Genomic DNA, 54913 nt, shown 5'->3' on the forward strand with positions numbered 1-54913 from the left:
GCTATTTTCTTAACCCGGCCAATCACACAAAACGTGATCAGGTAAGGCCAAAAGCATCGGATGCTTCGCATCCGGCGCTCTACCTCCCCGGCATGAATGCCGAGGTTTCACGCGCACTCTGATGAAGATTTGCATGCAATGGTGCGCCGCCCTGGCGCTGGCCGCAGGGCTTGCCGGCTGCGCGGGCGGCAGTCCGGTGAATGAAGGCGCCAGCAGCCGCAGCGGCGTCACGGTGTTTGGCGATATCGATGTGGGTGTAAGCCGGGTGCGCTGAATGAAGACGCCATGTTGAATGCCTGGGCTTCGACGGGCGCGCCGAGCGAGGCTCAGCCCGAACGGATTTTTCGCCACGCCCTAAATCCCCGTTCGCCCTGAGCGGGGTAAGCGAGACAAAGTCTCGCCAGGCGTTATCAAGAAACAGCGGGGCTTGTCCATGAGGACAGGCCGTTCATGGTTCGACGGGCTCACCACGAACGGTTTTTACCCGCTCGCCCTGAGCCCTGAGCCCTGAGCCCGTCGAAGGGTCGAGGGGCCGGTATTTTGCGCCAAGGCCGTTGTTTATCGCTGTTCTCGAAGGGGCGAATATTGAACGTCCTCACCCCCCATGTGTGGCAATTTCACGCTCCACTTCCGCGTGAAGGGCCTTTTGCCGCGACGAAGGCGGCTTGTCCAGCAGGCTCGCCACCACGATGGCCAGCGTCGCCAAACCGAAGCCCGGCACCATCTCGTAGAGCTTGAACCACTGGTAGTGCTGCCAGACCAGCACCGTCACCGCGCCGACCACCATGCCCGCGAGCGCGCCGTTGCGCGTCATGCGCGGCCAGACCAGGCTCAGCAGCACCACCGGGCCGAACGCTGCGCCAAAACCGGCCCAGGCGTAGCTGACCATGCTCAGCACCCGGCTGTCCGGGTCCCGGGCGATCAGGATGGCGACCACGGTCACCGCAAACACCATGGCGCGGCCAAACCAGACCAGTTCGCGCTGGCCCGCGTTCTTGCGCAGGAAGGCCTTGTAGAGGTCTTGCGTGAGCGCGCTCGCGCAGACCAGCAACTGGCATGACAGCGTGCTCATGATTGCGGCCAGCACCGCGGCCAGCAGCATGCCGCTGATCCAGGGGTTGAACAGCAGCTTGGCGACTTCGAGGAACACGGTTTCGGCATTGGCGTTCACGTCCGCGGCGAGTTCCGGGCGCTGGCCGAAGAAGGCAATGCCGAAAAATCCCACCGCCACGGCGCCGCCCAGGCATAGCACCATCCAGGTCATGCCTATGCGCCTGGCGTTGGGAATGGTCTTGACCGACTCGGCGGCCATGAAGCGCACGAGGATGTGCGGCTGGCCGAAATAGCCCAGACCCCAGGCGAGCAGCGAGACGATGGCGATGGTGTCGAGCGAGGCCACCATGTCGAGCGCAGCCGGGCGCGCGGCTGCGATGGCCGCGTGGCTTGCGGCCACGCCGCCGTCGGCATGGATCACCATCAGCGGCGCGAGGATCAATGCGGTGATCATCAGCGAAGCCTGGATGGCGTCGGTCCAGCTCACGGCCAGGAAGCCGCCGACGAACACATAGGCCATCGTGGCAAAGGCGCCGACCCACAGCGCGATCCGGTAATCCATGCCGAACATGCTTTCGAACAGGCGCGCGCCCGCGACCACGCCCGACGCGCAGTAGATCGTGAAGAACACCAGGATGACCAGCGCCGTGACGATGCGCAGCAGATGGCTGCGGTCTTCGAAGCGGTTGGTGAAGTAGTCGGGCAGCGTCAGCGCATTGCCCACTTTCTCGGTATAGACGCGCAGCCGCGCCGCAACAAAGCGCCAGTTGAACCAGGCGCCCAGGCTCAGGCCGATCGCGATCCAGGACGCCGACAGGCCTGAAACGAACACCGCGCCGGGCAGGCCCATGAGCAGCCAGCCGCTCATGTCGGAAGCCCCGGCGGACAGGGCCGTGACCAGGCTGCCCAGACGGCGCCCGCCGAGGATGTAGTCCGACAGGTTGGCGGTGGCCCGGTAACCGAGCCAGCCGACGAGCAGCATGGCCAGCAGGTAGATGGCAAATGTGATGGTCGTGGGCAGATTCGCGGTCATGGCGTCTCCTTGATGGCAGAGGGTGGTGTTTGCGGGTGCTTGTTGATCGTAAGCACTCGCAAACCTCTCTCGCTGGCAGTGAATGCCGCGCACGCATGCCCTCTGTCACGGACCCCGCACCGTAGGCTGCACCTGTCTCTTGATGACGCATGGCGAGACTTCGTCTCGCTTACCCCGCTCCGGGCGAACGGTTAAAAATCCGTTCGCCCTACTGCCCATCCCCCGTCCACGGCTGCCCCACGCTGCCCGCCGTCAGCGGCAGCAGCGGTGTGCTTTCTTCTATCGGTTCCACAGGCATGGGCAGGCCCGTGGCCGGCACGACGGTGATGCGTTCGGCCGGCGTCTGCACTTCGGGCACGGGCGTCGGCGCCGGCGCCGCGCTGTCGGGCGGGGGCGCGGCACGCTTGCGCGGCGTGCCCGCAGCGGCGTCGGTCTCCGGCCTGGCCGGTGCCCACCAGCTGTCCCAGCGCGTGCGCAGTGCTTCGCCGAGCCCGCTCCACCAGCGGCTTTCCTCGGGCGCGGTGAATTTGGCGCGGCTGTCGATCACGCGGGCACGCAGCGCGCGCGCGGTCAGGTCGCCGACCATGGGCAGCGCGCTGCGTGCGCCCTGGCCCCAGTGGTCGTTGCGCAGGCTGATGCGGCCGTCGTTGAAACCGGCCCAGGCGCCAACCACCAGTTCGGGGTGCATGAGAATGAACCAGCCGTCGGCATTGCCCTGCGTGGTGCCGGTCTTGCCCGCGACGTCGGCGCGTATGCCATATTGCTGGCGAATCGCCCGCGCCGTGCCCTTGTCGATCACGCCGCGCAGCATGTCGACCAGCGTGTAGCTGAGCTGGCCGTCAAGCGCCTGCTCGGGTGCCGCCGGCGCGAATTCGGCGAGCAGCTCGCCGTCGCGGTTCTCGATGCGTGTGACCCACATCGGCTCCTGGTAGCGGCCACCATTGGCCAGCGTGCCATAGGCGCTGACCATTTCCTTGAGCGTGACCGGACTGCTGCCCAGCGCGAGCGCGGGCACGGGCGCGAGCGGGCTCTGGCGCACACCGAGCGCGCGCGCGAGTTGCACCACCTTGTTCACGCCGACTTCCTGCATCAGCGCGGCGGTGATGGTGTTCCTGGAATATGCCAGCGCGTCGGCCAGCGTCATGTCCTTGCCGCTGGGCGCGGCCGCATCGCTGGGGCGCCAGACTTCACCGCCCGCGAGCGCGATTTCCACCGCCTGGTCCGGGCGCGTGTCCTGCGCGTGCAGGCCTTGCTGCAGTGCGGCGCCATAGACGAAGGGCTTGAAGGTCGAGCCGGGCTGGCGGCGCGCCTGCTGCACATGGTCGAAACCATCGATCGCGAAATCGCGGCTGCCGACCCAGGCGCGCACCGCGCCCGTGCTCGGGTCCATGGCCAGCAGGCCGGCTTCGGGCCGCGTTTTCTGCGTGCGCAGCCGGCGCATGAAGGCCTTGTCCTTGAGCAGCGCCTGCAAGGCCTGTTCGGGCGCGAGCGCCGACTTGCGGTACTCGTCGGATTCGCGCACCAGCGCCTGCACCAGCGGGTTGTCGGCGTTCCAGCCGCTGCGCTGGTTCCAGCCCGCATCCGCTATGCCTTGCAGCGTGCGGCCGTGGCGCGCCACGGCCTGGTTGGCCCAGGCCTGGAGCTGCGCATCGAGCGTGGTGTGCACCACCAGGCCGTCGGTGTAGATGTTGTAGTCGTTCCTGTCGGCCCAGGCGATCAGCCATTTGCGCAGCTGCAGCGCGAAGTGGGGCGCGGGGCCGGCGGGCTGTTCCTGGCGCTCGAAGGCTATGCGCAGCGGCCGTTTCTTGAGCTGCGCGAACGTCGCCGCATCGAGTTCCTCGCGCTTGACCATCTGCGACAGCACCGTGTTGCGCCGCGCGAGCGAGCGTTCGGGGTTGAGCACCGGGTTGTAATAGCTCGTGCCCTTGAGCATGCCGACCAGCGTCGCCGATTCGAGCACGCTCAGCTGCTTGGCCGACTTGTCGAAGTAGGTGCGCGCCGCCATCTCGATGCCGTAGGCGTTGTAGAGGAACGGCACGGTGTTCAGATAGGTCTCGAGGATCTCGTCCTTGGTGTAGAGCGCCTCGATCTTGAACGCCGTGATCGCTTCCTTGAGCTTGCGCGTGAGCGTGGGCGCGCGGCCGATCTCGGCGGGATAGAGGTTGCGCGCGAGCTGCTGGGTGATGGTCGAGCCGCCTTGCCGGTCGCCGCCCAGCGTGTAGACCAGCGACGAGGCCGTGCGCCGCCAGTCGAGCCCGTGGTGCTGGTAGAAGCGGTGGTCTTCGGTGGCGATCAGCGCCTTGATCACCGAGGGGGAGATCTGGTCGAGCGCGACCCAGTCGCGGTTGCTGCGCTTGAATACCGCGATTTCCTTGCCGTCCTGGCTCAGGATCTGCGCCGGCTGCTCTAGCCTGGCCTTGCGGATGTCGCGTATGCCGGGCGTGAACGGAATCAGCACCAGCACATACAGCAGGGCCAGCATGGGCAGCGCGGCCAGGCCCCAGGCCCACTGCTGACGCGTGGGCCGGCGCAGTGCGGCCAGGCGTTCGCGTGCCGGCCAGAGGGGCCAGGCCTGGGCACGCTGCCATGCGGCCGCCACGCGGGCGGGCAGCTTCAAGTCATTCACGGAAAAGCGCACGGTGCTGAGCAGGCCAGGCTGCTGGGAATGCAAAGCGCGCAGTGTGGCTGAAAAAAGGCGAAGCTGCTTTGCCGCTGCCGGCCTGCCTCTGGCGGCGCCGCTTTGGCCCTGTGCGGCGTGGCGTTATGCGGGCGCTATCCAATCCGCGAGTTCTTCGGCGTGGCGCTGTTCCTGCTCCAGGATGGATTCGATCAGGCGGCGCGTGGTCGGGTCCTTGTCGCCGATCAGGGCGATCATCTGGCTGTAGGCCTCGATGGCCACGCGCTCGGCGATCAGGTTGGCGCGGATCATGGCCTGCAGTTCGCGCGCTGCGCTGTAGCTCGCGTGGCTGCGCTGGCTCAGCGTGTCGGGGTTGAAGTCGGGCTCGCCGCCGAGCTGCACGATGCGCCGCGCGAGCCAGTCGGCATGCTGGGCCTCGTCGTTGGCATGCACCAGGAACTCGCTGGCAATCGCCGGCGAGGCGAGCCCGACGGCGGTGAAATGGTGGCGCTTGTAGCGCAGCACGCAGATCCATTCGGTGGCCAGCGCGTCATTGAGCAGGGCTATGATTTCCTCGCGCCAGGGGCCGAAGTGCGGCGTGACGGCGCCCGCGTGCAGGTCGCTCTTGGCGGCCTCGATGCCGGCCTGGTCCAGCGCCAGGCGCTCGCGTTCCGCCGAGGTGGCAGCACTGGAGTGGTGCGACTTGGTGGCGCCGCGAGGCGCCGCGCTGGACTGCTTCATGGCCGGGTCTCCTCGCAGCAAGGCTGTGTCTCGAGATTAAAAGCGGGTGCGCTTGCCGTCTGTGGGAAAAGTGCGCGTTGCCAACCCTGAAAAAACCGCAATCCGGCCCCGAAAGACCCGGTCACAGCGCCCGGGCCGGGCACTGGGCGATACTCGAATGCCTGGGGCAAATGTCTTGCCCGCTGTCGGCAAGCCGACATGGCCCGAGGAGCGTGCGTGAAATCTGCGAGTGACAGTTGGTTCGACGAGGCGTATTACGAGCGCTACTATTTCGACAAGAAAACCAGCGTGGTCGACCCACAGCACATGGAGCGCCTGGGCAGTTTCGTCTGCAGCTACCTCAAGTACCTGCGCGTGCCGGTGCGGCGCGTGCTCGACGTGGGCTGCGGCATAGGCCTGTGGCGCGACATCATCGCGCGGCATTTCCCGCAGGCCACGTTCCATGGCGTCGAGTACAGCGCCTATCTGTGCGAGCGCTTCGGCTGGGAGCGCGGCTCGGTGGTCGACTACCGCGCGAGCGCGCCTTTCGATTTCGTCATCTGCCAGGGCGTTCTGCCCTATCTGAGCGCGGCCGACCTCAAGCGCGCGCTGCACAATTTCGCCTCCCTGAGCCAGGGCGCGCTGTATATCGAGGCCGTGTCGCACGAGGACTGGGAGCGCGACATCCTCGACGAGACGCTGACCGACCCGCGGCTGTTCCGCCACCGTGCCGACCTGTACCGGCGCGGTCTGTCGCAGGGCTTCACCGAGCTGGGCGGCGGCATCTGGCTGCACCGCGATGCCGAAGTGCCGCTGTTCGAACTCGAATGCGCGGCGCGCTGATGACCGGGGACGTCACGCCCCACGCGGTGTCGCGCCTGCGCAGCGCCCGCCTCGCGCGCAGCGTCAAGCCGTTCATGGCGCGCGGAGGCCCGCGCGGCGAGCGCTGTGCGGGCTGCCGGCTGCGTCCCAGCCACTGCCTGTGCGGATTGCGCCCTATGCAGCCCACGCGCGCGGGCGTGTGCCTGCTGATGGCCGATGTCGAGCCGCTCAAGCCCAGCAACACCGGCTGGCTCGTGGCCGACGTGGTGCAGGATACGTTTGCGTTTGGCTGGGCGCGCACCGAAGTCGACCCGGCGCTGCTGGCGCTGCTCGCCGATCCGCAGTGGCAGCCCTATGTGGTGTTTCCCGGCGAGTACGCGGCCGCCGAGCGCGTCGTGCAGGCGGTGCTGCCGGCTGCGGACTCGGGCAGGCGCCCGCTGTTCGTGCTGCTCGACGCGACCTGGCCCGAAGCGCGCAAGATGTTCCGCAAGAGCCCTTATCTCGACCGCTTCCCGGTGCTGAGCCTGCTGGCCGAGCAGGTTTCGCGCTACCGCCTGCGGCGCTCGACGCGCTCAGACCATTTCTGCACCGCCGAAGTCGCGGCGCTGTGCCTGGATCTGGGGGGCGACACGCGCGCCGCACAGACGCTCGAAGCCTATTTCGACGTGTTCACCCACCATTACCTGCAGGCCAAGCACCAGTTGCCGCCCGACCTGCAAAACGCCGCGCACCAGGCATTGCACGCGCTGAACGGGGCGGCGGCGCCGCCCTGAACGCCACGCGCTTTCACCCTGCCATGCGCTCGGGGCCTGGCCTTGCGGCACAATCACGCCCCTTGCGGTCAATGTGCGCCGCGCCTGCCCCCGCCACTTTTTAGCGACACCCCATGACCCAAGACAGCTCCTCCACGCCCGCCAACACGCCTGAGCCCATGTGCGCTTCCTGCGCCGGCATCCAGCAAAACTGGCGCCGCGCCAAAGGCCATGTCGAGCTGGCGCAGCATGGCAACCGCAAGGAAGAGCGCGCTTCGGGCCTGGTGACCGTCACGCGCTACCAGTGCGACCGCTGCGGCACGATCTGGGACTATGAGAACGACAAGCAGAATCTGCATGCGGGCTGGTCGGTAGTCAAGCGCTGAGAGCGTGAACACGTTCTGAGAGCGGCGGCCCGGGCGGTGGCAGCCGCATGCAGCGCGACGCGTTGCATCATTTTTCATTCGATACACATTCACCGGTTTGCGCGACCGGTGCGGGCAAAGTGCCAGCCTTTTCGCTGGCCCGGCCAACCTGCGGGTTCCTACTATTGCTTACATGCGTTGTAGGACTTTTTCCCTTGTGCGCCATTTTTGCGGCTATTAAATTTGCTAGCAAGGATATGAGATGGAACCGTGGTTAGAATGAAAAAACGCTGATCTCTTCAGCCGGCCAGGCGCTCACTCCGAGTGGGCATGTCATCGGTTGCAACGCTGTGCCACCGCCCTGCGGGCCGCAGCATTTGCAGGTCCTGCGCGCTGTGCGCAGAACCCCACCCCCGCTGTTCCGTCCTGTGCCGATACCTGCTGCGCTGGTTCCATCGACTGGAATCAACGCCGGCCAGGCGTGCCCATGTGCAGCCTGGCTGCCTGCATGCTCTTCCCTGGTGAATGATTCGGGCCAAGCCCGGATGGATGAAAGGTGCTTCCGGTTTGGCTTTGCAAGACTTCAAACTGCGCTACAACCCCGCGCTGGACGGGTTGCGCGGCGTGGCGATCGTGCTGGTGCTTCTGTCCCATGCGCATGTGCCGATGTTCGAGGGCGCTTTCCTGGGCGTCGATCTTTTCTTCGTCCTCAGCGGCTTCCTGATCACTTCGCTGCTGCTGCAGGAGTTCCAGGACAACGAGCGGCTCGATTACTGGCGCTTCTACCGGCGCCGCTTCTTCCGGCTGATGCCCGCGCTGCTGCTGTTTCTCGCGGCCTATTGCCTGATCGCGCCGCTGCTCTGGCCCGATCTCGATGACATTCACCAGGACGCGCTGGTCTCGGCGCTGTACCTTGCCGATTACGGCATCGCCTTCTTCGACAGCCCCGAAACGCTGCTGCACATGTGGTCGCTGTCCGTCGAGGAGCATTTCTACCTGATCTGGCCGCCGTTGCTGGTGCTGCTGCTGCGCAAGACGCCGGCGGGCAAGCTGTGGCGGACCATCCTGCTGCTGTGGGTGCTCAGCACGGTGTGGCGCCTGTTCTGGGTCAGCCAGGGGCAGCATTTCTATGAGATCTTCTTTCGCTTCGACACCCGTGCTTCGGGTCTGCTGGCCGGCAGTCTGCTGGCGGCACTGGTGATAGAGAAACCGGTCTGGATCCAGGCGCTGCAAAAGCGCATGCCCCATGTCATGTGGCTGCCGCTGGCGATTCCGCTGCTGATGCGTCTCGAGTGGGACAACCAGGCCGTGATGGTCTGGGGCCTGACGGTGGTCGAATGCGCGGCACTGGTGCTGCTGGTCGCGGTGCAGCAGCAGCGCGGGCTGGTCTACGAAATGTTCAGGGCGCCGGCGCTGGTGCACCTGGGCCGGCTGTCCTACGGGGTCTACCTCTGGCACTATCCGGTCGTGCGCTATCTGCGCGCCGAGTATTCATGGCCCGTGGTCGTGGTCGCGGGCCTGACGATCTCGGTCGCGCTGTCGGCGCTGTCGTTCTACACGATCGAACGCTGGGCCATGCGCTGGCGTGACCGGCCAAAGCGCGTTGCCGAGGAGAACCCCGTTCCGGCAACGGCCGCATAGGCCTGGGGCCAGGCGCGGCCCCTGCGACTGGCGTGTGCCGGCGCAGGGCTTCCAACTAGAAACCTGCGCCCGGCTGCGCAAGGTAGTCCTGCTCGGCGGGCGTGCTGGGCCGGTCCAGGATGGGGTTGCGGTGCGGAAAGCGGCCGAAACGCGTGATCACTTCCTGGTGCTTGAGCGCGTAGTCGAGCGTGCCCGCAAAGAAGCCGCGCAGTTCGGGCGCGGCGAGTTCATGCAGCTTGCCGAACGCGGCCACGCTCTGCGCCTGCAGCGGCCCGTCTTCGGCGTGCTCGAGCGGCAGATAGCAGAAGATGCGTGCCACGCTGGGCACGCCGGGGTCGACGTCGTGGCCCGCAAGAATGCCGTCGAGTGCAAATTGCAGCGCCTGGGTGTCGCCCGCGAAGCTTTTGGGCGTGCCGCGAAACAGGTTGCGCGTGAACTGGTCGAGCAGCAGGATCAGCGCCAGCCGCCCGCGTGCGGTCTCGGCCCAGCCATCGAGCGAGCCCGACAGTGCCTCTTCGACCAGCGGGCCGAAGCGCGCGCCGATCTCGGCATCGGTGTCCGCGGACTTGGTGAACCACAGCGACTGGCGCGTGAGCGCATCGGCATCCGTCGGCTCGGCGGCGCCCAGCCAGTAGGTCAGCAGTTCGGCTATGCGCGGGTCGTTGCCTGCGGGCAGGGCGGTGGAAGATGCGTCAGGCATGGGCGGTTTTCCAGAAGCGACAGGGCCTTCCATTGTGCCGGGCCGCGCAGGCCGGGCCGCCCAGGTGGTGTTTCCGGAAAACGAAAAAGCGCCCGTTGCCGGGCGCCATGCGTAATGCCGGGCAGTGTCAGAACGAGTGGGTCACGCCCACGCTGACGCCGCTGGCGCGCTGCTTGTTGCCCGCGCCCTGGTAGTTGCCCTTCCACTTGGTGGTGTCCATTTCGAGGTAGAGCTTGGTGCGGCGCGACAGGCTGTAGTCGACAAAGCCGATCAGGCGCGTGAAGCCGTCCTTGTTCAGGCCGGTGCGCTCGCGGTCGACCTTGTAATAGCCGCCGTTGAGGCTCCACTGGCTGTTGAAGGCGTAGTTGGCGCCGAAGGACAGCACCTTGTTGGTGGTCTGCGTGGTGGTGCTGGTATCGCCCTGGTTGCGGCCGTAGTTGAGCATCAGGCGCAGGTTGCCGGTCTTCCAGCTGCCGCCTATGGTGGCCGCGTCCAGCTCCAGTCCGTTGGCATCGTGGAACTGCGTGTAGGCGCTCGTCAGCGCGAGGTCGCCGACCGCGTAGTTCAGGCCCAGGCCCCTGGAGTCCTGGCGGGTGCTGGACACGGCGGATTCGCCGAAGCTGTACATCGCGCGCGCCGTCAGGCCGCCGAAGGTGCCCGAGTACTTGATCGAGTTGTTGACGCGGTTGGACGCGCCGCTGTTGTTGGTCGCGCCGTATTCGATGCCCAGGCGGTGGCCGGTCAGGCCCGTGACCTGGATGTTGGGGTTCAGGCCCGCGAAGCGCATGCCGATGGGGTCGGAGACGACCACCGAATCCGCGACCAGCGTGTTCTGGCGACCGGCGGTCACCGCGCCCCAGTTGCCGGCCAGACCGAGCACGGCGGCGCGATCGAAGAAGCCGGCGGCCGAGCCGGAAGTGCCGGAATCCACGCCCAGCGTGGATTCGAGGTTGAAAGTGGCTTTCAAGCCGCCGCCCAGATCTTCCTGGCCACGCAGGCCCCAGCGGCTGGTGGGGCCGACGCCACTGTTGACGACCGTGGTGTTCTCCGGCGTACCTGCATAGCCGGCGGTCAGGCCGCTTTGCGTGCGCACGGCGGCGTCCAGGATGCCGTACACCGTGACGCTGCTTTGCGCCATGGCGGGCATGGTCGCGCCTAGCGCCAACAGGGCGAGTGCTGAAATTTTGTGCATGTCTTGTCTCCTTGATGTAATTTTGGGTAACAACGAGGCTGGAGTTTGTCGGGATTTTGGGGTGTGAGTTAGGCCTATTTGGTATAGCTGATATGTCGACTCGGATTGGTTTGTTTTTTGCCACGGCGAAAATTCCGCGTGAACAAAGGCGGGAGCTGGAAGATAAAGCCCAAAATCATCGAGAAGAAATGCGTTTTTTGTGTGAAAACTAGGGTTTTCACTTGTGGGGGAATTGTCCATTCCTGGGAATGCAAGCCCAATAATGCAGGGCATACGCTATGCGCTTTCGTTATATCTGCGAAGGCGCCCTCGGCAGGCCCCTCACGTAGCGGGACGCCGTACGCATTCATCCACTCAACGGACAGACCGCTATGAAATTCAAGCAGTTGCTCGGCGCCCTGGTGGCGACCGCACTTTTCACGCCGCTGGCTTTTGCCCAGAACTTCCCGACCAAGGCGGTGCGCATCGTGGTGCCGTTCGGCGCGGGCGGCGTGGCCGACGTGACCGCGCGCGTCGTGGCGCAGAAGATGGCCGAATCCCTGGGCCAGGCCGTGGTGATCGAGAACAAGCCGGGCGCGGGCGGCATCGTCGCGGGCGACGCCGTTGCCAAGGCCGAGCCCGATGGCCATACCTTGCTGCTGATGTCCAACGGCACAGCCGTGAGCGAAGGCCTGTTCAAGGCCCTGCCCTTCAAGACGCTGCAGGACTTTGCGCCGATCTCCACGCTCGGCTATTTCGATCTGGCCGTGGTCACCGGCGCGAACTCGCGCTTCCAGACGTTTGGCGAGTTGCTGGCTTTTGCCAAGGCCAACCCCGGCCGGCTGAACCTGGGCTCGATCAATGTGGGCAGCACCCAGCATCTGACGGCCGAAATGTTCAAGTCGGCCGCAGGCGTGGATGTGCAGATCATTCCTTTCAACGGCACGCCCGCCGTGGTCACCGCGCTGCGCGGCGGCCAGATCGACGCGGCCGTGGAAATCGTCGCTCCGGTGCTCACGCAGATCCAGTCCAAGGCGCTGCGCGCACTGGCCGTGACCAGCGACAAGCGCGCCGCCGTGCTGCCCGACGTGCCCACCACCAAGGAGGCCGGCCTGCCCGGCTATGTGGCGCGCAGCTGGAATGGCCTGGCCGCGCCCGCCAAGACGCCGGCGCCGGTCATTGCCCGGCTCAACCAGGTGATCGTCGACGCGTTGAATTCCCCCGACGTGAAGAAAAAGCTCCACGACCTGAATGTCGATGCCCAGCCCAGCACCCCGCAGGAGGCTTCGGCGCTGCTCGCGTCGGAAGTCAAGCGCTGGGGCGATGTGATCAAGACCGCCAAAATCCCTGCGCAATAAACGCATGCCGCGCCGCCTGTGAGGCGCGCGCGCAGCAGGCTACCGATCTGCCTTGCCCCCCGTGGGGCCGGCAGATTTTTTATTGCCTGTGTGTGGTGGGAACTTTGCGCGTGTTTTCTGCACGAAAACCCATGGCCGGTCGAGCCTCCCGCGCAGCGGGAGCGCTATCCTTGCCGGTTTTCGTCGCTTTTCTCACGGGTTTTGTTCGCCATGCTTCGCCGCCGTTTCCTGCTCAGTTCCCTGGTGTCCACCACACTGCTGTCCACCGCCTGTTCTGGCAAGTCGCTGCCGCGCCATGTGATCGTTTCCGCCGAGAAGCTCCAGCAGGCCGTGGCCCAGCGGTTTCCGCGGCCCTATCCGGTGGCGGGGCTGCTGCAGTTGCAACTGCAGGCGCCGCAACTGCAGTTGCTGTCCCAGGTCGACCTGATCAAGGCGCAGTTCACGGCCCATCTTTCGGGCCCGGTGCTCAAGCAGGGCTACGACGGCCGCATGGAGGCGGATTTCGGCCTGCGCTACGAAGCGTCGGATCGCACGGTGCGCGCGCAGCGCGTCAAGGTCCACAGCCTCGCGCTCGACGGCCTGCCGCCGGCGCTGACCGAGATGCTCAACACCTACGGCAGCTCGATCGCCGAGCAGGCGCTGGGCGACATGGTGCTCTACCAGATGCAGGCAAAGGACACGGCGCTGATGGACGCGCTCGACATGCAGCCCGGCCTGATGCGCGTCACGACCCAGGGCCTGGAGATCGCGCTCGACCGCAAGCCGCAGGCACGTTGAAGGCGGCGTAACATGGGCCCGGGGGCTGCCAGGCCGGTGCCGGCAGTCGTTTGTCCACTGCAATCGAGCCTTGACGCCTATGACCGATCTGTCCGCTTTCCCGATCACCCGCAAATGGCCGCCGCAGCATCCCGAGCGCCTTCAGCTGTACTCGTTGCCCACGCCCAATGGCGTCAAGGTGTCGATCATGCTCGAGGAGACCGGCCTGGCCTATGAGCCGCACACCGTGCGCTTCCAGAACCAGGACCAGCTCTCGCCCGCTTTCCTGTCGCTGAACCCGAACAACAAGATCCCGGCCATCCTCGACCCGCACGGCCCGGGCGGCAAGCCGCTGGCGCTGTTCGAATCGGGCGCGATCCTGATCTACCTGGCCGAGAAGACCGGGCAGTTCATGCCGCTCGATGCGGGCGCGCGCTATGAGACGCTGCAGTGGCTGATGTTCCAGATGGGCGGCGTGGGCCCGATGTTCGGCCAGCTCGGATTCTTCCACCGCTTCGCCGGCAAGGAATACGAAGACAAGCGTCCGCGCGACCGCTATGCGGCCGAGGTGCAGCGCCTGCTGCAGGTGCTGGACCAGCGCCTCGAAGGCCGCGACTGGATCATGGGCCGCGACTACACCATTGCCGACATGGCCATCCTGCCCTGGGTGCGCAACCTGGTGGGCTTCTACGAGGCCGCGGACCTCGTCGGCTGGGAGCGCTACGGCCAGCTGCGCCGCGTGCTCGAGAAATGGCTAGCACGCCCGGCCGTCCAGCGCGGGCTGGAGATTCCGGCGCGCTGAGAACGTGAACACGTTCTGAGGGACACACCGTCCCATCGGTGGGCCTTCCCTTTGCGGCTTGCGGTCGCATGTAATGGCGTACCTTTGCGTTTTGCCTGGGGCGCGACTGCTGCTCCGCCGCAGGCCCGCCCTTCCAAGGAGTCCCCATGAGCACCGCCACCCAACCCGTTCTCCAGGCCCAGCCGCTGGGGCCTCTGTGGCCCACGCTAGACCCGTTTCTGTTCTGCGCCCACCATGACGACAGCTACCCGGCCGGCGACGGCCGGATGGGCGTGCAGGCGGTCGAATTCGAAGGCCGGCAGATGGGCAGCGATTTCAGCCGCAAGGACGGCTGGAGCATGTACCACGGCGACAGCGTGCCCGGCTTTCCCGGCCACCCGCACCGGGGTTTCGAGACCGTCACGCTGGTGCGCAAGGGCCTGATCGACCATGCGGATTCGCTGGGCGCCGCGGCGCGCTTCGGTCGCGGCGACGTGCAGTGGCTCACGGCGGGCCGGGGCGTGGTGCATTCGGAGATGTTCCCGCTGCTGAACACCGACCAGCCCAATCCGCTCGAACTGTTCCAGATCTGGCTGAACCTGCCCGCGGCCTCGAAGATGGTCGCGCCGCACTTCACGATGTTCTGGGACGAGCGCATTCCGCGCCTGGTGCACACCGATGCGCAGGCTAAGCGCACCACGGTGACCGTGGTCGCGGGCGCGCTCGAGGGCGCCGATCCGGCGCTCGCACCGCCGCCCGAATCCTGGGCCGCGCAGGACGCGTCCGACCTGGCCATCTGGACGCTGCAGCTCGAGCCCGGCGCGTCCTGGACGCTGCCCGCGGCGCGCGGTGCGGGTACGCGCCGCATGCTGTACTTCTTCGCGGGCGAGCGGCTGCAGATCGGCAATCAGCTGGCCGACGCGCATGCCGCGCTCGAACTCGTCGCGGGCCAGGACTGGCAACTGGTCAACGCCGGCAGCACGCCGGTCGAATGCCTGCTGCTGCAAGGCCGGCCGCTGGGCGAGCCGGTGGCGCAATACGGGCCGTTCGTGATGAACACCCAGCAGGAAATCATGCAGGCGCTGCAGGATTACCGCAGCACCCAGTTCGGCGGCTGGCCCTGGCCCGCGCAGGACCCGGTGCATGGCAGCACGCCGCGCCGGTTCGCGCGCTACCCGGGCCGGACCGAGGATGAACTGCCGCCGGCCCGCGCCGGCGAATGAGAAGGGCTGTCCCCGGGCGGCTGCGCCACGGCGCGCCGCAATCGGGGACAATGCCAGCGCCGGGCTGGACGCAGCCCTTTGAATGGACACTTTTCACATGAACATCAGCAAAGATACCGCGGTCACCATCCACTACACGATCACCGATGCGCAGGGCAAGCGCCTCGACGACGGCGACGTGGCCTATCTGCATGGCGGCTACGACAACCTGTTCGCCAAGGTCGAAGAGGCGTTGGAAGGCAAGGCCGTGGGCGCCACGCTGACCGTGGACCTGGCGGTGGAAGATGCGTTTGGCGCGCGCGACGAAAGCCTCAAGCGCAGCATTCCCAAGGCCGAATTCCCGCCGGGCGTGAAAGTCGGCGGCCAGCTGCGCGGCAGCAACGACCAGGGCGAGCCGCAGATCTACCACGTGGTGAAGATCAAGGGCCCTGAGGTGCTGCTCGACGGCAACCATCCGCTGGCCGGCATGGCGCTGCGTTTCACCTGCAAGGTCAACGAAGTGCGCGCCGCGACGGCCGAGGAAATCACCCACCGCCATGTGCATGGCGGCCATGGCCACCACCATTGATGGGCGGCTGCCGCTGAGCCGTTGAGCCTGCCCCGGCGGCCCCGTCGAAGGATGTACGGGCGCTTCAGCGCCGTCTTAGCAATGCCCTCTTGAGCAGCCGTGCGGCGCGGTCGCGGATCTGGAACGGGCTGTGGCCCGGGAAGGGGAAGGTGCGGCTGCGGCTGCAGGCCTGCAGGAAGTCATTGAGCAGCGCCGAATCGTCGAGCGTGCTGCCGTCGGCGCTGCGGAATTCGGGGTGCCACTGCGTGGCCGCGATGTAGCCGCCCGCATGCCGCGGGTCGCGCCGTATGGCTTCGGGAATGTGGTCCGGAATGCTCCAGGCCTCGACCGCAAAGCCCGGTGCGATCTGCTTGATGCCCTGGTGGTGGATGCTGTTGACGCGCGCACGCTGCTGGCCCGGGTACAGCTGGGCCAGGCGCGAGCCCGTGACCAGCCCGATGTCGTGGGCGTGGCGGTCGTATTCCTTGGCATCGCGGTGCACCTGCGCGCCCGGCACCTGGGTCAGAAGGTCCTGGTAGAGCGTGCCGCCGAAAGCCACGTTGATCAGTTGCAGGCCGCGGCAGACGCCGAAGATCGGCTTGCCCGCCTGGGAGAAGGCTTCGACCAGCGCCAGGTCGTACAGATCGCGCACGCGGTCGCCCAGCCATTCGGGGCGCAGCGGCTCTTCGCCGTAGGTGCCGGGCCAGACATCGGCGCCGCCGTGCATCACCACGCCATCGAGCCATTCGGCATAGTGGGCCAGCGTCACGTCGCCGCGCGCGGTCTCGCCCGTGGGGCAGGGCACCATCACCACCATCGCGCCCGCGGACATGATCCAGTGGGCAATCGATTGCTCGACGTATTGCAGGGTCTTGCCGGTGAACAGGGAGCGTTCCTGGTCGGCGTGCGAAAAGCAGGCCGAGAGTCCGATTTTGAGGCGTCGCGAAGCAGGCTGGGACATGGCTTGGAAGCTGGTGCGGGGCAAAAGCGCCGGGTCGCTGCGTATGGGGTCGATTATGGCGCTGGCTTGCGCGCCGCCCAACCTCGACCATTGTGCGCGCAGCCGGCGCCCAGGCGGGTATTCATTCATTACCAGATGTCAGGACAATGACGCGGGCCCCGTTTGGGGCTAGGATGGGTGCTGAACCAACCAGGCCAAAGGAGACAGGCATGCAAATCCAGGTGCACACGGACAACCTCGTTGCAGGGGGCGAATCTCTGTCGAAATGGGTGCAGAGCGAGCTCCAGACGCGCTTGACGCGTTTCAAGGAGTACATCACGAGGGTGGAAGTCTTTCTGTCCGACACCGATGCGCGCAAGACCCAGGGCGGCCTCAAGCGCTGCGTACTCGAGACCCGGGTCAATGGCCGCCAGCCGATCGCGGTGAACGCCGAAGCCGAGAAAATGGCCGATGCAGTGACTGGTGCGACGGACAAGCTGATGCGCGCGGTCGAAGCCGATCTGGGCCGCCTCAAGGACAAGAATGGTCGCGAAACCATTCGCACCCAGGAGCCATCCGACGAAGTCTGATCCTTCCAGCCGGCCACTGCGGCCGGATTCCCCCAGCAAAAGGGCGCCGAGGCGCCCTTTTGCTTGCGCCCGGCAAGCTATGCGGCGGTCAGCGCGCCGGCCCGGGTCAGCTTGTCGGCCACGAGCAGTTGCTGCATTTGCGCCTGCCCCATGATGCCCAGGCTTTCGGCGACTTCGGCGATGGTGCGGCCGCTGGCGATCGCGGCCTTGGCAATTGCGGCCGATTGCTCGTAGCCGATCAGCGGGTTCAGCGCCGTCACCAGGGTCACCGATTCGGCGATGCGCGTGGCCAGCAGGGCCTCGTTGGCGGTGATGCCTTCGACGCAGTTCACCTGCAGCGTATGGCAGGCGCGTGCCAGGTGCGTGAGGCTCTTGTGAAGCGCCCAGCCCATCAGCGGCTCGAAGGCATTGAGCTGCAGCTGGCCGGCTTCCGCGGCCATGGTGATGGCCACGTCGTTGCCTATGACTTCAAAACAGACCTGGTTCATCACTTCGGGAATCACCGGGTTGACCTTGCCCGGCATGATGGACGAGCCGGCTTGGCGCGCAGGCAGCCGGATGTCGGCGATGCCGGCCTGCGGGCCCGAGGACAGCAGGCGCAGGTCGTTGCTGATCTTCGACAGCTTGCTGGCGATGCGCTTGAGGATGCCCGAGATATCGACGAAGGCGCCGGTATCGGCCGTGGCCGCGATCAGGTTCGCAGCCTGGGTCACGGGCACGCCCGAGAGTTCGGCGAGCTTGGGAATGACCACATCGACATAGCCCACGGGCGCGTTGATGCCGGTGCCGATGGCGGTGCCGCCGAGGTTGACTTCGGTCATCAGGTACGCGGATTCGCGCAGGCGTTTTTCGTCGTCGGCAATCATCGCGGCAAAGACGGCGAACTCCTGGCCCAGCGTCATCGGCACGGCGTCTTGTAGTTGTGTGCGGCCGATCTTGAGCAAGGGAGCGAATTCGTCGGCCTTGGCCTGGAACGCACCGCGCAGCGCGGCCAGGGCGGCGAGCAGGTGCTGGATGCCGAACCAGGTCGCGAGCTTGAGCGCGGTCGGGTAGGCATCGTTGGTGCTTTGCGAGGCGTTGACGTGGTCGTTCGGATGCAGCACGTCGTAGCGGCCTTTGGGCAATCCCAGGTGCTCTAGCGCACGGTTGGCGATCACCTCGTTGGCGTTCATGTTCGTGGAGGTGCCGGCGCCGCCCTGGATCACATCGACCACAAACTGGTCGTGCAGCTGCCCGGCGATCAGGTCGTCACAGGCTTGGGCGATGGCGTGGGCTTGGGGTTCTTGAATGGCGCCCAGGGCCAGGTTGGCGTGGGCTGCGGCCTTCTTGACGAATGCGAAGGCGCGAATGAGTTCCGGCATGTGGGCCACGCTGTGGCCGGTGATGGGAAAGTTCTCTACCGCGCGTGCGGTGTGGACTCCCCAGTAGGCGTCGGGAGGAATGGTTTTGATGCCGATGAAGTCGTGTTCTTGACGCATGGATCTGCTTTCAGAAGGAAAAAGTACACACAGGACGTGCAAACGCCGCCTTGCAGGAAGGCGGCGTTTGCGGGGGGCAGGCCGGGGAAATGGGGCGCGTAGCCCGCTTTCCGACCTGCGGGCATTATCCGTCGGTGCGCGCATGGATTGCACCTGTTTGGTGCATAACCTCGTGAAATAGACCCGGCGCCGCTTCAGCCGGCGCGCAGCCGGCCTTCGAGCGCGGGCGCCTGCAGCGGCGCCAGCGGCGAAGCCACATGCCCAAAGCGGCTTGCGCCCTCGGGCCCGGCCTGCCAGTCGGCCAGGGCCTGGGCGATTTCCTCCTGCGTGCGGCCGACGAAGTTCCACCACACCAGCACGTCCTCGTGCATGGGCGCGCCGCCGACCAGCAGCAGGCGCGTGGCGGGCGTGCACTGCAGCGCGAGCGTGCTGCGGCCCGCGGGCAGGAACAGCAATTCATCGGGCGCGGCTGCCATGCCATCGACCACGACGGCGCCGGTGAGTGCGAGCACCGCGTATTCGAAATCGGCGCGCAGCGCGAGTTCGGTCGTGACCGGGCCAGGCGCATCCGCGCGCAGGCTCAGGTCGAGCGCGACCAGCGGGCTGTGCACCTGCACCGGCGAGACCGCGCCCAGCGCTTCGCCCGCGAGCACGCAGATCTCCAGGCCGTCCTGCGTGCAGCGCGGCACGTCGGGATAGTGCTGAAAGCGCGGCGGCATGTCGCGCTCGTCGCCCGGCAGCGCGATCCACAGCTGGGCCGCATGCATGCGCGGACTGCCCAGGCTTTCCTCGGAGTGGGCGATGCCGCGGCCGGCGGTCATCAGATTGATCTGGCCCGGGCGGATGACCTGCTCCGAGCCCAGGCTGTCGCGGTGCAGCACTTCGCCTTCGATCATCCAGGTGAAAGTCTGCAGGCCGATGTGCGGGTGCGGGCCGACCTGCAGGCTGCGGTCGCCGTGCTGCACCGACGGGCCCAGGTGGTCGAGAAAGCACCAGGCACCGACCTTGCGCAGCGCGCGCTGCGGCACGGCGCGGTGCACGGGAATGCCGCCGACATCGGCCAGGCGGGTCGATAGCAGCTCGGGAGCAGAGGATGGGGCGGACATGGGCGTTCTCCTTCAGGTGGGGTCGGTCAGTTCGGTGGCAATGCGCACTTCGCCCGTGAGCAGCTTGTGCACGGGGCAGGCCTCGGCGATCTGCAGCAGGCGGGTCCGCTGGCTGTCGTCGAGCGGGCCTTCGAGCGTGATGCTGCGTGCGACATCATTGCCGCTCGCGGGCTTGCCGCCGGGGTTGAGCTGCAGCGCGATGTGCACCGCCTGCAGCGGCCATTGCTTGCGCTGGGCATACATCTGCAGCGTGACCGTGGTGCATGCGCCCAGCGCCGACAGCAGCAACTGCATGGGGCTAGGGGCGGTATCGCCACCGCCGAGCGAGGGCGGTTCGTCCGCGTGCCAGCTGTGACCCGCGGGGTCGGTCAGCGTGACGCGGTAGGGCAGGGGGGTGCTGGCGGCATATGCGCTATCGGCCATGGAGAAGCTTTCTTTCAGGCAAGGCGCGGCCTTGCGAACGTTGCAGGGGCAGCCTCAAGCATAGCCTGCTGCCAGGGGCCGCAAAAAAGCGTCCCGCTGACAGGCAGCGTCACGCAAACGCGTTAAATTAGCTGTCGCATCCATTTTCGGGCCCGTGCCTGCTGCTGCGCTTGCCGGGCCCGCCACCTTCTGGTGCCAGGACAGTCGTGGCGCGGTCGGACCCGGCGCCTTTCACCCCTTTCAGGAGATTTACATGACCACACCCACTACTGCGCCTTGCACCGCTTTGCCCGAGCATTTCCAGGCCCGCATCCAGGGTCATGTGCAGCACCGCGTCGGTGATGGCGCCCTCGAAGACATCCCCGTGGGCCAGACGGTTCAGGTCGATACCGCGATCGCCAGCATGGTGCTGTCGTGGGAGTCCGAAGGCCAGCCCGTGACGGTCACGCTGGCCAAGGAAGAGTTCGAACTGTATGTGTCCAACGGCGCGATCGAACTGCAAGGCGCAGGCGAGGGCACGGCTGCGGCATCTGCATGAAGTGACTCCCCATGCCCGCACTCGCTGAAAGCCCCGCAAGGGGCTTTTTGCCGCCGGGCCAAGGCAAAACGCAATGGGGGGCATTGCCCGCCAGGCAGCTACGGCACCAGCCGAGCAAGCTTTTTTCGCCTGATGGGTCGGCCTGCGGGACAGGCGCAGGGGCCGTTCTCCGACAGACCTCGCGCAATGCGATGACTAGAGTGGGAGCTTCACCCGTCCACCAGGAGATGCACATGGCCGACAACACCCATCCACGCGAAACCCTTTGGAAACTGGTCAAGGGGATTCGTTTCGCGATGATCACCCACCGCCACGAGGACGGCAGCTTGCAGGCCTGTCCCATGACCATGGCCAATAAAGAAGGCATGGACGAGCATGTGAATTTCTATTTCCTGCTGGACAAGAAGATCGACCTCGCGCATTGCGTGACCCGCGATGCCAATATCCAGATCAGCTTTGCCGACCCGGGCGAAGACAGCTATGTATCGGTCAGCAGCACCGCCCGTCTGAGCGAAGACCGGGTACTCAAGGAAAAGCTCTGGTCGACGGCCGCCAAGGCCTGGTTCCCCGGTGGCGTTGATGACCCCGACCTCGTCGTGCTGGTCGCCCCTGTGACTTTGGCCGAGTACTGGGACGTCAAGGAAAACAAGCTGGTCCAGCTCTACAAGATCGCCAAGGCTGCGGTCACGGGCGAAGAGCCCAAGGGCATGGGCGAGCACAAGACCATTCGGTTGTGACTTGCCCAAGAGCGGCCCGGCATCAATCTACAGCCAAGCACCATGCAGCAGCGGCTTAATTCCCGGGCCGGATGCCGTCATAAGCGTCCTGCAGCAACGTGCGCAATGCTGTCCGCTCCAGCAGGCGGGGGTTGGGGTATGGGGTCTGCAGCGCGATGTCGCAGGCGCGGTCGAGGTCTTCGGCGCGCATCCCGAGCGCGCGCAGCGCAGTAGGCGCACCGTGGGCGTGAGCCAGGTCGAATACGCCCTGTGCTGCATTGGCGCTGCCCAGCGCTGCGGCGATGCGCGCCATCGCGTGCGGCGCGGCTGACGCGTTGTAGGCCAGCGCGTGTGGCAGCACCACGGTATGCACTTCGGCGTGCGGCAGGTTGAAGCTGCCGCCCAACGTGTGGCAGAGCTTGTGGTGCAGCGCCATGCCAACACTTCCCAGTACGGTGCCGCAGAGCCACGCGCCATAGAGCGCATCTTTGCGTGCCTGCTCCAGCGCGTCGTCGGTGCCGGCATGGATTGCGGGAATCGCCCGCGCCAGCGCCCGGATGCCTTCTTGTGCCATCAGGTCCATTACTGGATTGCCGTCGCGGGCATAGAGACCCTCGGCCGCATGGGCGATCGCATTGATGCCGCTGGTCACGCTGAGCGCGGCGGGCAGCGCCATGCTCAGCGCCGGATCGTAGATGACGGTGCGCGGCAGCACGCGCACATCATTGCCGGTTTTCTTGAGGCCGGCTTCGGTAATGCCGTAGATCGGCGTCATTTCCGAGCCCGCGTAGGTGGTGGGCACGGCGACCACCGGTAGTCCGGAGTCGAGCGCGATCGCCTTGCCCAGCCCTATGGTGGAGCCGCCACCGACCGCGATGGCGCAGTCGGCGCCAAGTGCGTGCGCCATCTGCCGGGCATGGCGCACGGTTTCGATCGGTACGTGCATGACGGCCTGGTCGTACACGCCCGCCACGCGGGGCGGGCCCAGTAACGCTGCGACCTGTTCGGCCTGGGCGCGCTGCGCTGGCGTACAGAGTATGAGTGCGCGGTTCAGACCCAGCGCATCGAGCTCTGCGCCCAGCTGGGCGAGGCTGCCAGTTCCGAAGACCACGCGTTGTGCGCGGCTGTTGTAGATGAAAGAGGTCATAAGGGTGTGTGGACTCGGCGCCTTACTCAGAGACGATCTTGCGGCTCTGGATCAGTTGGCCCCAGCGCTGGGACTCTGCACTGACCAGCTGGTTCATCTGTTCGGGGTCGCCGGCCACCACCTCGAAGCCGGCCTCGTTCATGCGCTGAACAACAGCCGGGTCACGCAGTGTGGCCGTAACAGCGCCTGCGAGACGACCGCGCACGTCGGCCGGCATCCGGGTTGGCGCGATCATGCCGACCCACGAATAGATCTCGAAGCCCGGGTAGCTTTCCGCGATGGCGGGCACCTTGGGCAGCGTAGGGATGCGCGCGGGCGCAGTCACCGCCAGGGCACGCAGCTTGCCGCTCTGGATGTGCGGCAGCACCAGTGGCAGACTCGCGATGATCGAGTCCACATGGCCGCCGAGCAGGTCCGAGATGGCTGGTCCGCCGCCCTTGTAGGGAATGTGAGTGCCTTGCGTGCCTGCAGTCTGGTGAAACAGCTCGGCCGCGAGGTGGTTGGAACTGCCTGCTCCCACCGACGCAAAGGAGATGCCGCCCGCCTTGGACGCCTGCACGTAGTCCTGCAGCGTCCTGAAGGCTGCCTTCTCGGGCACGGCCAGCACCATGGGCGAACGGACCATGTAGGAAACGCCGGTCAGATCCTTGCCGGGTGCGTAGGGCAGGTGCGGATACATGTGCTGTTCGGTCGCGTAGGAATCGAACACCATGCCGACCGTATAGCCATCGGGAGTGGCCTTGGTCACTGCCGCAGTGCCGATGGTGCCACCTGCGCCACCACGATTTTCGACAATGACGGGTTGGCCGAGCTGGCCGCCCAGCACCTGCTGGATCTGGCGCGCCACCCGGTCCACCGTGCCGCCGGCAGCGAACGGCACGATGATGGTCACCGGCTTGGCCGGATAGCTCTGCGCCAGCGCGGGCGCCGCCACCAAAAGGGCCAGGGCGGTGCCCAGCAGCGCACGGCGAACCGTTGCCTGGGGTGCGGGCCTGTGCCCGGTTTTCTTGTCGGATGGGGTCATTTCGCTTGTCTCCGGTTATTGCGCCTGGGAAACCTGGGGGCGCTTTCTTTTGCGTACGCCGCTAAAATCAAGCGGTACAGAATGATATGCGGCCGTTATTCATTCGATAATCCGCCGCGCACGCTAAAAGCCTTTGCATGGAGTGCATAGATGGAAACGGTCAAATTCGCAGAACACCTGTCGATCTTTGTGGATGTGGCACGCGCCCAAAGCTTCTCGGAGGTGGCGCGCCGCCGCGGAATGGCGGCCTCGTCGGTGGCCCGGCAGATTGATGCCCTGGAGACCGAACTCCAGATGCCGCTGTTTGCCCGCTCCACGCGCGCGCTGGTTCCTACCGAGGCTGGAGAGGTATTGCTGGAGCGCGCCGTGAAGATCCTGCACGAGATGACGGAGGCGCGCAGCGAGGTCATCTCACTGGAGCAGAACGTCCAGGGACTGCTGCGCGTGAGCTGCCTGCCTGCCTTCGCCCGCCGCTACGTCGTGCCGCTGCTCGATACGCTGTTCGAAAAGCATCCCCGCCTGCAGGTAGATCTGGAGCTGACGGAGCGCGTGGTGGACCCCGTGGTTGATCGCATGGACGCTGTGGTGCGCGTGGGCCATCAGCCCGACAGCAGCCTCATTGGTCAGCGCATTGGTAGCCACCGCTATCTGATCTGCGCGGCGCCCGCCTACCTGCAGCGGCATGGCGTTCCGCACAGCCTGACGGATCTGGTGAGCGGTCATCGCCTCATCGACCGTCGTCATAGCAGCAGTGTGCGCGGCTGGCGTGAGATCGCCGGCGGGCAATGGGCTGTGGGTGCACGGTTCGCGCTTGAATGTGATGATTGCGATGCGCGCCGGCTCGCGGCCTTGGGCGGCCTGGGCATCGCGCTGATGCCCAACTGGTCGGTGGGCGAGGACATTGGCGCCGGACGGCTCGTGGAGCTGACGTTCAACGACGCGGCGCCGGCGCCCGAAAGCGGCATCTATCTTCTGCGTGCGCTACCGCGCGCCAACGCACGCATCCGCGCTTTCACCGAGCATCTGCAGGAGCATATTGGCTATCCACCGCGCTGGGATGTGGCGCTGCGGAACTGCAGCGTGGCGACGGCTTGATTCCGCTGCGAGATACAGGCGCTGGCGTGCGCTGGCCCCGTGAGAGCCTTATTCCACCCGTGCCCCGGAAACCCGCACGACTTCACCCGCGGTGCGCCAGTCCCTGGCCAGCAGGTCCTTGAAGCCCGCCGGTGTATCGGTCGCGGCTTCGGCGCCGAGTTTGCGCACGCGTTCCTGCACGACGGGGTCGGCCATCACCTTGTTGACCGCGTTGTTGATCTTGCGCACTTCGGCCGCCGGCGTGCCGGCCGGGGCAAGAAGACCGTACCAGGTGTCGAACTGGAAGCCTGCAAAGCCCGATTCGTCGACCGTGGGCAGGTCGGGCAGGAAGGGCGAGCGCTTGGGGCCGGTGTAGGCCAGCAGTTGCACGCGCGGGTCGTCCTTGAAGGCAATCAGCCCCGTGGTCGCGGCCGTCACGCCCTGCACGCGGCCGGCAAGCAGTTCGCGCACCGCGTCGCCCGTGGACTTGTAGGGAATGTGCTGTTGTTCGACACCGGCCTTGGCCAGGAACGAGGCCATGCCCAGATGGGAGGCGCTGCCATTGCCGGCCGACGCGTAGTTCCAGGGCGTGGGGCTGGCCTTGGCGGCGGCGACCCATTGCGCCAGCGTGCGGGCCTGGCCCGCGGGCGCGGCAATCACATAGCCGGACGAGGCGACCAGGGCCACGGGCTCGAAGTCGTTGACCGGATGAAAGCCCAGCTTGGGGTACATGTGGCCCGTGAAATGGTGGCTTGCAGCTGCCATGACCAAGGTGTTGCCGTCGGGCTTGGACCGGGCCACGCCCTGCGTGCCCAGCGTGCCGCCCGCTCCGGGCTTGTTCTCGATGACGATGGTCGCCTGCAGCGCCTGGCCCAGCTCGTTGCTGAACGCGCGCAGCACCGTGTCCTGCACGGCGCCCGCGCCAAACGGCACGACGATATGGATGGTGCGGTCTGCGGCGTGGGCCAGGCCGGCCATGCTGACGCCCCAGGCAAGAGCAGTGGAAGCGAGAATGCGGCGGCGGGTCGGGGAAGGCAGATGCATGGAGGTGAGACGGTAAGCGGGTAGCGGACGGCTAAGCCGTTGAACCAGCCAGTCTAGGGATGCGCACTTATGCAGCCAACGCATTCTTTCGCATGAGCAAATGCGCAAAACATTCTTGCCCGCCCCAATAAAAAAGCGCCGGTCCCCTTGCGGGAACAGGCGCTTGGCAGCAAGTCTGCGCTCGTCAGCGCAGACCGGTCTGATTACTTGGCGGCGACAACGCGCACCATCTCGAGGCACTTGTTCGAGTAGCCCCATTCGTTGTCGTACCAGCTGACGATCTTGACGAAAGTCGAGTCCAGCGCGATGCCGGCTTCGGCGTCGAACACCGAAGTGCAGGATTCACCGCGGAAGTCGGTGGCGACCACCTTGTCTTCGGTGTAGCCCAGCACGCCCTTGAGCGCGCCTTCGGACTGGGCCTTCATTTCAGCGCAGATCTCGGCGTAGGTCGCTTCGCTGTTGAGTTCCACCGTCAGGTCGACCACCGACACGTCGGAGGTCGGCACGCGGAAGGACATGCCCGTGAGCTTCTTGTTGAGTTCGGGAATCACCACGCCCACGGCCTTGGCAGCGCCAGTGCTCGAAGGGATGATGTTTTCCAGAATGCCGCGGCCGCCGCGCCAGTCCTTGTTCGACGGGCCGTCGACGGTCTTTTGCGTTGCCGTGGCAGCGTGCACGGTGGTCATCAGGCCGCGCTTGATGCCCCACTTGTCGTTGAGCACCTTGGCCACGGGAGCCAGGCAGTTGGTGGTGCACGAAGCGTTGGAGATGATGGCTTCGCCGGCGTAGGTCTTGCAGTTCACGCCGAACACGAACATCGGGGTGTCGTCCTTGGAAGGCGCCGACAGGATGACCTTCTTCGCGCCTGCGTCGAGGTGCTTCTGTGCGGTTTCCTTGGTCAGGAACAGGCCCGTGGCTTCGATCACGATGTCGGCGCCGACTTCGTTCCACTTCAGGGCTGCGGGGTCGCGCTCCTGCGTCAGGCGAATGGGCTTGCCATTGACCACCAGCGTGTTGCCTTCGACGGCCACGGTGCCCTGGAAGCGGCCATGCACGCTGTCGTACTTGAGCATGTAAGCCAGGTAATCGGGTTCGAGCAGGTCGTTGATGGCCACGACTTCGATGTCATTGCCGAAGTTCTGCACTGCTGCGCGGAACACCATGCGGCCGATGCGGCCGAACCCGTTGATACCTATCTTGATGGTCATATTTGCCTCTTGAAGTGAAATGACGAAACCTGTTACTGGACGGATTACTTTTTCTTCTGCTGGCGCAGCACGGCCTGGACCGTCGCCGCGACATTTTCCTCGGTGAAGCCGAAGTGCTTGAACAGCACGCCGGCCGGCGCTGATTCGCCGTAGCTGTCGATGCCGACCACGGCCGCGCAGCCGTACTTCCACCAGAAGTCGGTCACGCCCATTTCCACGGCAACGCGTGGCAGGTGGGCGGGCAGCACCTTGGTCTTGTACTTGACGTCTTCGCGGTCGAAAGTCGTGGTGCTGGGCATGGAGACCACGCGCACGGCGATCTTCTTCGTGGCCAGCAGCTTTTGCGCCGCCAGCGCCAGCTGCACTTCCGAGCCGGTGGCGATGATCACGGCCTGGGCGGCCTGCGTCAGGCCGATGTCGGCGGGTTCGCTCAGCACATAGGCGCCGCGGCTGATGTCGCCGGCGTCGCGCTTGCGCGCGTAGGCCAGGTTCTGGCGGCTCAGCAGCAGGGCCGTGGGCTTGTTGCGCTGCGACAGCGCGGCGCTCCAGGCCACGGCGGTTTCGGTGGTGTCGCCCGGACGCCAGACATCCAGGCCGGGGATCAGGCGCAGGCTCGCGGCGTGCTCGATCGACTGGTGGGTCGGGCCGTCTTCGCCCAGACCGATGGAGTCGTGGGTGAACACGTGGATCACGCGCTGCTTCATCAGCGCGGCCATGCGGATGGCGTTGCGGCTGTAGTCGCTGAACGTCAGGAAGGTGCCGGCGTAGGGAATGAAACCGCCATGCAGCGCAATGCCGTTCATGATCGCGGCCATGCCGAACTCGCGCACCCCATAGTTGATGTGGCGGCCACCGACGCCGTACTCGTTCTTCACCACGGCACCGGCTTCGTCGAAGCGCAGCGCGGGCGTGCTCTTGGTGTTGGTGAGGTTGGAGCCGGTCAGGTCGGCCGAGCCGCCAAGCATTTCGGGCAGGGCTGCGGTGAAGGCTTCGAGCGCCATCTGGCTGGCCTTGCGGCTGGCGACGGTCTCGCCCTTGGCGATGGTGTCGACCACGGTGTTCACTGCGATCTGGGCGAAGTTCTTCGGCAGGTCACCGGCCATGCGGCGCGTGAATTCGGCCGCGAGTTCGGGGTAGGCCTTGGCATAGGCCGTGAACTTCTTGTTCCAGGCGGCTTCGGTCTTGGCACCGGCGGCCTTGGCGTCCCAGTCGCCGTAGACGTCGGCCGGGATTTCAAACGGGGTGTGCGGCCAGCCGAGCGCGGCGCGCGTCAGGCCGATTTCCTCGCCGCCCAGGGGTTCGCCATGGGCCTTGGCGGTGTCCTGGCGGTTGGGCGAGCCCTTGCCGATGCTGGTCTTGCAGATGATCAGCGTGGGCTTGGTCGCGCTTTGCTTGGCATGGGCGATGGCGGCGTCGACGGCTGCGACGTCATGGCCGTCCACGGGGCCGACCACGTTCCAGCCATAGGCTTCGAAGCGCTGGGCGGTGTTGTCGATGAACCAGGGGGTGACCTGGCCGTCGATGGAGATACCGTTGTCGTCGTACAGCGCGATGAGCTTGTTGAGCTTCCAGGCGCCGGCGAGCGCCGCGGCTTCGTGCGAAATGCCTTCCATCAGGCAGCCGTCACCCATGAACACATAGGTGTGGTGGTTGACGATTTCATGGCCCTTGCGGTTGAACTCCGAAGCCAGCAGCTTTTCGGCCAGCGCGAAGCCCACGGCGTTGGTCACGCCCTGGCCCAGCGGGCCGGTGGTGGTTTCCACGCCCGGGGTGATGCCCACTTCAGGATGGCCCGCGGTCTTGCTGTGCAGCTGGCGGAAGTTCTTGAGCTCGGTCATCGGCAGGTCGTAGCCGGTGAGGTGCAGCAGCGCATAGATCAGCATCGAGCCATGGCCGTTCGAGAGGATGAAACGGTCGCGGTCGGCCCAGTGCGGGTTGACCGGGTTGTGCTGCAGGTGGCGGCTCCACAGAGCCACGGCCATATCGGCCATGCCCATGGGGGCGCCGGGGTGACCGGAGTTGGCTTGTTGAACGGCATCCATTGCGAGTGCGCGGATCGCATTCGCCATTTGTTGAGTGTTGGCCATCAGGGCGCTCCGAAAAAGGAGGGTGTTTGTCAGGGGAAGCCGGACATTTTAAGCGGCAGCCCGTTTTGAGCCGTATCGCGGGGCAATGCACTACAGTGCAGCCCATGGTCAAACCCTTGTCCAGCCTGCATTTTCGGAGCTTTCAGCGCATGCCTTTCGCCCCTTTTTCCGCGCCTGCCACGGCGGTTCTTTCCCCTGCCGCAGGCCTGCTTCAGCCACCGGCGATGCTGCTGGCCGCGGGACGCGGCGAGCGCATGCGGCCGCTGACCGACCACTGCCCCAAGCCCCTGCTCGAAGTGCAGGGCCGGCCGCTGCTGCAGTGGCATCTGCAGGCGCTGGCGCAGGCCGGCGTGCCGCGCGCGGTGATCAATACCGGCTGGCTGGGCGCGCAGATTCCGCAGCGCCTGGGCAGCGTGTTCGACAGCGGGGGCGCGCAACTGCCGCTGGTCTATTCGGACGAGGACCCGTCGGGCCAGGGCCCGGCGCTCGAGACGGCGGGCGGCATTGCGCGCGCGCTGCCGCAGCTTGGCGCCGTGTTCTGGCTCGCGGCCGGCGATGTGTTCGCGCCCGATTTCACTTTCGATGCCGCGGCCGCGGCGGCTTTCGCGGCCAGCGACCAGTTGGCCCACCTGTGGCTGGTGGCCAATCCCGAGCACCACCCCCGGGGTGACTTCGGCCTGTCGGCGCAGGGCCTGGCCCTCGATCTGCCCGAGGGCGATCCGCGGCCGCGCTGGACCTACAGCACGATCGCGCTGCTGCGTGCCGAATTGTTCGCCGCGCCCTGGTGCGCGATTCCCGCGGGCAACCCCGAAGGCGAGCGCGCGGCGCTCGGGCCCCTGCTGCGCCGGGCGATGGCCGCGGGCCGGGTCGGCGCATCGCTGTATTCGGGGCGCTGGACCGATGTGGGCACGCCCGAGCGCCTGGACATGTTGAATGGCACCTCCTGAGCGGCTTTTTCCTTGCTCCGGGGCTGGAACAGGCCGGGTTTCAAGTGTCGCAACGCCTGTAGGACAACGTCACATCCTGAAATCTGCGCACGCAAGATTGCAAATAGTGGTCAAACCAATAATTCAGGGGATACATTTGCAAGCAACTGCGCAGTACGATAGTCGGCATGATCTCTGTTTATGCCCAACGCCGCGCGCGCCTGGCTGCCCAGCTGGGCCCCCAGGACGTGGCCATCATTCCCACTGCACCGGTGCGCCAGCGCAACCGTGACACGGATTTTCTCTACCGGCATGACAGCTACTTCTATTACCTGACCGGGTTCACCGAGCCCCAGGCCTGCCTGGTGCTCAAGGGCGATGGCCAGAGCACGCTGTTTTGTCAGCCCAAGGACCTCGAGCGCGAAATCTGGGACGGCTATCGCCTGGGCCCCGAGGCCGCCGTCGCCACGCTGGGCGTGGACCAGGCATTCTCGAGCACCGAGATCGACACCCGGCTGCCGCGCCTGCTCGAGAACACGAACTGTGTGTGGTTCCCGTTCGCGACCCATGCCGGGCTTGCCGCGCAGGTCGAAACCTGGTTGTCCCAGGTGCGCAACCGCGTGCGCATGGGCGTGCAGTCGCCGACCCACCAGGGTGACCTGTGCGCGCTGCTCGACGAAATGCGCCTGGTCAAGGACGCGCACGAACAGGACATCATGCGCCGCGCCGCGCGCATCAGCGCCGGCGCCCATGTACGCGCCATGCAGCGCTCGGCGCGCATGCTGCGTGCGGGCGAAGAAGTGCGCGAATATCACCTGGATGCCGAACTGCTGCACGAATTCCGCCAGCATGGCTCGCAATATCCCGCCTATGGCTCCATCGTCGCCGCGGGCGCCAATGCCTGCGTGCTGCATTACCAGGCCGACAAGGCCCTGGTGCACCCCGGCGAGCTGGTGCTGATCGACGCGGGCTGCGAGCTCGACGGCTACGCCAGCGACATCACGCGCACCTTCCCGGCCGACGGCAAGTTCACCGGCGCGCAGCGCGCGGTCTACGACCTGGTGCTCGCGAGCCAGGACGCGGCCATTGCGGTCACGCGCGCCGGGCGGCGTTTCAGCGACCCGCACGATGCGACGCTGGCCGTGCTGGCCCAGGGCCTGCTCGACCTGGGCATCCTCGACGCCAACCGCGTGGGCACGGCCCAGGACGTGATCGAAAAGCGCGCCTATTTCCCGTATTACATGCACCGCACCGGCCACTGGCTGGGCATGGACGTGCATGACTGCGGCAGCTATGTCGAACCCGGCGCCGACGATGCGAGCGCGCAGCGCCGCGATCCGCTGTCGGGCGATGTCGTGATCCAGCGCCCGAGCCGCATCCTGCGTGCGGGCATGTGCACCACCATCGAGCCGGGCCTGTACCTGCGCGCGAGCGCCGAGCTGCCCGAGGCGTTCCACAACATCGGTATCCGCATCGAGGACGATGCCATCGTCACCGAGGACGGCTGTGAACTGATCACGCGCGATGTGCCCGTGAAGGCCGACGAGATCGAAGCGCTGATGCGCGATCTGGCGTGAGCCATGCCTGCACCAGCGCACGCACCGGCGAGTGCTTCCATTTTTCCTGACTGCTCCCATGTCCGACGCTTCCAGCACGCTTTCCGCACCACCGCGCCTTCAGTGGCGCATTTTCACGGTGCTCTGGCTGCTGGGGATGCCCGGCATGTCGGCGATGGTGTGGTCCATCGTTCCGCATTGGCGGTATACCCAGCCCGTGCCGCCGCCGTTTGGGCAGCCGGGGATGGAGCTGTTGCTGGTGCTGGCGTCGGTACTCGCGCTTGCCGTGGGAATGGGCGTGCTGCTCGCGCCGCGCGTGGGGCTGGCGGCGCCTATCCTGACCACCTGGGTGGCGGGGCGCTCGCCGCGCGGGCCGCTGCGGCGCGTGTGGCTGCCGGGCGTGGCCGGCGGGGTGGCCGGCGCGGCCTGGCTGGTGACACTGGCCATCGTCTGGCCCGAAAGCGTCAAGGCCGCTGAGCCGCTGTACACCATGCCGCTGGTGGCCAAGCTGCTCTACGGCAGCGTGACCAACGAGCTGCTGGTGCGCTGGGGCCTGCTGGCCTGCGTGTTCTGGGGAGTGTGGCGCCTGTCGGGCCGCCACGATGCACCGCCCTCGCCGGCCATGGCCTGGGCGGCGATCGTGCTGTGCTCGCTGCTCTGGGCCGCGATCCATTGGCTGCTCGCCTGGTGGCTGCTCGGCCCCTTGCCGGGTCTGCTGCTGCTGCATGTGCTGCTGGGCAAGGTCGTCTATGGCCTGATGGGCGGCTTCCTCTGCTGGCGCTTCGGCCTCGAGGCCGCCATCTTGGCGCATCTGCTGACCTATCTGATGTCGCATGGACTGATAGGGCCGGTGTTGTAGAAACGTTCCGGGGGTGCAACTCCGCCGTCTGACGCGATCACATGGGGGGCTTCGCCCCCCATGCGCAGCTACGCGAAGCGAGCAAGCGTGGGGGCTATATTTCGTACCCGGTATGTAACCGCTTCCGTGTGAGAATCGTCTTCCGATCACCCTCCCGCGAAAGCCTTATGACCAAGCCGTTGACCCGCGCCACGAAGATTGTTGCCACCCTGGGCCCCGCATCGAGCGATCCCCAGTTGCTAGAGCGCATGGTGCGTGCCGGCGTCAACGTGGTGCGGCTGAACTTCAGCCACGGCACTGCACAGGACCATATCGACCGCGCCGCGATGGTGCGCGCCGCCGCCCAGCGCGCGGGCCGCGAAGTGGCCATCATGGCCGACCTGCAGGGCCCCAAGATCCGTGTCGGCAAGTTCGCCGAAGGCCGCGTGATGCTCGAGCCGGGCGCGCCCTTCGTGCTCGACGCCTCGCGCACCGAACCCGGCGATCTGCAGGGCGTGGGCCTGGACTACAAGGAACTGCCGCGCGACGTGAAGGCCGGCGATCTGCTGCTGCTCAATGACGGCCTGATCGTGCTCACCGTCGATGCGGTGCGCGGCGAGGAGGTGCACACCACCGTCAAGCTCGGCGGCGAGCTGTCCAACAACAAGGGCATCAACAAGCAGGGCGGCGGCCTGACGGCGCCGGCGCTGACCGCCAAGGACATGGAAGACATCAAGACCGCGATGGGCTTTCAGGCCGACTACGTGGCCGTGAGCTTTCCGAAGAATGCCACCGACATGGAGATGGCGCGCCAGTTGTGCAATGTGGCCGGCTCGCCGTGGCGCCACAAGCCCGGCCTGATCGCCAAGATCGAGCGTGCCGAGGCGATTCCGCACCTCAAGGACATCCTGCGCGTCTCGGACGGCATCATGGTCGCGCGTGGTGATCTGGCGGTGGAAGTCGGCAATGCGGCCGTGCCCGCGCTGCAAAAGAAGATGATCCGCATGGCGCGCGAGATGGACAAGGTGGTCATCACCGCGACGCAGATGATGGAAAGCATGATCACCAATCCCGTGCCCACGCGCGCCGAAGTCAGCGATGTGGCCAACGCGGTGCTCGACGGCACCGACGCGGTGATGCTCAGTGCGGAAACCGCGGCCGGCAAGTACCCGCTGGAAACCGTCGAGGAAATGGCGCGCATCTGCACCGCCGCCGAGGCGGCCGAAGACGTAGAGCGTGATGCCGACTTCACCGGCCGGACCTTTGGCCGCATCGACCAGAGCATCGCCATGGGCGCGCTGTTCACGGCCCACCACCTGGGCGCCAAGGCGCTGGTCGCCATGACGGACAGCGGCTCGACGGCGCTGTGGATGAGCCGCCGGCGCATCCACATCCCGATCTACGCGCTCACGCCCAAGGTCCAGACCCAGCGGCGCATGGCGCTGTACCGCAATGTGCGCCCGCTGCTGATGGACACGTCGGCGGACCGCGACACGGCGCTCGAGCAGGCCGAAGCCCACCTCAAGGCGCGCGGCATCGTGCAGCAGGGCGATGTCTATGCGATCACCTGTGGCCTGCCCATGGGCCAGCCTGGCGGCACGAACATGCTGCAGATCTGCAGAGCTAGCTAAAGCACCCCCTGAGCCGCTCACGCCGGATGGCCGGCCCCGGCTTCCCCCTCTCATCCTTCGGTGGAGGGGGGCGCCCGGCCAGGGACGGCAGCCTCGCTGCGGGGCGGCGTCCTGAGCTGAGTCGAAGGGCTCGCTGCCCCCATGCTGGGTAGCGCCAGTTTCGGGAGCCATGCCCGAAGCGATCAGTACGTACAGCTGAACGCAACTACGATCAATGGACACCGACGGCGCTGGTGCGGGTTTTTCAGTCGGGATAAAATCCCGGGTTACACAGCGGTTACCACCGCTTGGCCCGGGCTCCTGCCGTGGCGCGGCTGGGCCGCGTGCGGCAAATGTTGCGCTGGCTGTTAACCCACCCTGATTGGATCCACGACCATGTCCCTCGTCTCGATGCGCGAACTGCTCGACCATGCTGCACAAAACGGCTATGGCATTCCTGCTTTCAACGTCAACAACCTGGAGCAAGTCCAGGCGGTGATGTCTGCGGCCGATGAAGTCGGCGCACCCGTGATCCTGCAAGCCAGTGCCGGCGCGCGCAAATACGCCGGAGAGGCTTTCATCAAGCACCTGATCCAGGCCGCAATCGAGCAGTACCCGCACATTCCGCTGGTCATGCACCAGGACCACGGCCAGTCGCCCGCGATCTGCCAGGGCGCGATCGACCTGGGCTTCTCGTCGGTGATGATGGACGGCTCGCTGATGGAAGACGGCAAGACGCCGGCTTCGTTCGAATACAACGTCGACGTGACCCGCAAGGTCGTCGAAATGGCCCACCGCGTGGGCGTCACGGTCGAAGGCGAGCTCGGCTGCCTGGGCTCGCTGGAAACCGGTGAAGCCGGTGAGGAAGACGGCATCGGCGCGGTCGGCAAGCTCGACCACAGCCAGATGCTGACCGACCCCGAGGAAGCCGCGCAGTTCGTCAAGGCCACGCAGCTCGATGCACTGGCGATTGCCATCGGCACCAGCCATGGCGCCTACAAGTTCACGCGCAAGCCCACAGGCGACATCCTGTCGATCCAGCGCGTCAAGGAAATCCACGCCCGCCTGCCCAACACCCATCTGGTGATGCACGGCTCGTCGTCGGTGCCCCAGGACCTGCTGGCCATCATTCGCCAGTACGGCGGCAACATGAAGGAAACCTACGGCGTGCCCGTCGAGGAAATCCAGGAAGCCATCAAGTACGGCGTGCGCAAGATCAACATCGACACCGACATCCGCCTGGCGATGACGGCCGCGGTGCGCAAGTTCATGTTCGAGAACCCCGAGAAGTTCGATGCCCGCGAATGGCTCAAGCCCGCGCGCGAAGCCGCCAAGCAGATCTGCAAGCAGCGCTATGTTGAATTCGGCTGCGAAGGCCAGGCCGGCAAGATCAAGGGCCACAACCTGCAGGTCGTCGCCGGCATGTATGCCGACGGCACGCTCAAGCAAGTCGTGAACTGAAGCTCTGGCGCAGGCCACGGCAAAGCCCCCTGGCTCCTGGCCCGGGGGCTTTTTTTTCGCCGGTTCACCGGCAAAAAACATCCATTTGGAGCGCAAAGGCCTTGCAACGGGCTCGGGGCAGGTGATTTTTTGCCTTTTCTGAGTGCAATCCGTTTGCGTTTTTCCCGGCCAGCGTGCAGCATGGCGTTTGCTGACAAATTACACAGGCCGGCATGCAAGCTCAGGCCTATGCGCAGGGAGGACTCGCAATGAAGAGAATGGGACGGCCGATGGTGCGCTCTGCGCTTTGGAGTGCAGCGGCGGCGCTGCTGCTGGCGGGATGTGCCTCGCAGACGCAGGGCGTGGCTTCGGGACAATACACCGCGGGGCGCGCGCAGCTGGCGTTGCCTGCCGGTGCCTGGACCGATCTGGGTGCGGCCGATGAGGCCTGGGCGCCGTTGCCGACCGCGGGCGGCAAGATCGCACTGCGCAGCCGGGCGCTGGTGCTGCGCGGCGAAAAGCAGGAGCCGCTGGCCGTGGTGCTGGTGCGCACCAATGCCTCCAATCTGTTCTGGAAACCCGTGTCCTGGGGGATCAATTGCCCACGCGAGCTCGACGTGCTGCTGTTCGACGAAGCAGCCGGCAGCCCTGACCGCATGGACTGTCTGCGGCTGCGCCGCAATGCCCAGGCACAGCAGTGGCTCAAGCGCACCAAGCCCGAAACCCAGACCTGGCTCGCACGCCACCGGCAACTGCCGGTGCTGCCCTACAGCCACTTGAGCTACCGCTTTGCCACCGAGGACGGCGGCATGGTGGAGTTGCAGATCCTTGCCGACCAGCGCCTGCTGCAGCCCGAAAAAGGCAGCCAGGGCCGGCAACTGCGCGAATGGGCGCTGGCCGTGGCCAGCGCGGCGCGCGACAGCCTGTCGTCGCTCGACGGCGCGCTCGTGCTGCCACCGTTCCCGGGCTCGGTCTGAGAACGTGAACACGTTCTGAGCCAGGCGGATTCCAGCCGGCCTAGGGTAATCACAGGCTGCGAGCTTTCGGCCCTCGGCTGACAATCGCCTGAGCGTTGGCAAGAAATACTGGAGGCACAAAGACTATGAGTGATCGTCCCTGGCTGAGCGCGTACCCCCAAGGGGTGCCCGCGGAAATTGACGCGACCCAATACACGTCGCTGGTGGCCCTGATGGAAGAGGCCTTCACCAAGTACCGCGACCGGGTGGCGTACAGCTTCATGGGAAAGGAAGTGACCTATGCCCAGACCGATGTGCAAAGCCGCATCCTGGCCGCCTACCTGCAGGGCCTGGGCCTGGCCAAGGGCGATCGCGTCGCGCTGATGATGCCCAACATGCCGCAGTACCCGGTGGCCGTGGCCGCGGTGCTGCGCGCGGGCTATGTGGTGGTCAACGTCAACCCGCTGTACACCGCGCGCGAACTCGAGCACCAGCTCAAGGACTCGGGTGCCAAGGCGATCATCATCATCGAGAACTTCGCGACCACGCTGCAGGCCTGCATCGCCGCCACGGCCGTCAAGCATGTGGTGCTCTGCGCGATGGGCGACCAGCTGGGCCTGCTCAAGGGAGCGCTGGTCAATTACGTGGTGCGCAAGGTCAAGAAGCTGGTGCCCGCGTTCCAGCTGCCCGGCGCCGTGCGCTTCAATGACGCGCTGGCCAAGGGCGCGCATGCGAGTTTCCAGGCGCCGCAACTGCTGCCCGACGACATCGCCCTGCTGCAGTACACAGGGGGCACGACGGGCGTGAGCAAGGGCGCGGTGCTGCTGCACCGCAATGTGATCGCCAACGTGCTGCAGTCCGAAGCCTGGAATGCGCCGGCCATGGACAAGGTGCCGACGGGCGAGCAGCCCACGAGCGTCTGCGCGCTGCCGCTCTACCATATCTTCGCGTTCACGGTGAACATGATGCTGTCCATGCGCACCGGCGGCAAGACCATCCTGATCCCCAATCCGCGCGACCTCAAGGCCACGCTGCAGGAGCTGTCCAAGCACCGTTTCCACAGCTTTCCGGCCGTGAGCACGCTGTTCAACGGCCTGGCCCACCACCCCGACTTCAACACCGTCGACTGGTCGCACCTCAAGGTGTCGGTCGGCGGCGGCATGGCGGTGCAAAGCGCGGTCGCGCAGCTGTGGCTGGAAAAGACCGGCTGCCCGATCTGCGAAGGCTATGGGCTGTCGGAAACCAGCCCTTCGGTCAGCTGCAACCCGGTCACCGTGAGCCAGTTCACGGGCACCATTGGCGTGCCCCTGCCCAGCACGTACATGAAGCTGGTCGACGACGCGGGCAACGACGTGACACAGCCCGGTGTGCCGGGCGAGATCGCGATCAAGGGCCCGCAGGTGATGGCGGGATACTGGCAGCTGCCCGACGAAACCGCCAAGTCCATGACGCCCGACGGTTTCTTCAAGTCCGGCGACATCGGCACCTTCGATGAAAACGGCTTTTTCAAGGTGGTCGACCGCAAGAAGGACATGGTGCTGGTCAGCGGTTTCAACGTCTACCCGAACGAAGTCGAAGACGTGGTCGCCAAATGCCCGGGCGTGCTCGAGTGCGCGGTGGTCGGCATTCCCGACGAGAAGACCGGCGAGGCCGTGAAGCTGGTGATCGTGAAGAAGGACCCGGCGCTGACCGAGCAGGTGGTGCGCGACTTCTGCCGCTCGCACCTCACGGGCTACAAGCAGCCGCGCGTGATCGAGTTCCGCACCGAGCTGCCCAAGACACCCGTGGGCAAGATACTGCGCCGCGAGCTGAGGAAATAAAGCAGCCCGGCCGTTTGCCCTGAGCCTGGCGCAGGGCAGGCCGCTTCAGGGCATTTCACGCCAGCGCGTTCAAAGCGAAAATGCGTCCAACTACCGCCGTACAGTACGGCGGTTTCTTTTTCAGCTTTTGAATACATGACGATTGCCATTTTGAGCGCCTTGCCCGAAGAGCAGGCCGGTTGGGTAGAGACTTTGCAGGGCGTGCGCGGCACACGGCACGCGGGGCGGCAGTTCTGGCAGGGGCGCTGGCAAGGTGCGGGCGAAGGCGCGGGCGCCGGCCATGACCTGGTCTGCGCGCTCTCGGGCATAGGCAAGGTCGCCGCAGCCACCACGGCGGCGGCGCTGATCGAGCGCTTTGGCGTCACGCGCATCGTCTTCACCGGCGTGGCGGGCGGCGTGGGCGCGGGCGTGCAGGTCGGCGATGTGGTCGTGGCCAGCGAATACCTGCAGCATGATCTTGACGTTTCGCCGCTGTTCCCGCGCTGGGAGCTGCCCGGCTATGGCCGCACGCGCCTGGCCTGCGACCCGGTGATGAGCGCGGCGCTGCACGCGGCCAGCCAGCAGTGCGTGGGCAGCGCGGCGCGCGCGCACCATGGGCTGGTGGTCAGCGGCGACCAGTTCGTCGGCACGGCCCTGGCATCGCAGGCACTGCGCGCTGGCCTCGAGGCCGCGGGCCACGCGGTGCTCGCGGTCGAAATGGAAGGCGCGGCCGTGGCGCAGACCTGCCACGACTACGGCGTGCCGTTCGCCGCCATGCGCACCATCTCCGACCGCGCCGACGACAGCGCATCGGTCGACTTCGCGGACTTCGTGCGCAATGTCGCCAGCCGCTATGCCCAGCACATCCTCACGGGTTTTTTGCAGCGGCTGCCGCAGGCGTGAACTGGAAACGGTGCCGCGGCAATAGGCATGCACGGCGGGGGGGTCAAGACGAACGGCTTCAGGCAAGGCCCATGGTCTTTGAAACCGGCGCGGCCCAGCATGGGGGCAGCGAGCAAGGGCCGCCCCGCAGCGAGGCTGCCGTCCCTGGCCGGGCGCCCCCCTCCACCGAAGGATGAGAGGGGGAAGCCGCGTGAGCGGCTCAGGGGGTGCTTCTATTTCAACCAGCCGCGCTTGCGGAAATACAGCATGGGCCCGACCGCGCTGGCCGCCATCAGCGTCAGCGCAAACGGATAGCCCAGCGTCCAGTCGAGTTCGGGCATGAACTTGAAGTTCATGCCGTAGGCGCTGGCCACCAGCGTGGGCGGCAGCAGCGCGACGCTGGCCACCGAGAAGATGCGGATGATCTTGTTCTGGTTGATGTTGATGAAACCGACGGTGGCGTCCATCAGGAAGTTGATCTTGTCGAACAGGAAGGCGGTGTGGCTGTCCAGCGATTCGATGTCGCGCAGGATCTGACGCGCTTCCTCGAACTGCTCGGCGTTGAGCATCTTGCTGCGCATCATGAAGCTCACGGCGCGGCGCGTGTCCATCACGTTGCGGCGGATGCGCGAATTCAAGTCTTCCTGGCGTGCGATGGCCGACAGCACCTCGCTTGCGCGCGCGTCGTCGACATCGCCGGACAGCACCTGGGTGCTGACTTTTTCGAGCGCATCGTAGATGCGCTCTAGCGTGTCGGCCGAATATTCGGCGTCGGCGTCGAACAGCTTGAGCAGCACTTCCTTCGCATCTTCGAGCAGGCCCGGCGCGCGGCGCGCGCGCATGCGCAGCAGCCGGAACACCGGCACGTCCTCGTCGTGGATGGAAAACAGCACGCCGCGGCTCTTGAGCTCTGCGTTGTGCTGGTTCAGGATGAACGCGACGCGCACCGAGCGCGGGTCTTCGTCGTCATCGATCAAGAAATCGCTGCGAATATGCAGCTCGCCGTTGTCTTCTTCGTAGAAGCGCGCCGATTCTTCGATGTCTTCATCCATCGCGTCTTCAGGAATCGACAGGCCGTAATGCTGCTTGATCCAGCGCTTTTCTTCCAGCGTCGGCGATTCGAGGTCGACCCAGATAGGCTGAAACTTCGCCAGGTCTTCCAGCGAGTCGATTTCTTCCTGAACCAGGCGGCCATTGGCCAACGTAAAGATGTTGAGCATTGCTCACTCCCATGTCATTTTTCGGCGTGCGGCGGTGAAAGAGGTCATGCTTTCAACCCCCGCAGCGGCACGCGTGGCAAGGTGCGCGCAGCCATACGATGGGAGTTGAAAGCTACCAACTAGGGTAGCTTTCCACGGAGTCATCTCCAGTTATCTTGAAGTGGCGAATTATGGCATTGCGCACGCGCGGCGCGGCGCAGAAAAGCCCGCGCCGGGGCGGGTGCGGGCCCGGTTGTCATCGCGCTGTAATGGTCTGTCCCAGCGATTGGGCGCGGCACAGGTCTGCCCAGGCCGCCGGCTTGGCATGCGCGGCGCGCAGCAGGTAGTTCGGGTCGTAGGTCACCACGGCGGGCACGCCTGCGGCCTGGTGGGGTTCGGCGCGCAGCCGGCCCAGTGCATCGCTGCGGCCGAGCACGGCGCGTGCCGCCGCCAGGCCCAGCACCAGGATGCGCGCCGGCCGCAGCGTCTGCACCATCGTCTGCAGGCCGGAATCCAGGGGCGGGCAGTCGCCCGCGGCCGCCGAGGCCTGGGCGGTGTCGCGCTCCAGGGCCGCGCTCCAGACGCGCGGGTGCTGGTGCAGGCGCAGCGCGCGCAGCATGTTGTCGAGCAGGCGCGCGGCATCGCCTTCGAGCACCGTGCCGGTGGGCCGGGGTTCGGGCGCGGCTGCGGGCAGGCCCAGGGCCGTGGGGTGTTCGAGCAGGATCAGCCAGCCGCCGTCGGCCGCCGCAGGCGCGTTGCTGCTCGGGCCGTAGACCGGGCGCGCGGGATGCAGCCGCCAGCCCGTGGCCGCAGCGCTTTCGCTTGCAGGCGGGCGCTGGGGCGCAGGCGCGGGCTGGGGGCGGGCCGGGGCCTGGGTTGCTGCTGCGGGTGCCGGGCGTGGGGCGGGGCTGGCCGGCGGCTGCGGCGCACGCTGGGCCATGGGCGCAGGCCGTTGTTCCAAGGCTACAGCCGTTGCGGCCTGGGCCGGCTCCGGCGGCGCGGGCTGCCAGACCGTGATGCCCATTTCCTGCAGCATGGCGCGTTGGCGCGGGTCGAGGTTCAGGGCCATAGCTTGAGGCTCATGATGATGGCGTGCTCGCGTTGGCCATCGACCGCCGGGTAATAGTTCTTGCGTTCGGCGATCTGCTGGAAACCATGTTTTTCGTAGATGGCGCGCGCCCGTGCGTTGCTCGCGCGCACTTCGAGCCACAGCCAGAGGGCCTGTCGCTGGCGTGACCACAGCGACAGCCCTTCGAGCATGATCCGGGCCCAGCCCCGGCCCTGGTGGGCGGGCGCGACCGTGAGGTTGAGCAGATGGACTTCGTCGAGCACCGCCATGGCGACGAAGTAGCCCAGCAACTGGTCATCGGCGTCGAGCAGCATCTGTGCTTCGTAGCCTGCGGCCAGCGCGTCGATGAAGTTGCCGTGCGTCCAGGGGTGGCTATAGGCCTGCTGTTCGATCGGCAGCAGGGTCTCGAGCGAGGCTGCGGTCAAGGGTGCAAAGCGTATGGTTTCCTGGTGGGCGGGCTGGCTGGAAGGGCTCATGGTGTGGCAGCAAGGCGTGCAGCGGCACGTTCAGCGGTAGTTTGCGCCACTTTATCTCGGATGTACAAGGGCAGCGCAGCGGCAGCCGGCTGGCTGCCCTGGGCCGCGAGCAGCGCGGGCGCCAGGCGCAGCAGCGCCGCCGAGGTCGGCAGCGCGGCCAGGTGCAGGGCCTCGGGCGCGAGGCGCTCGCCATAGGCGGCCTGGGCATTGCCGACGACGCTCCAGCCCGCGGGCACCTGCAGGGCTTCGGGCGCGCACACGCCGACGTCGCCCGCGGCCAGCCAGACGCCGTCGCGGTAGCTGTAGGGCGCGTGATAGACCTCGTTCATGCGTGCATCGAGCACGGCGACGACGTCGGTGCAGCCGTGCTCGGCGCGCGCCGTCTCGGCCACGGCGAGCAGCGTATCGACCGGCAGCACCGGCACGCCGGCACCAAAGGCCAGGCCCTGCGCAATCGCGCAGGCCGTGCGCAGCCCGGTGAACGAGCCCGGGCCGCGGCCGAAGACGATGGCATCGAGCGCCTTGAATTCGAGCCCGGCTTGGTCCATCAGCCGGCGAATGGCCGGCAGCAGCTGGGCCGATGACTGGGCACCGCCAGGCCCGCGGTGCTGCCAGAGCGCGTCGGCGCGCTGGACGGCAATGCAAAGGGTGTCGGTGCTGGTATCGAAGGCAAGCAGATTCATGGGATGGGGGCGCCAGGAAGAACGGCAGGTCGCCAGGCGCAAGTGCGCAAGCCCCTGATTATCGGTGGCCGCGGTGCTCCTTGCGCGCCGCGGCGCTAAAGCCCGGCGCAAGGGCGGCGCGCAGCGGTCCATCGGTCCCGGCGCCCAGGCCCTAAACTGGCCGGCATGTTGTTGCAGTCCGTCCTGGCGCGCTTGCGCGCCCCTCATTGCGCGCGCGTCGTCCTGGGCATTTCGCTGTCCGTGGCGCTGTGGGCGACCTCGCCCCATGCGGCCCAGGCCCAAACGGGCCAGACCGCTGCGCTGGCGGCCTTGCCGCCGGCCGTGGCCGCCGCGCTCGCGCGCGCCCAATTGCCGCCCGAGGCCCTCTCGGTGCTGGTGGTCGAGGCCGGCACAGGCGCCGTACCCCGCCTGGCCTGGCAGCCCGAGCGGCCGATGAACCCGGCCTCGGTGATGAAGCTCGTGACCACGTTTGCCGCGCTCGATCAGCTGGGCCCGGCCTATACCTGGCGCACGCCTTTCTATTTCGGCGGTCCCGTGCAGGCCGGCGTGCTGCGCGGGCCGCTCTATATCCAGGGCCAGGGCGATCCGCGGCTGGTGATGGAGCGGCTGTGGCTGGCGCTGCGCCGGCTGCAGGCCATGGGCGTGCGTGCGATCGACGGCGACATCGTGCTCGACCGCTCGGCATTCGCGCTCGCCGCGCATGACCCGGCGCTGTTCGATGGCGAGCCGTTGCGCCCATACAACGTCTCGCCCGATGCGCTGCTGGTCAACTACAAGTCGCTGGTGATGGGTTTTCTGCCCGATGTGAAGGGCGGTCTCGCGCGTATCCAGTACGACCCGCCGCTGGCCGGCATGGTGCTGCAGGCCAGCGTGCCGCTCGCGCCCGAAGGCACACCTTGCGGCGATTGGCACCTGCGCCTGCAGGCCAGTCTGGAGCTTGCCGGGCGCATGGATTTTGCGGGCAGCTACCCGGCTGCGTGCGGCCCGCGCAACTGGGCCGTGGCGCCGGTCGACAGCGCGCAGTTCGCGGCGCGCGCGATCGAAGGCATGTGGCGCGAACTGGGCGGCCAGCTCGGCGGCGTGGTGCGCGATGGTCGCGTGCCCCAGGGGCTCGAAGCCGCGATGGTGATCGAGTCGGAATCGCTCGCCCAGGTGGTCAGGGATATCAATAAATATAGCAACAACGTCATGGCCCAGCAGGTTTTCCTGACCATGGGCTGGCAGCGCACGGGCGTGGGCAGCTGGGACAGCGCGCAGGCTGCACTGCACCAGTGGTGGCAGCAAAGAATCGGCGCGCAGGCGCAGCCCATCGTGGGCAACGGTGCGGGCCTGAGCCGCGAGGCGCGTCTCACGGCCCAGGGCCTGGCGCGCATGCTGCAGGTCGCCTGGGCCTCGCCGGTAATGCCCGAATTCCTGGCTTCGCTGCCGGTGCTGGGCGTGGATGGCACGCTGCGCCGCAACCAGGCGCGCGCCGGCGGCCAGGCCCATCTTAAGACCGGCACGCTGCGCGATGCGACGGCGCTCGCCGGCTTCGTGCATGCGGCCAGCGGCCGGCGCTATGTGCTGGTTGCGCTGGTCAACGACAGCCGCGCGGCGGCCGCACGTCCGGCCTTGGACGCGTTGGTGGAATGGGTGGTCGGCGACCTCGCGCCTCGATAAGGTGGGGCGAGGCCGCTGCGTGGGCGGTCCATCACACCAAGATCAGGAGGCGCAGCATGAGGATGCAATGGACAGCAATCTGGAGGGCGGCAGTCGTCGCGGCGGCTGTTGCCGCGGCACTCGCGGCCTGCGGTGGCGCGGACGATGGGGATCCCGGCACCGGGCGTGGCGCGCTGCTGCAGAACCCGCCGCCGGGCACTTTCGCGGCTTCGGCGCCGGACCTGCGCGCCCAGCTGTCGGCCACGCCGACCGGGCGTGAGCTGCTGGCGCTGGTCGGCGCGCCGGTCTGCGGCGTGCAGGTGCATTCCATCGAATACGCCACGGTGGGCGCCCGGGGCGAGCCCACCAATGCGACGGCCGCGCTGATGCTGCCCCAGGGGCGCGGCGCGGCCTGTTCGGGCGCGCGGCCGGTGCTGCTCTACGGCCATGGCACCGACCCCCGGCGCGCCTACAACCAGGCCGAAATCACCGATCTGACCCGGCCGGGGGCGGCCTCGGGGCTGCAGCTCGCGGCGACATTTGCGGCCCATGGCTTCATCGTCGTCGCCCCGAACTACGCGGGCTATGACCGGTCGCGGCTGGCCTACCACCCGTATCTCGTGGCCGACCAGCAGTCCAAGGACATGATCGATGCGCTCACGGCCGCGCGCCGGGCGCTGCCCCTGCTTTCCGCGCGCGACAGCGGCCAGCTGCTGCTGTCGGGCAACTCCCAGGGCGGCCATGTGGCGCTTGCGACGCACCGCGCGCTGCAGGCCGCGGGCGAGTACGTGACGGCCTCGGCACCGATGTCCGGCCCGTATGCGCTGGCCAGCTATGGCGATGCGATCTTCCATGGCCGCGTGCCGCTGGGCAGCACGGTGTTCACGCCCCTGCTGGTGACCGCCTACCAGCAGGCCTATGGCAATCTGTACCGCGCGCCGGGTGAAGTCTATGCGTCGCGTTATGCGTCGCACATGGAGACGCTGCTGCCCGCGCAGGTGCCGCTGGATCAGCTCTGGGCCCAGGGCCGGTTGCCGGTCAGCGCGCTGTTCAGCAGCAGCGCTCCCGCGCCGGGCCTGGAGGCCATCACTCCGCCGACCACGCCGCTGGCCCAGGCGCCGCTGTTCGCGCTCGGCTTTGGCCTGGACCCGCTGATGCGCAATTCCCAGCGCCTGGCCTATCTGCAGGACGCGCAGGCCCGGCCCGACGGCGTGGTGCCGCAGTGGAGCACGGGCCTGCCCGCGGCCGCGCCCGGCCATCCCATGCGCGTGGCGCTCAAGGCCAACGACCTGCGCGACTGGGTGCCCACGCGGCCCGTGCTGCTGTGCGGCGGCCAGGCCGACCCGACGGTGTTCTTCGGGCTCAACACCGGCGTGATGCAGGCATTGTGGTCGGCGCCGTCGGCCGCGGCCATGGCCCCGGGCCTGCTGAGCGTGCTGGATGTCGATGCGCCTGTCAGCGGCATCGACGACCCGTTTGCCGGCGTCAAGACGGGATTCGCGCTGTCCAAGGCGGCGGCTGTGGCCCAGGGCGGCCCCGCGGCCGCGCTGCTGCTGTACCACGGCGCGCTGGTGCCGCCTTTGTGCCACCTCGCGGCGCGCGGCTTCTTCGATCGCGTCATCGCTTCTGGACAATAAAAAACCGACCCGCAGGTCGGTTGGCGCGCAAGGCGATACGGGGCGGCTTACCAGCGCACCCGCAGCCTGTCGTAGGCGTAGGTGCCGAACTGGCGGTAGGCCGATGGGGTGAGGTAGACCTTGTCGGCAAACAGGTAGACATCCGGGTTGGCGCCAGCGACCAGGGTCGAGGCCGTGCACAGCGAGGAATTGACTTCGCCGGTGCCTATGCCTATGCCCGGGCCCGCGTCCACCGAAGTGCAGACCGGCGTGGTGGCGTTCGAGAAACCGTAGGAGCCCGGCGAGTAGGTGTACAGGTTGACGTAATAGGCCAGGTCGATGTACAGCACGACGTTGCCCAGATCATTGAGTCCGATCAGCAGGGCTTCGTTGAAGGCCTTGCTCGCGGCTTCGGCCGTTGCGACCTGGCCGCGTTCGATGGCCCAGAGCGACTTGCCCAGGTCATAGGTGCCGGAAAACACCACCTGCTTGGCGCCGGCTGTGGTCAGGCGGCGGATCTGGTTCGCGTACTGCGTGCCGAGCGCGCGTGCCGAGGCTTCGTACTGGGCCGAAGTCTGCGTGCCCGCGATCACGCCGGACAGGCCGACGATCAGGTCGCTGACGCCGGCGCTGAGCAGCACCACGTCATTCTTCTGCAGCGCGCCGCCCGAAGCCAGGAAGGTGTCGATCTGCGCGGCCAGCGTTGGTGTCGCAGCGTTGCCCGCGGCGTCGGGCGTGGCCGCGATGCGGGCATTGCCGTAGGCGTAGCTGAGTCCGCCCGCCGACGATGCCGTCAGGTCCAGGCCGTACTGCTGGGCCACATAGCGGGTCCAGTTGTTCAGGGTTCCGTTGTTGACGGTATAGCTGGCGCCGCTCTGGCCGACATCGCTGGTGGCGTCGCCAAAGCCGATGAAACGACTGGGCGTGATCGCCGATTCCGTGGTGCTTGAGCCGCAGGCCGCAAGCAGCACCGCCGTTGCACAGGCGGTGACCAAAGCGGTCCTACGCATCCAATTTGCTGCCATGAGATTCTCCAGAAAGGATATGGAAAGAGTTTAACGGGGCGGATTCAAGCCGCTGCGGCGCGCTGCAGGCGGTCACGCACGCCTTCCCACGCGGGCGTGGCAGGCGGTGTTTCGATCCAGAGCAAGCGCACGCCAGCGGCATCGAATTCGCGCAGCATGGAGAACAGTTCCTGGGCGGCGGCCGCCGCATCGTCGGGCATGCGGCGCAGCGTGACCGGCGAACGCACCTGCAAAGGGCTCCGAGCATACACCCCCAGATGGACGGCGTCGGTGCCGAGCAGGTCCAGCCCGGTCTGCAGTTGCTGCGCATCCATCAGCCGCACTTTCGCATCGGGCGCGTAGTGCGCGAGCAGCGTGCCCGAGGCGCGTGGCGTGTGCGCGGGCAGTTCCTCCTTCGACAGCGGCCGCAGCCCGCAGGCGCGTTCGATGTCGGCGCGCGAGACCGCGCCGGGGCGCAGCAGCACCGGCACGCCGCGCGTGCAGTCGACGATGGTCGATTCGATGCCGACCGCGCATTCGCCGCCGTCGAGCACCAGCAGGTCGTCGCCGAATTCGCTTTGCACATGGGCGGCCGTGGTCGGGCTCACGCGGCCAAAGCGGTTGGCACTGGGCGCGGCAACCCCCCACACAGGTGGTTGCAATTGCGCACAGGCTTGCAACAAGGAATGTGCAACCGGATGTGAGGGGCAGCGCAGGCCCACGCTGTCCTGGCCGCCCGTGGCCGCGGCAACCATGCCCGCGCGGCGCGGCAGGATCAGCGTCAGCGGGCCGGGCCAGAAGGCGTCGATCAGTTGCTGCGCAAACAGCGGCACTTCCTTGGCAAAGCGCGTGATCGCCGCGGCGTCGGCGACGTGCACGATCAGCGGGTGGTTGCTCGGCCGGCCCTTGGCCGCAAAGATCGCGGCCACGGCCGCGTCGTTGTCGGCGTCGGCGGCCAGGCCATAGACGGTCTCGGTCGGCAGACCCAGCAGCGCACCGCGCTGCAGCGCGCGCGCTGCCTCGGCGATGGCCGTGGGCAGGTTCCCTGGGAGAATCATCGCAGGCCCTGGCTAGAAAGGCGCGAGGCCCAGGATGGCCGCGGCCTGCAGCGCCACGGCGCGCGCCTGCTCCGGCGTGGCGGCGGTGATGTTCAGGTGGCCCATCTTGCGCGCCGGCTTGGCTTCGGCCTTGCCGTAGAGGTGCAGGTGGGCGCCGGGCAGGGCCAGCACCTGCTCCCAGGCCGGCGTGCTGGCCGTGGCACCGTCCTTGAACCACAGGTCGCCGAGCAGGTTGAGCATCACGGCGGCGCTGTGCTGGCGCGGCTGCACCAGCGGCAGGCCGGTCATGCAGCGTACCTGCAGCTCGAACTGCGAGACGTCCAGCGCGTTCTGGCTGTAATGGCCGCTGTTGTGCGGGCGCGGAGCGATCTCGTTGACCACCAGGCTGCCGTCCTCGAGCACGAAGAATTCGACGCACAGCACGCCCACGTAGTCCAGGCCCTGGGCGACCGACTGGGCCGCGGCCACGGCCTGCTGCGCCTGCGTGGCCGGCACATTGCCCGCATGGACTTCGGTCACGGCCAGGATGCCGTCGCGGTGCAGGTTGCGCTGCACCGGCAGATTGACGATCTGGCCATCGCGCCCGCGGGCGACGATCACCGAGCATTCATGCGCCAGCGGCAGCATCTTCTCGAGCACGCAGGGCACGCGGCCCATGTCGTCCCAGGCGGCGGCCAGCTCGGCGGCGGTGCGCACGCGCGCCTGGCCCTTGCCGTCGTAGCCCATGCGCGCGGTCTTGAGGATGCCGGGCAGCAGGCTGGCGTTCACGGCCGCGAGCTGCGCGGGCGTGGTGATTTCCGCATAGGGCGCGCAGGGCACGCCGCAGCGCACGAAATGCGCCTTCTCGGCGGCCCGGTCCTGGGCGATCGCCACCGCGTCGCCCGCGGGCGAAACCGGCCGGGTCAGCGCCAGCGTCCGCAGCGCGGCTGCGGGAACGTTCTCGAATTCGGTGGTCACGGCTGCGCTGAGCCGGGCCAGTTCGGCCAGGCCCTGCGGGTCTTCGTAGCCCGAGCGCACATGCGCGTGGCTGACCAGGCCGGCGGGACTGGTCGGGTCGGCGTCGAGCACGGCCGTGAAATAGCCCATGGACTGCGCCGCATGCACGAACATCCGTCCGAGCTGGCCGCCGCCGAGCACGCCCAGCGTGGCGCCGGGCAGGATAGTCGCATTCACCGCGCTCATGCAGCCACCGGCGGCAGGGTCATGGCGCGGGCCGCGGCCGTCTGTTCGGCGCGAAAGGCTTCGAGCTTTGCGCGCAGTGCCGGGTCTTCATTGGCCAGCAGGGCCACGGCAAACAGGGCCGCATTGGCCGCGCCGGCCTGGCCGATGGCAAAGGTCGCCACGGGAATTCCCTTGGGCATCTGCACGATGGAGTGCAGCGAGTCGACACCTTGGAGGTGGCGGCTCGCGACCGGAACGCCCAGTACGGGCACCGGGGTTTTGGCCGCGATCATGCCCGGCAGGTGGGCTGCGCCGCCCGCACCGGCAATGATGGCTTTGAGCCCTCGGCCTGCAGCCGCTTCGGCATAGGCGAACATATCATCTGGCATACGGTGCGCCGAGACGACCTGCGCTTCATGGGCGATGCCAAATTGCTGGAGAATCTGCACTGCGTGTTGCATAGTGTCCCAGTCGCTGCTGGAGCCCATGACCACGCCGATTTGAATGGGTTTCATGTCAAGTGGGGCGGCTGTGCAGCCGCCGTCCAAAGTGGAACCCGTGATTTTACTTTTCCCTTATCCACCGGCCCGTCAAAGGGCTTCGAGCCATGATCGATGTCACTATAGAAAATTTTGAAGCCGAGGTGGTCACCGCCTCGATGGACGTGCCCGTGCTGGTGGACTTCTGGGCCCCCTGGTGCGGTCCGTGCAAGACCCTGGGCCCGCTGCTGGACCAGCTCGAGGTCGACTATGCCGGCCGTTTCAAGCTGGTCAAGATCGATTCCGACCAGGAGCAGCAGCTCGCCGGAATGTTCGGCATCCGCTCGGTGCCGACCTGCGTGCTGATGATGGGCGGCCGCCCCGTGGACGGCTTCATGGGCGCCCAGACCGAAGGCCAGTTGCGCGCCTTCCTCGACAAGCACCTGCCCTCCGAAGCCACGCTCACGGCCGAAGCCGATGTCGATGAAGCCCAGCAGCTGCTCGAGGCCGGCGACACCGGCGCGGCGCTGCAAAAGCTCGCCGACGCGCTGGCCGCCGACCCGGGCAACGACGACGCGCGCTTCGACTACCTGCGCCTGCTGATCGCCACGGGCGGCTTCGAGGAAGCCGAGGCTTTGCTGCGCGAGCCGCTCAAGCGCATTCCGCTGGCGCTGCGCTTCGACGCGCTGTCGCGCTGGCTCGATGCGCTGAAGTTCGTCGACACCAATGAGCGCGGCAACTGGCCGCTCGAGGATTTCGACGCGCTGATCGCCGCCAACCGCCGCGATTTCGACGCCCGTTTCGACAAGGCCCGGGTGCTGGTCGCCGAAGGCCAGTGGACCGAAGCCATGGACGAGCTGCTCGAAATCATCATGCGCGACAAGACCTGGAACCAGGACGCGGCGCGCAAGCTGTATGTCGGCGTGCTCGAACTGCTCACGCCGCCCAAGCCCAAGGCCGACGCCAGCGTGCCGGGCAAGACCGCCGGCGGCATCGAGCTGATGGGCAAGTCGGCACACCAGGAAGATGAAACCACGGCCCTGCTCAACAGCTATCGGCGCAAGCTCAGCATGGCATTGAATTAAGCCCCCACGCTTGCTCGCTTCGCGTAGCTGCGCTGCCCCCCGAGGGGGCCGTCCGCCGCCTTGGGGCGGCCCGGCGGCGGCGGCGGCCCCCCCACGCTTGCTCGCTTCGCGTAGCTGCGCTGCCCCCCCAAGGGGGGCGCTCGCGGCTTGGGGCGGCCCGGCGCCGCTCGGGCCGCCCTGCGCATACGCCCGTTGGGCGCCAGCGGCGCCCGCCGCTCTAGTTCTCAGAGCGGAGGCCCTTTCCCGTTCCTCCAGAGCCCGCCTGGTCGGCCGCATCGAAGGGTGAACGGTCTGCCCTCAAAAAACCCGCAAAAGCAAAACCGGCCACAAGGGCCGGTTTGCCGTTTGCCAAAGGCGCTAAATCAAGCCGTCAGTCGATCCAGCGCTTCGCGGTACTTGGCCGCGGTCTTGGTGATCACTTCCTGGGGCAGGCGCGGTGCGGGGGCGGTCTTGTCCCAGGGCTTGCCGTTGACCTTGGCCTGTTCGAGCCAGTCGCGCACGAACTGCTTGTCGTAGCTCGGGGGGTTGGCGCCCGCGGCCAGCGCGTCGGCGTAGCCTTCGACGGGCCAGTAGCGCGAGCTGTCGGGCGTCAGCACTTCGTCCATCAGCACCAGTTCGCCGTCGTCGGTCAGGCCGAATTCGAACTTGGTGTCGGCAATGATCATGCCCTTGGTCAGCGCAATCGCCGCGGCTTCACGGTAGATCTGGATGCTCAGGTCGCGGATGCGCGTGGCGAGCTCCTCGCCGACCATCTCGACCGTGCGTTCGAACGTGATGTTCTCGTCATGGTCGCCCATCTCGGCCTTGGCCGCGGGCGTGTAGATCGGCTCGGGCAGCTTGGCGGCGTTGGTCAGGCCGGCGGGCAGGGGCACGCCGCAGACCGACTGGCTTGCCTGGTATTCCTGCCAGCCGCTGCCGGCCAGATAACCACGGACCACGGCTTCGACCAGGATGGGCTTGAGGCGCTTGACCAGCATCGAGCGGCCTGTCACCTGGGGCAGTTCAGCGGGCGTCACCACGCTTTCGGGCGCGTCGCCGGTCAGGTGGTTGGGGCAGATGTGGCCGAGCTTGTCGAACCAGAACAAGGCCATTTGCGTCAGCAGCACGCCCTTGCCGGGAATGGGCTCGCCCATGATCACGTCGAAGGCCGACAGGCGGTCGCTGGCGACCATCAGGATGCGGTCATCGCCCACGGCGTAGTTGTCACGGACCTTGCCGCGCGCCAGCAGGGGCAGCGAAGTCAGGGCAGAGGTGTGCAGGGCGGAAAGGCTGGACTGGTTCATGGGTACGAATGGTTGCGATCAAGGCCTGGGCAGGGTGCCGGACCCTTACCTGGCAGGATTTTAAGGCCCGGGGCCGGCCTTTTGTGCCCTTTGCGCCCGCTGGCGGCCCGCGCGGCTCGGTGAAGGCAGGCCGGCCGGGCGTAGTGCATCAACTCCAACGATTGTGCGTGGTTTTGCAGCGCTTGGGCAACGCCGGCCCAAAACCTACTGCGGCATACCGTTATCGGTTTGCATTTGCCGGGGGCAGGGCGCATAGTGAAACCAAGCAACGAATGCGCATTCAAGCTTGCAAGCCCGGCCAGTGACAGTATTACTGGAAGGGGCTTTATTTACCTTGGGCAAGGAGGCTTTCGTATGAATTTGATTATCAGTGGTCACCACCTCGAGGTGACCCCGGCGTTGCGCAGCTATGTGATGAACAAGCTCGAGCGGATTCTTCGGCACTTCGATCAGGTAGTGGATGTCAAGGTTTTGCTGACCGTGGAGAACCAAAAGGAAAAGGACAAGCGCCAGCGCGCTGAATGCACGGTACGCGTCAAGGGCAGTGACCTGTTTGCCCAGAGTTCGCATTTCGATCTGTATGCCGCCGTCGATGCGCTGGTCGACAAGCTGGACCGCAAGGTCGTGGAACACAAGACACGCTTGCAATCAGGGCGTTTCGATACGCCCAAACGCGACGCGATGGTGCTGGCACAGGCCTGAAATGCCGTCCCTGTCGCCACGTTGGCGAAATATGGGTGCCATCTGACAGCAAAAGCCGCCGCAAGGCGGCTTTTTCACATGCCTCGGGTATTCCCGGCACCGTCGGAGCGGAGCGTGCATAATTCCTCCTAACACCATGAACCGTCTAGCCTCCATCCTGCCTGCCGCTCAAGTCCTTGTGAGCGTTGACGCCACCAGCAAGAAACGCGCTTTCGAAGAAGCCGGGCTGTTGTTTGAAAGCCTGCATGGCCTGTCCCGTGCGCTGATCACCGACAGCCTGTTTGCGCGCGAGCGCCTGGGCTCGACCGGCCTGGGCCATGGTGTGGCCATTCCCCATGGCCGCATCAAGGGATTGAAGGCGCCGATGGCGGCCGTCTTCCAGCTTGCCAATCCGATTGGTTTCGATGCGCCCGATGAGCAGCCCGTGGGCCTGCTGATCTTCCTGCTGGTGCCCGAAGCGGCGACGCAAAAGCACCTGGAAATCCTGTCCGAGATCGCCGAGCTGCTCAGCGATACCAGTTTGCGCGAGCAAATCAAGGCCTGCGACGACGCCGAGCTGCTGCACGAGATGCTGGCGCGCTGGCAGTCGACGGCGGCGCCGCTGTCTTAATAGCCTGACCGGGGCTGTCCATGCGACCGAATGCGATCAGCGCCGACCTGCTGTTTCAGGCCTTCCGCACGTCCCTGCACTGGGAATGGGTCGCGGGCCTGGGCGCGTCGGAGCGGCGTTTCGATGAAATGGCCGTGCGCTCGGCACGCTCGGGTGCCGATCTGGTCGGCTACCTCAATTACATCCATCCCTACCGTCTGCAGGTGCTCGGCGAACGCGAAATCGCCTACCTGTGCAAGTCCACGTCGATTGACTGCCAGCGCCGCGTTGCGCGCATCGTGACGCTGCAGCCGCCGGTGCTGGTGCTGGCCGACGGCCAGGTCGCCCCGCCCGAGCTGCTGTCCATGTGCGAGCAGGCGCAGATCCCGATGTTCTCGACCGATGAGGCCGCGGCGTTCGTGATCGATGTGCTGCGCGCCTACCTGTCCAAGCATTTCGCCGACCGCACCACCATGCACGGCGTGTTCATGGACATTCTGGGCATGGGCGTGCTGATCACCGGCGAGTCCGGGCTGGGCAAGAGCGAGCTCGGGCTCGAACTGATTTCGCGCGGCAATGGCCTTGTCGCCGACGACGCCGTCGACCTGTACCGCATCAACCAGGCGACGATCGAAGGCAAGTGCCCCGAGCTGCTGCAGAACCTGCTCGAAGTGCGCGGCATCGGCCTGCTCGACATCCGCGCGATCTTTGGCGAAACCGCGGTGCGCCGCAAGATGCGCCTCAAGCTGATCGTGCACCTGGTGCGCAAGGAAACGCTGGAGCGCGAATACGAACGCATGCCCTACGAGCCCCTGACCCAGGACGTGCTCGGCGTGCCGGTGCTCAAGGCGGTGATCCAGGTGGTCGCGGGGCGCAATATCGCCGTGCTGGTCGAGGCTGCGGTGCGCAATACCATCCTGCAGCTGCGGGGCATCGACACCTACCAGGAATTCATAGACCGCCACCGGCGTGCGATGGAGCAGGGCAAAGGCTGAAAAATGCCCCCCAGAAGCCGTTCGCCGCCTTGGGGCGGCGCGGCGATGAAAAATGGCCCCCACGCTTGCTCGCTTCGCGTAGCCGCTGCCCCCCAAGGGGGCATTTTCATCTTGGGGCGGCCCGGCGATGAAAAAAGGCCCCCACGCTCCCCTTGCTGCACAAGGTCCGCTGCCCCCCAAGGGGGCTGCTTTTCATCTTGGGGCGGCCCGGCGATGAAAAAAGGCGCCGAGGCGCCTTTTGTGTGTGTGACTGTTTCAGCGGTGACCGGTATGGCCGGGTGCGCCCTTGGCGCAGGCCGTGCACTGGCCGTACAGCGACATTGCGTGGTCGTGAATGACCCAGCCTTTGCTCTTGGCGATCTGCACCTGGCGCTTTTCGATTTCGGCGTCGTAGAACTCTTCGACCTTGCCGCAGACGGTGCAGATGAAATGGTCGTGGTGTTGACCTTCGTTGAGCTCGTAGACGGCCTTGGCGCTTTCGAAATTGCTGCGGATCAGGATGCCGGCCTGTTCAAACTGCGTCAGGACCCGGTAGACCGTGGCCAGGCCGATGTCCGAGCGCTCGTCGAGCAGCACGCGGAACACGTCTTCGGCGGTCATGTGGCGCTGCGCGCCTTTCTGGAAGATTTCCAGAATCTTGAGGCGGGGCAGGGTGGCCTTGAGGCCCGTGCTTTTGAGTTCGTCGATATTCGTCATGACAGGGTCTTTGGGAGTGCCTGCGAGCATATCCGGTACCGGCGCAGCACAGGCAGCAGAAATGGCCCTCGCACCGAGGGTGTGGAGAATGTCGAGTACTGGAAGGACCAGCCGCTACAATGATTTCATCATATCCCCTAAGCCATACCCATGCATGTCCAAGTCCGTTGCAGTGCCCGTCTGGCGCTGACTGTGGTGGTCGCTGCCGTCCTGGCTGCCTGCGGCAGCCTTGACAGTGCGAGCCATCGCATCGCCAGCG

At 66.6% G+C, this 54913-nt stretch carries 53 protein-coding genes (1 of these 53 cut by a window edge); 29 read left to right on the top strand and 24 right to left on the bottom strand.

Going from position 1 to position 54913, the window contains the following annotated elements; genetic code table 11:
• The first annotated feature begins 121 nt into the window (after positions 1-121).
• Positions 122-274 carry a hypothetical protein gene (locus tag GVL12_RS26345; RefSeq protein WP_200843906.1) on the top strand — a complete coding sequence of 51 codons (153 nt, stop codon included), beginning with the start codon at positions 122-124 and terminating at the stop codon, positions 272-274.
• A 321-nt stretch (positions 275-595) separates the two neighbouring features.
• Here GVL12_RS26345 and putP read toward each other — a convergent pair whose 3' ends face one another.
• The 3 genes from putP to GVL12_RS18970 form a co-directional block, all read right to left on the bottom strand.
• Complete coding sequence (putP, locus tag GVL12_RS18960) at positions 596-2086, bottom strand: sodium/proline symporter PutP (protein ID WP_159916982.1); 1491 nt, start codon at positions 2084-2086, stop codon at positions 596-598.
• A 208-nt stretch (positions 2087-2294) separates the two neighbouring features.
• Positions 2295-4712 carry a transglycosylase domain-containing protein gene (locus GVL12_RS18965; RefSeq protein WP_200843907.1) on the bottom strand — a complete coding sequence of 806 codons (2418 nt, stop codon included), beginning with the start codon at positions 4710-4712 and terminating at the stop codon, positions 2295-2297.
• A gap of 135 nt (positions 4713-4847) precedes the next feature.
• Positions 4848-5444 carry a bacterioferritin gene (locus GVL12_RS18970; protein ID WP_159916986.1) on the bottom strand — a complete coding sequence of 199 codons (597 nt, stop codon included), beginning with the start codon at positions 5442-5444 and terminating at the stop codon, positions 4848-4850.
• A 216-nt stretch (positions 5445-5660) separates the two neighbouring features.
• Here GVL12_RS18970 and GVL12_RS18975 point away from each other — a divergent pair, with 216 nt between their 5' ends.
• The 4 genes from GVL12_RS18975 to GVL12_RS18990 all read left to right on the top strand — a co-directional run bounded on the left by GVL12_RS18975 (position 5661) and on the right by GVL12_RS18990 (position 9003).
• Entirely contained in the window at positions 5661-6266 is a 606-nt protein-coding gene (locus GVL12_RS18975; RefSeq protein WP_159916988.1) for a trans-aconitate 2-methyltransferase, read from the top strand.
• Positions 6251-7018 carry a tRNA-uridine aminocarboxypropyltransferase gene (locus tag GVL12_RS18980; protein WP_235033915.1) on the top strand — a complete coding sequence of 256 codons (768 nt, stop codon included), beginning with the start codon at positions 6251-6253 and terminating at the stop codon, positions 7016-7018. The genes GVL12_RS18975 and GVL12_RS18980 overlap by 16 nt, the downstream gene beginning before the upstream one ends.
• A gap of 113 nt (positions 7019-7131) precedes the next feature.
• A complete protein-coding gene (locus GVL12_RS18985) occupies positions 7132-7383 on the top strand; it encodes a hypothetical protein (RefSeq protein ID WP_159916992.1) in 252 nt (83 codons plus the stop codon).
• Between the two features lie 546 nt (positions 7384-7929).
• Complete coding sequence (locus tag GVL12_RS18990) at positions 7930-9003, top strand: acyltransferase (protein WP_200843908.1); 1074 nt, start codon at positions 7930-7932, stop codon at positions 9001-9003.
• 55 nt (positions 9004-9058) lie between these two features.
• Here GVL12_RS18990 and GVL12_RS18995 read toward each other — a convergent pair whose 3' ends face one another.
• Positions 9059-9703: a DUF924 family protein gene (locus GVL12_RS18995; RefSeq protein ID WP_159916996.1), complete on the bottom strand. Its 645-nt coding sequence runs from the start codon at positions 9701-9703 to the stop codon at positions 9059-9061.
• A 127-nt stretch (positions 9704-9830) separates the two neighbouring features.
• The gene (locus GVL12_RS19000) at positions 9831-10895 is read right to left on the bottom strand and encodes a porin (protein WP_159916998.1); all 1065 of its coding nucleotides are present in this window, start codon (positions 10893-10895) and stop codon (positions 9831-9833) included.
• 371 nt (positions 10896-11266) lie between these two features.
• Here GVL12_RS19000 and GVL12_RS19005 point away from each other — a divergent pair, with 371 nt between their 5' ends.
• The 5 genes from GVL12_RS19005 (at position 11267) to GVL12_RS19025 (ending at position 15560) form a co-directional block, all read left to right on the top strand.
• Complete coding sequence (locus tag GVL12_RS19005; protein ID WP_159917000.1) at positions 11267-12232, top strand: tripartite tricarboxylate transporter substrate binding protein; 966 nt, start codon at positions 11267-11269, stop codon at positions 12230-12232.
• A 210-nt stretch (positions 12233-12442) separates the two neighbouring features.
• Complete coding sequence (locus tag GVL12_RS19010) at positions 12443-13009, top strand: hypothetical protein (protein ID WP_200843909.1); 567 nt, start codon at positions 12443-12445, stop codon at positions 13007-13009.
• Positions 13010-13088: 79 nt separating this feature from the next.
• On the top strand, positions 13089-13790 hold the full coding sequence (locus tag GVL12_RS19015) for a glutathione S-transferase N-terminal domain-containing protein (protein WP_159917002.1): 702 nt from the start codon (positions 13089-13091) through the stop codon (positions 13788-13790).
• A gap of 146 nt (positions 13791-13936) precedes the next feature.
• Positions 13937-14992 carry a pirin family protein gene (locus tag GVL12_RS19020; protein ID WP_159917004.1) on the top strand — a complete coding sequence of 352 codons (1056 nt, stop codon included), beginning with the start codon at positions 13937-13939 and terminating at the stop codon, positions 14990-14992.
• Between the two features lie 97 nt (positions 14993-15089).
• Positions 15090-15560, top strand: a complete 471-nt coding sequence (locus GVL12_RS19025; protein WP_159917006.1) for a peptidylprolyl isomerase — start codon at positions 15090-15092, stop codon at positions 15558-15560.
• Positions 15561-15624: 64 nt separating this feature from the next.
• Here the strand turns inward: GVL12_RS19025 and GVL12_RS19030 are convergent, their stop codons facing one another.
• Complete coding sequence (locus GVL12_RS19030) at positions 15625-16500, bottom strand: gamma-glutamyl-gamma-aminobutyrate hydrolase family protein (protein ID WP_159917008.1); 876 nt, start codon at positions 16498-16500, stop codon at positions 15625-15627.
• A 209-nt stretch (positions 16501-16709) separates the two neighbouring features.
• Here GVL12_RS19030 and GVL12_RS19035 point away from each other — a divergent pair, with 209 nt between their 5' ends.
• Entirely contained in the window at positions 16710-17069 is a 360-nt protein-coding gene (locus GVL12_RS19035; protein ID WP_159917010.1) for an HPF/RaiA family ribosome-associated protein, read from the top strand.
• Positions 17070-17146: 77 nt separating this feature from the next.
• Here the strand turns inward: GVL12_RS19035 and GVL12_RS19040 are convergent, their stop codons facing one another.
• The 3 genes from GVL12_RS19040 to GVL12_RS19050 form a co-directional block, all read right to left on the bottom strand.
• Positions 17147-18547 carry an aspartate ammonia-lyase gene (locus GVL12_RS19040; RefSeq protein WP_159917012.1) on the bottom strand — a complete coding sequence of 467 codons (1401 nt, stop codon included), beginning with the start codon at positions 18545-18547 and terminating at the stop codon, positions 17147-17149.
• Positions 18548-18741: 194 nt separating this feature from the next.
• Positions 18742-19653, bottom strand: coding sequence for a pirin family protein (locus tag GVL12_RS19045; protein WP_159917014.1), 912 nt, complete (start codon positions 19651-19653; stop codon positions 18742-18744).
• Positions 19654-19665: 12 nt separating this feature from the next.
• A complete protein-coding gene (locus GVL12_RS19050) occupies positions 19666-20076 on the bottom strand; it encodes an OsmC family protein (protein WP_159917016.1) in 411 nt (136 codons plus the stop codon).
• Positions 20077-20329: 253 nt separating this feature from the next.
• Here GVL12_RS19050 and GVL12_RS19055 point away from each other — a divergent pair, with 253 nt between their 5' ends.
• Together GVL12_RS19055 and GVL12_RS19060 are read left to right on the top strand one after the other, a co-directional pair.
• The gene (locus GVL12_RS19055) at positions 20330-20614 is read left to right on the top strand and encodes a hypothetical protein (protein ID WP_159917018.1); all 285 of its coding nucleotides are present in this window, start codon (positions 20330-20332) and stop codon (positions 20612-20614) included.
• Positions 20615-20847: 233 nt separating this feature from the next.
• Positions 20848-21351, top strand: a complete 504-nt coding sequence (locus tag GVL12_RS19060; protein ID WP_159917020.1) for a pyridoxamine 5'-phosphate oxidase family protein — start codon at positions 20848-20850, stop codon at positions 21349-21351.
• Between the two features lie 55 nt (positions 21352-21406).
• On the opposite strand, the gene GVL12_RS19065 is transcribed toward GVL12_RS19060, so the two are convergent.
• Together GVL12_RS19065 and GVL12_RS19070 are read right to left on the bottom strand one after the other, a co-directional pair.
• Positions 21407-22477, bottom strand: a complete 1071-nt coding sequence (locus tag GVL12_RS19065; RefSeq protein WP_159917022.1) for a maleylacetate reductase — start codon at positions 22475-22477, stop codon at positions 21407-21409.
• Between the two features lie 22 nt (positions 22478-22499).
• Positions 22500-23501: a tripartite tricarboxylate transporter substrate binding protein gene (locus GVL12_RS19070; protein ID WP_159917024.1), complete on the bottom strand. Its 1002-nt coding sequence runs from the start codon at positions 23499-23501 to the stop codon at positions 22500-22502.
• Positions 23502-23651: 150 nt separating this feature from the next.
• On the opposite strand from GVL12_RS19070, the gene GVL12_RS19075 reads away from it, so the two are divergent.
• Positions 23652-24596 carry a LysR family transcriptional regulator gene (locus GVL12_RS19075; protein ID WP_159917026.1) on the top strand — a complete coding sequence of 315 codons (945 nt, stop codon included), beginning with the start codon at positions 23652-23654 and terminating at the stop codon, positions 24594-24596.
• A 48-nt stretch (positions 24597-24644) separates the two neighbouring features.
• Here the strand turns inward: GVL12_RS19075 and GVL12_RS19080 are convergent, their stop codons facing one another.
• The 3 genes from GVL12_RS19080 to tkt form a co-directional block, all read right to left on the bottom strand.
• Positions 24645-25619, bottom strand: a complete 975-nt coding sequence (locus GVL12_RS19080; protein WP_200843911.1) for a tripartite tricarboxylate transporter substrate binding protein — start codon at positions 25617-25619, stop codon at positions 24645-24647.
• A 203-nt stretch (positions 25620-25822) separates the two neighbouring features.
• A complete protein-coding gene (gene gap / locus GVL12_RS19085; protein WP_159917030.1) occupies positions 25823-26827 on the bottom strand; it encodes a type I glyceraldehyde-3-phosphate dehydrogenase in 1005 nt (334 codons plus the stop codon).
• A 44-nt stretch (positions 26828-26871) separates the two neighbouring features.
• On the bottom strand, positions 26872-28914 hold the full coding sequence (gene tkt, locus GVL12_RS19090; protein WP_159917032.1) for a transketolase: 2043 nt from the start codon (positions 28912-28914) through the stop codon (positions 26872-26874).
• A 149-nt stretch (positions 28915-29063) separates the two neighbouring features.
• Here tkt and GVL12_RS19095 point away from each other — a divergent pair, with 149 nt between their 5' ends.
• The 8 genes from GVL12_RS19095 (at position 29064) to GVL12_RS19130 (ending at position 38942) form a co-directional block, all read left to right on the top strand.
• Complete coding sequence (locus GVL12_RS19095; protein ID WP_159917034.1) at positions 29064-29861, top strand: nucleotidyltransferase family protein; 798 nt, start codon at positions 29064-29066, stop codon at positions 29859-29861.
• A gap of 167 nt (positions 29862-30028) precedes the next feature.
• Positions 30029-31417 (top strand): aminopeptidase P N-terminal domain-containing protein, encoded by a 1389-nt coding sequence (locus GVL12_RS19100; RefSeq protein WP_159917036.1) that lies wholly within the window; start codon positions 30029-30031, stop codon positions 31415-31417.
• A gap of 58 nt (positions 31418-31475) precedes the next feature.
• Positions 31476-32255 carry a CPBP family glutamic-type intramembrane protease gene (locus GVL12_RS19105; RefSeq protein WP_159917038.1) on the top strand — a complete coding sequence of 260 codons (780 nt, stop codon included), beginning with the start codon at positions 31476-31478 and terminating at the stop codon, positions 32253-32255.
• A 167-nt stretch (positions 32256-32422) separates the two neighbouring features.
• The gene (pyk, locus tag GVL12_RS19110) at positions 32423-33865 is read left to right on the top strand and encodes a pyruvate kinase (protein WP_159917040.1); all 1443 of its coding nucleotides are present in this window, start codon (positions 32423-32425) and stop codon (positions 33863-33865) included.
• A 375-nt stretch (positions 33866-34240) separates the two neighbouring features.
• Positions 34241-35305 carry a class II fructose-bisphosphate aldolase gene (fba, locus tag GVL12_RS19115; protein WP_159917042.1) on the top strand — a complete coding sequence of 355 codons (1065 nt, stop codon included), beginning with the start codon at positions 34241-34243 and terminating at the stop codon, positions 35303-35305.
• A 248-nt stretch (positions 35306-35553) separates the two neighbouring features.
• Positions 35554-36261, top strand: coding sequence for a hypothetical protein (locus tag GVL12_RS19120; protein ID WP_159917044.1), 708 nt, complete (start codon positions 35554-35556; stop codon positions 36259-36261).
• Positions 36262-36386: 125 nt separating this feature from the next.
• Positions 36387-38060 (top strand): long-chain-fatty-acid--CoA ligase, encoded by a 1674-nt coding sequence (locus tag GVL12_RS19125; RefSeq protein ID WP_159917046.1) that lies wholly within the window; start codon positions 36387-36389, stop codon positions 38058-38060.
• A gap of 135 nt (positions 38061-38195) precedes the next feature.
• Positions 38196-38942 (top strand): 5'-methylthioadenosine/adenosylhomocysteine nucleosidase, encoded by a 747-nt coding sequence (locus GVL12_RS19130; RefSeq protein WP_159917048.1) that lies wholly within the window; start codon positions 38196-38198, stop codon positions 38940-38942.
• A gap of 212 nt (positions 38943-39154) precedes the next feature.
• Here GVL12_RS19130 and corA read toward each other — a convergent pair whose 3' ends face one another.
• The 4 genes from corA to tsaB form a co-directional block, all read right to left on the bottom strand.
• Positions 39155-40141: a magnesium/cobalt transporter CorA gene (corA, locus tag GVL12_RS19135; RefSeq protein ID WP_159917050.1), complete on the bottom strand. Its 987-nt coding sequence runs from the start codon at positions 40139-40141 to the stop codon at positions 39155-39157.
• 235 nt (positions 40142-40376) lie between these two features.
• On the bottom strand, positions 40377-41189 hold the full coding sequence (locus GVL12_RS19140) for a uracil-DNA glycosylase family protein (protein WP_159917052.1): 813 nt from the start codon (positions 41187-41189) through the stop codon (positions 40377-40379).
• Positions 41180-41665, bottom strand: a complete 486-nt coding sequence (rimI, locus tag GVL12_RS19145; protein ID WP_159917054.1) for a ribosomal protein S18-alanine N-acetyltransferase — start codon at positions 41663-41665, stop codon at positions 41180-41182. Before rimI ends, GVL12_RS19140 begins: the two co-directional genes overlap by 10 nt.
• Positions 41662-42348, bottom strand: coding sequence for a tRNA (adenosine(37)-N6)-threonylcarbamoyltransferase complex dimerization subunit type 1 TsaB (gene tsaB, locus GVL12_RS19150; protein WP_159917056.1), 687 nt, complete (start codon positions 42346-42348; stop codon positions 41662-41664). Before tsaB ends, rimI begins: the two co-directional genes overlap by 4 nt.
• A gap of 165 nt (positions 42349-42513) precedes the next feature.
• Between tsaB and dacB the strand changes: the two genes are divergently transcribed.
• Both dacB and GVL12_RS19160 read left to right on the top strand, forming a co-directional pair.
• The gene (gene dacB / locus GVL12_RS19155) at positions 42514-44007 is read left to right on the top strand and encodes a D-alanyl-D-alanine carboxypeptidase/D-alanyl-D-alanine-endopeptidase (protein WP_159917058.1); all 1494 of its coding nucleotides are present in this window, start codon (positions 42514-42516) and stop codon (positions 44005-44007) included.
• Positions 44008-44063: 56 nt separating this feature from the next.
• Positions 44064-45623: a S9 family peptidase gene (locus GVL12_RS19160; protein WP_200843912.1), complete on the top strand. Its 1560-nt coding sequence runs from the start codon at positions 44064-44066 to the stop codon at positions 45621-45623.
• Positions 45624-45670: 47 nt separating this feature from the next.
• On the opposite strand, the gene GVL12_RS19165 is transcribed toward GVL12_RS19160, so the two are convergent.
• The 4 genes from GVL12_RS19165 to purE are packed head-to-tail and all read right to left on the bottom strand — an operon-like array spanning position 45671 to position 49340.
• Entirely contained in the window at positions 45671-46627 is a 957-nt protein-coding gene (locus GVL12_RS19165; RefSeq protein WP_159917060.1) for an SGNH/GDSL hydrolase family protein, read from the bottom strand.
• A 44-nt stretch (positions 46628-46671) separates the two neighbouring features.
• Entirely contained in the window at positions 46672-47664 is a 993-nt protein-coding gene (locus GVL12_RS19170; RefSeq protein WP_159917062.1) for an L-threonylcarbamoyladenylate synthase, read from the bottom strand.
• A gap of 12 nt (positions 47665-47676) precedes the next feature.
• Positions 47677-48837 (bottom strand): 5-(carboxyamino)imidazole ribonucleotide synthase, encoded by a 1161-nt coding sequence (locus GVL12_RS19175; protein ID WP_200843913.1) that lies wholly within the window; start codon positions 48835-48837, stop codon positions 47677-47679.
• A gap of 5 nt (positions 48838-48842) precedes the next feature.
• Complete coding sequence (purE, locus tag GVL12_RS19180; RefSeq protein ID WP_159917066.1) at positions 48843-49340, bottom strand: 5-(carboxyamino)imidazole ribonucleotide mutase; 498 nt, start codon at positions 49338-49340, stop codon at positions 48843-48845.
• Between the two features lie 92 nt (positions 49341-49432).
• Between purE and GVL12_RS19185 the strand changes: the two genes are divergently transcribed.
• Complete coding sequence (locus tag GVL12_RS19185) at positions 49433-50389, top strand: tetratricopeptide repeat protein (RefSeq protein WP_159917068.1); 957 nt, start codon at positions 49433-49435, stop codon at positions 50387-50389.
• A gap of 362 nt (positions 50390-50751) precedes the next feature.
• Here GVL12_RS19185 and GVL12_RS19190 read toward each other — a convergent pair whose 3' ends face one another.
• The gene (locus GVL12_RS19190; protein ID WP_159917070.1) at positions 50752-51672 is read right to left on the bottom strand and encodes a phosphoribosylaminoimidazolesuccinocarboxamide synthase; all 921 of its coding nucleotides are present in this window, start codon (positions 51670-51672) and stop codon (positions 50752-50754) included.
• A gap of 354 nt (positions 51673-52026) precedes the next feature.
• Here GVL12_RS19190 and raiA point away from each other — a divergent pair, with 354 nt between their 5' ends.
• From raiA to hprK, 3 genes are all read left to right on the top strand, one after another.
• On the top strand, positions 52027-52374 hold the full coding sequence (gene raiA, locus GVL12_RS19195; protein ID WP_159917072.1) for a ribosome-associated translation inhibitor RaiA: 348 nt from the start codon (positions 52027-52029) through the stop codon (positions 52372-52374).
• Between the two features lie 136 nt (positions 52375-52510).
• Positions 52511-52984: a PTS sugar transporter subunit IIA gene (locus GVL12_RS19200; protein WP_159917074.1), complete on the top strand. Its 474-nt coding sequence runs from the start codon at positions 52511-52513 to the stop codon at positions 52982-52984.
• Positions 52985-53004: 20 nt separating this feature from the next.
• The gene (hprK, locus tag GVL12_RS19205; protein ID WP_159917076.1) at positions 53005-53958 is read left to right on the top strand and encodes an HPr(Ser) kinase/phosphatase; all 954 of its coding nucleotides are present in this window, start codon (positions 53005-53007) and stop codon (positions 53956-53958) included.
• A 255-nt stretch (positions 53959-54213) separates the two neighbouring features.
• On the opposite strand, the gene fur is transcribed toward hprK, so the two are convergent.
• On the bottom strand, positions 54214-54654 hold the full coding sequence (fur, locus tag GVL12_RS19210) for a ferric iron uptake transcriptional regulator (protein ID WP_159917078.1): 441 nt from the start codon (positions 54652-54654) through the stop codon (positions 54214-54216).
• Between the two features lie 150 nt (positions 54655-54804).
• Here fur and GVL12_RS19215 point away from each other — a divergent pair, with 150 nt between their 5' ends.
• On the top strand, positions 54805-54913 hold the beginning of the coding sequence (locus GVL12_RS19215) for an outer membrane protein assembly factor BamE (protein WP_159917079.1). The gene runs 452 nt beyond the window's last position; the window shows 109 of its 561 coding nt (coding positions 1-109); the start codon lies at positions 54805-54807; its stop codon lies off the right edge, out of view.

The organism is Pantoea sp. 18069 (assembly GCF_902706035.1).
In the GTDB taxonomy this organism is placed as follows: Bacteria; Pseudomonadota; Gammaproteobacteria; order Burkholderiales; family Burkholderiaceae_C; genus Comamonas.

Coding starts and splice junctions, on each gene's coding strand:
- GVL12_RS26345 (WP_200843906.1), top strand. CDS start 122: ATGAAGATTTGCATGCAATGGTGCGCCGCCCTGGCGCTGGCCGCAGGG.
- putP (WP_159916982.1), bottom strand. CDS start 2,086: ATGACCGCGAATCTGCCCACGACCATCACATTTGCCATCTACCTGCTG.
- GVL12_RS18970 (WP_159916986.1), bottom strand. CDS start 5,444: ATGAAGCAGTCCAGCGCGGCGCCTCGCGGCGCCACCAAGTCGCACCAC.
- GVL12_RS18980 (WP_235033915.1), top strand. CDS start 6,251: ATGCGCGGCGCGCTGATGACCGGGGACGTCACGCCCCACGCGGTGTCG.
- GVL12_RS18985 (WP_159916992.1), top strand. CDS start 7,132: ATGACCCAAGACAGCTCCTCCACGCCCGCCAACACGCCTGAGCCCATG.
- GVL12_RS18995 (WP_159916996.1), bottom strand. CDS start 9,703: ATGCCTGACGCATCTTCCACCGCCCTGCCCGCAGGCAACGACCCGCGC.
- GVL12_RS19000 (WP_159916998.1), bottom strand. CDS start 10,895: ATGCACAAAATTTCAGCACTCGCCCTGTTGGCGCTAGGCGCGACCATG.
- GVL12_RS19005 (WP_159917000.1), top strand. CDS start 11,267: ATGAAATTCAAGCAGTTGCTCGGCGCCCTGGTGGCGACCGCACTTTTC.
- GVL12_RS19010 (WP_200843909.1), top strand. CDS start 12,443: ATGCTTCGCCGCCGTTTCCTGCTCAGTTCCCTGGTGTCCACCACACTG.
- GVL12_RS19015 (WP_159917002.1), top strand. CDS start 13,089: ATGACCGATCTGTCCGCTTTCCCGATCACCCGCAAATGGCCGCCGCAG.
- GVL12_RS19020 (WP_159917004.1), top strand. CDS start 13,937: ATGAGCACCGCCACCCAACCCGTTCTCCAGGCCCAGCCGCTGGGGCCT.
- GVL12_RS19025 (WP_159917006.1), top strand. CDS start 15,090: ATGAACATCAGCAAAGATACCGCGGTCACCATCCACTACACGATCACC.
- GVL12_RS19030 (WP_159917008.1), bottom strand. CDS start 16,500: ATGTCCCAGCCTGCTTCGCGACGCCTCAAAATCGGACTCTCGGCCTGC.
- GVL12_RS19035 (WP_159917010.1), top strand. CDS start 16,710: ATGCAAATCCAGGTGCACACGGACAACCTCGTTGCAGGGGGCGAATCT.
- GVL12_RS19040 (WP_159917012.1), bottom strand. CDS start 18,547: ATGCGTCAAGAACACGACTTCATCGGCATCAAAACCATTCCTCCCGAC.
- GVL12_RS19045 (WP_159917014.1), bottom strand. CDS start 19,653: ATGTCCGCCCCATCCTCTGCTCCCGAGCTGCTATCGACCCGCCTGGCC.
- GVL12_RS19050 (WP_159917016.1), bottom strand. CDS start 20,076: ATGGCCGATAGCGCATATGCCGCCAGCACCCCCCTGCCCTACCGCGTC.
- GVL12_RS19055 (WP_159917018.1), top strand. CDS start 20,330: ATGACCACACCCACTACTGCGCCTTGCACCGCTTTGCCCGAGCATTTC.
- GVL12_RS19060 (WP_159917020.1), top strand. CDS start 20,848: ATGGCCGACAACACCCATCCACGCGAAACCCTTTGGAAACTGGTCAAG.
- GVL12_RS19065 (WP_159917022.1), bottom strand. CDS start 22,477: ATGACCTCTTTCATCTACAACAGCCGCGCACAACGCGTGGTCTTCGGA.
- GVL12_RS19070 (WP_159917024.1), bottom strand. CDS start 23,501: ATGACCCCATCCGACAAGAAAACCGGGCACAGGCCCGCACCCCAGGCA.
- GVL12_RS19075 (WP_159917026.1), top strand. CDS start 23,652: ATGGAAACGGTCAAATTCGCAGAACACCTGTCGATCTTTGTGGATGTG.
- GVL12_RS19080 (WP_200843911.1), bottom strand. CDS start 25,619: ATGCATCTGCCTTCCCCGACCCGCCGCCGCATTCTCGCTTCCACTGCT.
- gap (WP_159917030.1), bottom strand. CDS start 26,827: ATGACCATCAAGATAGGTATCAACGGGTTCGGCCGCATCGGCCGCATG.
- tkt (WP_159917032.1), bottom strand. CDS start 28,914: ATGGCCAACACTCAACAAATGGCGAATGCGATCCGCGCACTCGCAATG.
- GVL12_RS19095 (WP_159917034.1), top strand. CDS start 29,064: ATGCCTTTCGCCCCTTTTTCCGCGCCTGCCACGGCGGTTCTTTCCCCT.
- GVL12_RS19100 (WP_159917036.1), top strand. CDS start 30,029: ATGATCTCTGTTTATGCCCAACGCCGCGCGCGCCTGGCTGCCCAGCTG.
- GVL12_RS19105 (WP_159917038.1), top strand. CDS start 31,476: ATGTCCGACGCTTCCAGCACGCTTTCCGCACCACCGCGCCTTCAGTGG.
- pyk (WP_159917040.1), top strand. CDS start 32,423: ATGACCAAGCCGTTGACCCGCGCCACGAAGATTGTTGCCACCCTGGGC.
- fba (WP_159917042.1), top strand. CDS start 34,241: ATGTCCCTCGTCTCGATGCGCGAACTGCTCGACCATGCTGCACAAAAC.
- GVL12_RS19120 (WP_159917044.1), top strand. CDS start 35,554: ATGAAGAGAATGGGACGGCCGATGGTGCGCTCTGCGCTTTGGAGTGCA.
- GVL12_RS19125 (WP_159917046.1), top strand. CDS start 36,387: ATGAGTGATCGTCCCTGGCTGAGCGCGTACCCCCAAGGGGTGCCCGCG.
- GVL12_RS19130 (WP_159917048.1), top strand. CDS start 38,196: ATGACGATTGCCATTTTGAGCGCCTTGCCCGAAGAGCAGGCCGGTTGG.
- corA (WP_159917050.1), bottom strand. CDS start 40,141: ATGCTCAACATCTTTACGTTGGCCAATGGCCGCCTGGTTCAGGAAGAA.
- GVL12_RS19140 (WP_159917052.1), bottom strand. CDS start 41,189: ATGGCCCTGAACCTCGACCCGCGCCAACGCGCCATGCTGCAGGAAATG.
- rimI (WP_159917054.1), bottom strand. CDS start 41,665: ATGAGCCCTTCCAGCCAGCCCGCCCACCAGGAAACCATACGCTTTGCA.
- tsaB (WP_159917056.1), bottom strand. CDS start 42,348: ATGAATCTGCTTGCCTTCGATACCAGCACCGACACCCTTTGCATTGCC.
- dacB (WP_159917058.1), top strand. CDS start 42,514: ATGTTGTTGCAGTCCGTCCTGGCGCGCTTGCGCGCCCCTCATTGCGCG.
- GVL12_RS19160 (WP_200843912.1), top strand. CDS start 44,064: ATGAGGATGCAATGGACAGCAATCTGGAGGGCGGCAGTCGTCGCGGCG.
- GVL12_RS19165 (WP_159917060.1), bottom strand. CDS start 46,627: ATGGCAGCAAATTGGATGCGTAGGACCGCTTTGGTCACCGCCTGTGCA.
- GVL12_RS19170 (WP_159917062.1), bottom strand. CDS start 47,664: ATGATTCTCCCAGGGAACCTGCCCACGGCCATCGCCGAGGCAGCGCGC.
- purE (WP_159917066.1), bottom strand. CDS start 49,340: ATGAAACCCATTCAAATCGGCGTGGTCATGGGCTCCAGCAGCGACTGG.
- GVL12_RS19185 (WP_159917068.1), top strand. CDS start 49,433: ATGATCGATGTCACTATAGAAAATTTTGAAGCCGAGGTGGTCACCGCC.
- GVL12_RS19190 (WP_159917070.1), bottom strand. CDS start 51,672: ATGAACCAGTCCAGCCTTTCCGCCCTGCACACCTCTGCCCTGACTTCG.
- raiA (WP_159917072.1), top strand. CDS start 52,027: ATGAATTTGATTATCAGTGGTCACCACCTCGAGGTGACCCCGGCGTTG.
- GVL12_RS19200 (WP_159917074.1), top strand. CDS start 52,511: ATGAACCGTCTAGCCTCCATCCTGCCTGCCGCTCAAGTCCTTGTGAGC.
- hprK (WP_159917076.1), top strand. CDS start 53,005: ATGCGACCGAATGCGATCAGCGCCGACCTGCTGTTTCAGGCCTTCCGC.
- fur (WP_159917078.1), bottom strand. CDS start 54,654: ATGACGAATATCGACGAACTCAAAAGCACGGGCCTCAAGGCCACCCTG.